Here is a 55987-nt window from a genome sequence, read left to right as displayed (position 1 = left end):
GGGCACTTTCCTTTCCCCTGGCGCGGCGGGCGCTGCTGGCAGGGGCGGAGGACCGCATCCTGGCGGAGGTCGGCTTCGACGGCTTCGACGCGGTGGCGGCCACGGAACAGGGCGGCATCGCCATCGGCGCCATGCTGGCCGAGCGCTTCCACCTGCCCTTCGTCACCGTGCGCAAGCGCGCCCAGGGATTCGGCGCCGATGCGCATATCGAGGGCGCCTTGCGGCCCGGCGCGCGCACCCTGCTGGTCAGCGACGTCACCACCGATGGCCGCAGCAAGGCCGGCTACAGCCGCGCTTTAACGCGCGCGGGGGCGGAGGTCACGCAGATCTTCGTGCTGTTCAAATGGGGCATTTTTGATCGCGTGGTGACCGACATCGCGGATGTCGGCGCGCGCCTTTTCGCGCTGGCGACCTGGGAAGACGTGCTTCCGGAGGCCGAGGCACGCGGCGCTCTGCCGCCCGCGACCCTGGCGGAGCTGCGGCGCTACCTGGCCGATCCCTTCGCCTGGTCGGCGGCGCATGGTGGGCTGGCCGCGCCGGGCTGAATCAGCCCTTCAACACCACCCCCGACACCACGATCAGCGCGCCGCAGCGCAGCGTCTCCCGCAGCGCGGTCCAGGCCATGGTCATCTCCGCCAGCGGCGCCGATAGCAGGGACACGGTGAGCCGGGCGCCGGAGGATGTCTCCAGCACCGGGTTGCCATGCAGCACGGCGAGCGCCGTGCCGAGGGCGGTCTGTGCCGCCATTTCCTCCCCATGCTCCGCGGTCAGCAGATAGACCAGTTCCAGCCCCAGATCCGGCCGCGCGGCGCGGGTGCCCTGCGGGTCGAAGCCGAGCGGGCGATTGGCGTGGCGCGCATCGGGGCGCAGATGCAGCAACCGCAGCGCGATCCCCTCCGCCCCCTCGGCCGGGGACAGCATGACCGGATGCGACGGCTCCAGCCGGTCGCGCAGCAGCGCGACGAGCGCGGCGGAGGCCTCCGCAATGGCGGCGCTCATCGGAAGCCCGTTTGGTTATGGCCGGTCATCGCCTGGTCTCCCGCTGTGTCGCGCCATGCTGCGACCGGTCGCCTGCCCGGGCAAGCGGTCAGCAGAAAGGCCCGCCCCTTGCGGAGCGGGCCTTCGCGGGCGGACCAGCCTTGGCTCAGCGCCGCATGCGAACGTGGCGCAGTTCCAGATCCTCATTCGAGCGCAGCGGCAGTTCCGCCACCGTGTCGCGCACGGCAAAGATCTGCGGTTCCTGGTGCAGCGGGATCATCGGCAGCAGTTCCTGGAAGCGCGCCCAGTACTGGCCCGACAGGTCCTGACGCTTCGCCTGGTCGGTCTCCACCGCGATCTGGCGCAGCAGTTCCGCCATGCGGTCGTCCTGGAAACCACCCCAGTTGAACGACCCCTCGCCCAGCAATTCACGCCCCGGATTGGTGATGTCGAAATTCCCGGGCGTCCAGCCGAGCATGTAGAACATGTATTCCTTGTTCGCGCCGCGCTGGAGGAAGCGGGTGAAGGGAATGCTGTCCAGCCGCGCCTGGATGCCGACGCGCTGCAACATGCCGATCACGGCCTGGCAGATCGCCTCGTCATTCACATAGCGGTTGTTGGGGCAGCTCAGCGTGATGGGGAAGCCGTTCGGGAAGCCGGCCTCCGCCAGCAGGCGCCGCGCGGCGGCGGCATCGAAGGGCAGGCGCGCATTCTGCGATTCCACGAAGCCGCTGATGGCGGTGCCGATCGGCAGGCCGGCGGCGATGGTGGAGTTGCGCAGGATCACGCGGGTGATCGTGCCCATGTCGATCGCCTGGTACATGGCCCGGCGCACGCGCACATCACGCAGCGGGTTCGGCGTGCCGGGCGCATCCGCATTCTCGGCGCGGTTCACGTCGAAGGCGAAGTAGATGCTGCGCGCCGTCGGCCCCTGGATCAGGCGGAGGCCCTGCGCCTGGGAGATGCGCTGCACATCCTGCAACGGCACATGATACATCGCGTCCAGCTCGCGCGACAGGATCGCGGCGACGCGGGTCGGTGGGCTGGCCACCGGGCGGAAGACGGCGCGGGTGATGCCGTGCTGGGCGTTGTCCCACCACTCGGTATTGGGGACGAGCACGGTGCGCTCATCCGCCAGGCGCTCCGTCACCCGGAAGGGGCCGGTGCCATTGGCATTGAGCTGCACGAAGGTGCTGGTGGCGCCCGGCTGGCCGGCGCGGGCCACGGCCATGGCGTTGTTCGCCTCGATCCAGGCCTTGGAGGTGATGAAGAACAGCGTCAGATCCTGCAGCAGGATCGGGTTAGGCCCGCGCGTCTCGAATTCCACCGTGTGGTCGTCGATGGCGCGCACCGCGGCCACGGACTGCACGACATAGGCCATGTCGTTCTGCTTCACGCGTTCCGCCGCATGCACCACATCGGCGGCCGTGAAGGCCTCGCCGCCATGGAACTTCACGCCACGGCGCAGATGGAAGCGCCAGGTGGTGGGGGAGGTCATCTCCCAGCGCTCGGCCAAAGCCGGGGAAAGCGAGCCATCGGGCTCGCGCCGCACCAGCGGCTCATAGACGTTGGACTTCATGGCGTTGGTCACGCCATGGTTGTTGGCATGCGGGTCCAGGCCGAGGATGTCGTTGGCGGTGGCCCAGGTGAAGGTGGCGGCCTGGCTCGCAGCGGGCGCGCCGGCGAGCAGCGCGCCGAGCGCCAGCGCGCCGATGGCGCCACGCAGCGTCATGCGGGGTGATTTACGCAACATTGTGCCTTTGTCCCTGTCTTTGGCAGGGCGGCAGGATGCGCAAGGCGCTGGCGTTCTGTCCAGCGCATCGCGGGGTCACCGGCCGGGCATCACCCGGCTTCAGGTGGCGCCAGCGGCAGCAGCAGGGCGGAGGGGCGGCCGGCGTCGCAGAACAGGCTGTTCACCGCCACCCGCATCCGCCGCGCCGCCCCTTCCGGCTCCCCGGTCTGCGGGTTCACGTCGTAATGCGGGAATTCGCTGGAGGCGATGTCCAGGCGGATGCGGTGGCCGGCCAGGAAGCGGTTGGCGGTGGGAAACAGCTCCACGGTGATGCGCGTGGGCTGCCCCGCCACCATGGGGCTCGGCGCCGCTGGGTCGTCGCGGTAGCGGCAGCGCAGGATGCCCTCGCAGAGGTTCATGGCGAAGCCCTGGGGGTAGTCGGCGCTCGCGGGATGCACATCGACCAGCTTGGCGGTGATGTCGGTGTCCGGCGCATCCGTCGCGATCCACAGCTCGGCGGTGACCGGCCCGATCACCTCCACATCGGCCTCCAGCGGCGGGGTCTGGAACACCAGCACATCGGCGCGGGAGGCGAGCGGCAGATAGGGCGGGCGGCAGCCAAAGTGTCCCTCCCGCTCCCGCTGGTCCATCGGGCCGCCGGTGATGACGGGCTCCATGGAGGTGATGGCGCCGCCGATGGTCGGCACCGGATGGCGCGGGTCCGAATCCCATTCGAGCGGCGCCGCCTCGGCGGCGGGCGGCGCCTCCGCCAGCCGGCCATCTTCATGCAGGTGAAACCGCGCCATGCGGGTGCCCGCAAAAGGCCAGTCGCTGCCGCTGCGCCAGCGCCCGCCGTGGTCCAGCAGGCCCTTTTCCGTGCGCCGGCCGCTGCCGCCGCCCATGACGAAGACGCGCACCGCCGGCTCGTCCTCCACGCCGTTCGCGGACTCCTTCAGCCAGCGGTCGAAGAAGCGCAGCCGGAAGGCGCGCCAGTCGCCCGCCCAGGAATCGATGGTGGCCTCCGGCCCGAACTCCACCTCGCCAAAGGCGGTCTGCGACCGGTTGCCATGCGTCCAGGGCCCCAGGATCAGCGAGGGCGTGCCGCGCCCATGTTCCCGCAATCCGCAAAAATTCTCGGTCGCCGTGCGCGGATAGGGATCGTACCAGGACGACATATGCACGCTCGGCACCGCCGCGTAGCGGTCGTGCCAACCCATCGCAAAGATGCCGAGGCGCTGCCAGTAGTCGTCGCGGGCGCCGTGTTCCCATTGCTCGAACAGGTAGTCCTCGTAATCCGGCGCGTGGCGGACCGGGGAATGGCCGCGCTTCCAGGGGAAGCGGTGGAACCAGGTGACCAGGTCCTCGGCTTTCAGCGCCGCCGCACGGACGGGATCGGCCTTGGTCTCCGGCGCCAGCAGCGCCTGGTTGAAGGCCCAGCTCGCCTGCTTCAACTCGAAGGCCCCACCCCGGCGGATGCCGCCCTGCCAGGCGTCCGAAAAACCGCCGGAATCGAGGATCTGCGCGGCGAGGCCCGGCGGGTCCAGGCAGCCCAGCGCGGCCTGGGTATGGGCGGCATAGCTGAGGCCCATGGTGCCGATGCGGCCATTGCAGAAGGCCTGCGTCACGATCCAGGCGCAGCAGTCGAACCCATCCTCGCCATCCGACAGATACTTGATGAATTCACCCTCGCTGCCGTAGCGGCCGCGGCAATCCTGGTAGACCACGGCGTAACCGTGCTGGACGAAATACGCGGCCATCACCTCCCGCCGCTGCGGCGTCGGGTCGGCCTCGGTGCGCTCGGACCGGGAAACCTCGCGCTTGCCGTAGGGCGTGCGTTCCAGGATCACGGGCCAGGGGCCGTCGCCTTCCGGCAGGTAGACATCTGTGGCCAGCCGCACGCCGTCGCGGCAGGCCACCATGAATTCCTCGCGCCGCATCAGCGCACCGGGCGCAGGAAGGGCGCATAGACCGCCTCCTCCACCCCGCCCTCATAGGTGAAGCTCGCGCGATGCGCCCAGACATTGTTGGGCACATGCAGCGGAATGATCGCCGTATCCTGTTCGAAGGCGAGGCGCTGCGCCCGGCGCAGCATCGCGTCGCGCCGCGGCACATCGACGATGTTGCGCGTCTCCGCCATCAGCGCGTCGAATTCGGCGCTGGCGTAGCGGCCGCGATTGAGCCCGCCGAGGCCGCGCGACGCATCGAAGCTGTGGAGCACCTGCGACATGCCCAGCCAGGCATCGCCCGTGGTATGCCCGAAGCCGATCAGAAACACCGAAAATTCGCGCCGCCCCGCGCGGGTGAAGAAGACGTTGGAGGGCATCACCTCCACCCGCGCATCCAGCCCGATGCGCGCCCAGAACTGCGCGATGGCCTGGGAGGTCTTGTCATCCTCCACATAGCGGTTGTTGGGCGAGTGCAAAGTGATGCGGAAGCCGTCCGGATAGCCGGCCTCGGCCAGCAGCCGGCGTGCCGCGGCGGCATCGAAGGCCGGCGGGGCGAGGTCCGGATCGTAGCCGATCTGCCCTTCCACCGCGATCTGCCCGGCGGCCGTGGCGGCGCCGGAAATCACGCGGTCGACGATCAGCGGCCGGTTGATGGCGATGGAAAGGGCACGCCGCACGCGCGGGTCGCGCAGCGGATTGCGGGCCAGCGGGCTGCCATCCTTCGCGGTGATGAAGGGCGTCACCTCATTGCCCTGGTCCAGGCCCAGATAGATGAAGCGGGAGGATGTGGCGCTGGTCACGCCAATCCCCGGCCGCGCCCGCAGCCGCGCGATCTCCCCGGGCGGCACCGCATCGATCAGGTCGACATCGCCGGCCAGCAGCGCCGCCATGCGCGCGGCATCGTTGGAGATGGAGCGGATGCTGACCCGCTCGAAGGCCGGGGCCTCGCCCCAATAGGTCGGGTTGCGCTGAAGCCGAAGCTGGGAGCCGGGCTGCCATTCGACGAAGCGGTAGGGGCCGGAGCCGATATTGACCCGCCCCGCATTGAAATCCTGCGTCGTCGCCGTGGCGGCGGCGCGGGCGGAGACGATCCAGGCGGTCATGCCGTTCAGCGGCACCGAAGGGTCCGGCCCGCGGGAGCGCAGGCGGATGGTGCGCGCATCCACCACCTCGATGGCCGTCAGGCTGCCCGCCAGGCGGATCTGCGGCGCCGGGCTGTTCGGCACACGCGGCATGCGTTCCAGGGAGAAGCGGATATCCTCCGCCGTCACCGGGCTGCCATCCTGGAAGCGCGCATCCGGCCGGATGCGGAATTCCCAGACATCGGGCTCCGGATTGGAGAATTCGGTCAGCCCGGCGACCGGCCGCATGAAGCGGTCTGAGGCCACCAGCGGATCATAGACATGGCGCGCCACCGCATGATTGGCGCCGACCACGGCGAAATGCGGGTCGAGGGAGGACGTTTCCGTCTGGATGGCGATCCGTGCCTCCTGCCCCCAGGCGGGGCCCCAGGCGGGCAGCGACAGCGCGACACTGGCGAGCAGCAGGGAAAGGCGGCGCATGGGGGTGGACTCCGTGACCAGGCGGCGAGCCTAGCCGTCTCCGCCGCCGCTGTGCAGCCCGCCTGCGCGGTCGCCGGGCTGCCGTGCGTCCATCCCTTACAGCGATGCGCCCCCGCAGATCATGATCTGCTGCCCGGTGATCGCCGCTGCCTCCTCCCCCAGCAGGAAGGCGGCCAAGGCGGCGACCTCCGCCGGCGCGATGTAGCGGCCGATCGGCGGGGTGCGCGGCTGGTGATGGGCGCGGGCGGGGTCGCGCAGCATCGGCGTGTCGGTGACGCCAGGGGCGATCACATTCACGGTGATGCCGCGCGGCGCCAGCTCCGCCGCCCAGGACCGCGCCAGGCCGACCACCGCCGCCTTGGTCGCGGCATATTGGCTACGCCCGGCGGAACCGCCGGCGGCGCGACTGCCCACCAGCAGCACCCGCCCACCCGCCTGCATGCGCGGCACCAGCGCATCGGCGAGCTGCGCCGCGACATCCACATGCAGGCGCCAGAGCAGCGCGCCAATCTCCGCCTGCAATTCGCCCAGCATGGCCGCGCGCATCACGCCGGCGGCATGGACCAGCGCGGTCGGCTCCAGCCCCTCCAACGCCGCCGGCAGCGCCGCCGCATCCAGAAGATCGATGCTGCGATGGGTGTAGTTGGCGTGCTGCTCATCCGGCACGCGCCGGCTGAGGCCGGTCACCCGCCAGCCGTCGCGCAGCAGCCGCTGGGCGATGGCCTCCCCGATGCCGGAACTGGCGCCGGTGACGATGGCGTGGCGCATCACGCCTTTCCCTTCTCCAGGAAGCGCTGCATCACCTGCTGCGATTCACCGTCGCTGAAGGCCTGGCGATGCAAGGCACGGGCGGCGGCGAAGGTCTCGTCGAAGCCGGGCTGCGTCGCCTCCCGGAACCTTTGCTTGTTCAGGCGGAAGGCGAGCTTCGGCTTGTCGGCCAGTTCCCGCGCGATGCGCAGCGCCGTGGCGCGCACCTCGTCCGCCGGCACCAGGTGATGCAGCAGGCCGAGGCGGTGGCATTCCTCCGCCTCCGCCATGCGGCCGGTCAGCACCATCTCGATGGCGCGCGACAGGCCCAGCATCTCGCGGATGATCCAGAAGCCCGTGGCGCTGACGATGCCGGAATTGATCTCCGGCTGGCCCATCTTCGACCCGGCATGGCCGACGCGGATGTCACACAGCAAGGCGACCTGAAAGGCGGAGCCGGCGGCGAGGCCGTTCAGCGCGCAGACCAGCGGCTTTTGGAAGGCGCGTATGGCCCCGTAGAGGGCGCGCCATTCCTCGATCCAGTCCTCCGCCCGGTCGCCATCGAAGGTCTTTCCCTCATTCAGGTCCTGGCCGGCGCAGAAGGCACGTTCCCCGGTGCCGGTCAGCACCACGGCCTGCACTGTGTCGTCCGCGGCCGCATCGGAGAGCAGCTCCAGCAGCCGGGCACGCATCGGCGCGTCCCAGGCATTCAGGCGCTTGGGGCGGTTCAGGGTGATGATGCGGATGCCCGCTTCCGTGCTGGCCAGCACATGGTCTTCGGCGGTCTCGGACATGTTGCTCCTGCCTCTGCGCGGCGTTACCTCCTCGGATAGCCGCAAACGGGGTGCGATCAAAGTGGCCGAGGGCTTTCTCGAATTGCTGCGCCGCGCCGTGGCGGCGGAACCGGAACGGGTTCTTGCACGCTCCGCCGATACGTCGCTGACGCTGGCCGGGCTGGATGCGCAGAGCGATGCGCTGGCACAGGCATTCCGATCCCGCGGCGTGACGCGGGGCGACCGCGTGGCAGCGGTGCTGCCGAATGCGCTGAGTTCGCTGCCCGTCGCCTATGCCATGGCCAAGGCGGGCATCGCCTGGGTGCCGCTGAACCCGCAGCTTGTGGGCGACGGGCTGCGCCATGTGCTGGCGCTGACGCGGCCGAAGCTGATTTTGGCCGACACGCCGCTCGACACCACGGCGGAGGTGCTGCCGCTGGCCGCGCTGGAAGCCGCGCCCGGCGCGCGCTTCGCGGAGGCTTCCCCAGAAGCGACCGAGGACTTCGCCATCTGCACCACCTCCGGCACCACCGGCCCGCCCAAGGGTGTGCGCGTTTCCCACCGCATGCTGCGGCTCGCCGGGGAGGGCGTGATGCTGGTGGCGGATGCGCGGGATGACGACGTGTTCTTCATGTGGGAGCCGCTGCACCATATCGGCGGCGCGCAGATGCTGGTGGCGCCGCTGCTGCGCCGCGTGGTGCTGCACATGGTGCCGCGTTTCAGCGCCAGCCGATTCTGGGACGAGGTGGTCGCGGCGGGGGCCACGCATATCCATTATCTCGGGGGCATCCTGCAGATCCTGCTGAAGCAGCCGCCTTCGCCGAAGGATCGCGCGCATGGCGTCCGCATCGCCTGGGGCGGCGGCTGCCCGGTGGAGCTTTGGCCGCAGGTGCAGGCGCGCTTCGGTGTGAACCTGCGCGAATGCTATGGCATGACGGAGGCTTCTTCCTTCTCCACCTTCAACGCGGCGGGCGTGCCGGGCTCGGTCGGCCGGGCCATGCCCTGGTTCGACGTCTCCATCCTCGACGCGGCCGGCAACACCCTGCCGCCGGGCGCGCGTGGCGAGATCGTGGTGCGCGCGCATGAACCCCTGGCACTGACCCAGGGCTATCTCGACAATCCCGAAGCCACCGCCAGGGCCTTGCGCCACGGCGCCCTCCACACCGGCGATTCCGGCAGCCTGGATACGGACAAGAATCTGTTCTTCCATGGGCGGATGACGGACAGCGTGCGGGTGCGTGGCGAGAATGTCTCGGCCTGGGAGGTGGAGGCGGTGGCGGCGCGGCATCCCGATGTCGCCGACTGCGCCATGATCGGCGTCGCCGCCGAGATCGGGGAGCAGGAGATCAAGCTGTTCCTGCAGTCCCGCGATGGCCTGGCGCTCGACCTCGCCGCCTTCAGCGCCTGGCTGGCCCCGCGCCTCGCGCGCCATCAGCGGCCGCGCTACCTGGCCCTGGTCGATGGCTTCGCGCGCACGCCGAGCCAGCGCATCCAGAAATTCGCCCTGCCCGTGACGGTGCAGGGCTGTTTCGACACGGCGGCGCGGTAGCGGTTCAGCCGCCGCCGCCGGCCTTGATGCGGAAGCCGTGTCTATCCCGTCTTTTCAGGGGTTTGACGCCGCCGCGCTTGACCCGCCTTCGGCCAATGTCATGATGGACGCAACAAATATCGTCGAGGAAATGTCATGATCCATCCCCGCCTGGGCCGCCGTGCCCTGCTGGCCGCGGCCGGTGCCATCCCCGCCTTGCAGGTGCTGCCGGCCCGCGCCGCCTGGCCGGACCGCCCGCTGCGCGTCATCGTGCCCTTCGCGGCCGGCGGCAATGCGGACACCATCGCACGGCTGTTGCAGCCGCTGCTTCAGGAACGCCTCGGCCAGCCGGTGGTGGTGGAGAACCGCCCCGGCGCAGGCGGCAGTGTCGGCGCCCAGGCGGTGGCACGGGCGCAGCCTGATGGCTACACGCTGCTGGTCGGCTCCAACGGCCCGCTCAGTGTCAATCCGGTGGTGCAGACGCGGCTGCCCTATGATGCGGCGAAGGATTTCGCCCCGGTCGCCATGGCGATGCAGGTGCCCCATTGCCTTGTCGTGCAGCCCTCCGCGCCCTATCGCGGCGTGGCGGATGTGGTCGCCGCCTCCCGCGCCCAGCCGGATGCGCTGGGGGTGGGCACGGCGGGCGTGGCCAGTGCCACGCATCTGTCGCTGGAAGCCTTCATCGCCGCCAGCGGCGCCAAGCTGCTGCACGTGCCCTATCGCGGCGGCGGCGCAGCGGTGCCCGATTTCCTGGCGGGCAATATCCCGCTGCTCTTCACCGAATTCTCCACCGCCCTGCCGCTGCATCGCGCCGGCCAGGCGCGCATCGTCGCCGTCGCCGCCACCGCGCGGCTCAACGCCCTGCCGGATGTGCCGACCATGGCGGAGCAGGGCGTCGCCGATTTCACCGCCGGTTCCTATGTCGGCCTGCTCGCCACGGCGGGCACGCCGGCGGAGGCGATGAGCCGCCTCGGCCGGGCGATGGCGGAGATCGTGCGCCTGCCCGATTTCCAGGCCCGCATGACCGGCATGGGCGGAGAGACCGCGGCCGGCGCGCTCGCCACGCCGGAGGGCTTCGCGACCTATATCGCGCAGGATCTGGAACGATCCCGCATCGCCGCGCGGACGGCCAATATCACGGCGCAATAGGAGCGCCTGCGGGATACGGGAACGCCTCACACCGTTCGGCCAAGCCGGCGCAGCAGCGCGAAGCCGAGCAGTGTGACAAGCGCGACATGGCCGAAGGCGAGGCCCCAGGCCGCGAGGTCCTCCGGCCCCGCCCAGTCCAGCGCCACGCCGACGCCGAGCGGGCCGAGGAAGCCGCCGGCATAGCCGCACATGCTGTGCAGCCCCATGGTGGCGCCGCACCGCCCCGGCTCTGCCCCCTGCACCGTGCCGGCCGTCAGCGCCGAACTGTCGAGATAGATCGCGGCGTTCCAAAGCAGCACGCAGGCCACCGCCAACGGCGCGGAAACCATGGCGGAAAGGCCCGTCAGCACCGCCATCAGGGCCGCCGCACCCATCGCCCAGGCCACCACGCGACCCCGGCCGAAACGCTGCGCCGTCTCATTGCCCAGGATGGAGACGGCGATGCCCAGCAGCCCCGCCAGGGTGAACAGCAGGTTCGGCCCCGGCAGCCAGGCCGGCGCGCCATGGCGGGCGATCACCAGCGCCAGGAAGGTCACCGCCCAGGCACGCAGCGCCGCCATTTCCCAGGTATGCACGGTATAGCCGGCGATCCAGGCCATCGCCGCGCGGTTGCGCAGCACCGGGCGGAAATCGAGCAGGGCGCCGGGCGGGGGCGCGCCCTCGGGCCGCCTGGGCGGCGTGGCGGGCAGAACCGCCGCGCCGATGCCGAAGGCAACCAGAGCAGCGACGCCGCCGAACAGGAAGGCCGCCTGCGGCCCCGCCAGCGCGTCCAGCGTGCCGGCGACGAGGAAGGAGGCCGCGCCGGCAATGCCCACGCCCGCCGCGTGCCAGGACACGGCGCGCGACTGCGCCGCCCCCTCCAGCCGATCCGCCAGGGCCTTCAGCCCCGGCATGTAGCATCCGGCCCAACCGATGCCGGCCAGGGCGCGCAATGAGAGCGCCGACCAGAACCCCTCCGCCAGGAAGGCGAAGCCGAGATGGGAGGCGGCGGTCAGCGCGGTGCCGAGCAGGTAGATGCGCCGCGCCGGCAACCGGTCCGTCAACGCCACCAGCAGCGGCACGGCGGCGACATAGGCTGCGAAGAAGGCGCCGATCAGCCAGCCCGCCTCGGTGGCGGAAAGCTGCCACCGGGCCATGTAGCCCGGCAACAGGGCCGGCAGGGTGAAGGCGCCGATCTGCGCCAGCACCTGCGCCACCACGATGGCGGCGACGAAGCGGGATGCGTCCATGCCCGCCAGTGTAACGGCCTGCCGGCGGGGCGCTACACCACCATGGCCATCTGCTGCGGATCGAACTCCATCCAGACCCGTTCGCCCACATCATGGATCTGCAAAGGCGGCGCGGTGGCGCGCAGACGCAGCTCGCTGCCCTGCGCCTGCACCACATAGTCCCAGGTCTCGCCGAGGAAGGTGCGCTGCGCCACCACGCCTTCCAGCACCGGGCCGCCACCGCTGGGCGGTGCACGATGCAGGCCGATGCTCTGCGGCCGGACGGAGACCAGGATATCGTTGCCCATCGCGGCCTCGGCCCCCGGCACCTGGCCCGCCTGCATGGCGATGCCGCCAAAGCCGATCTGGCCGTCGCGCAACTCCGCGGAGAGCAGGTTGGTGCGGCCGATGAAGCCGGCGACGAAGCGTGTGCGTGGGCGGGTGTAGAGGAGGTGTGGCGCATCCACCTGCTCGATCCGCCCGGCATTCATCACCGCGATGCGGTCCGATGTCGCCATCGCCTCCGCCTGGTCATGCGTGACATAGACGGTGGTGATGCGGAACTCGTCATGCAGCCGGCGGATTTCGAAGCGCATCTCCTCGCGGAGGTTGGCGTCGAGATTCGACAGCGGCTCGTCCAGCAGCAGCACCGCCGGCTTGACCACGATGGCGCGCGCCAGCGCCACGCGCTGCTGCTGCCCACCGGACAGCTCCGCCGGATAGCGCGCCGCGAGGTGGCCCATCTGCACCACCTCCAATATGTCCTGCACCCGCTTGCGGATGTCGTCGGAGGGCAGTTTGCGCAGCTTCAGCCCGAAGCCGACATTCTCCGCCACCGTCATGTTCGGCCAGATCGCATAGCTCTGGAAGATCATGGACATGCCACGCTTTTCCGGCGGCAGCACGGCGCCCGGGGCGGAGATCACCTGGCCGTCGAGCGAGATACTGCCCTCATTCGGATCGACGAAGCCCGCGATCATGCGCAGCGTCGTCGTCTTGCCGCAGCCGGAAGGCCCGAGCAGGGAGACGAATTCGCCTTCCTGCAGGGTCAGCTCGATGGAATCGACGACACGATTGAGGCCGTAGGCCTTGGTCAGCCCCTGGAGCGAAAGACGCGACATCCTCAGTTTCTCCGCAGCATGAAGTCACGCCCGACCAGCTTCATCCCGATGCCGACGAAGACCATCGTCACCAGCAGCAGCAGCCCGCCGAAGGCCGCCAGGACCTCGAAGTTGCCGGCCTCGCTGAGGTCGTAGAGCAGCACGGACATCGTCCGCGTGCGCGGCCCGACCAGGAAGATCGCCGCCGACAATTCGCGGGAGGCGACGATGAACACGATCAGCCAGCCGCCCAGCAGCGCCTTCTTCACCAGCGGTGCCGTGACCATGCGGATGGCGTGCAGCCGCCCGCTGCCCAGGATGCGCGCCGCCTCCTCCATCTCCGGATGCACGGCGCGGATGGCGGAGGTGGAATTGGCATAGGCAATGGGCAGGAAGCGCGCCGCGAAGGCCAGGATGATGAGCGTCGCCGTGCCATACAGTGCGAAGGGCGGGGAGGCATAGGCGGCGTAGAAGCCGATCGCCATGACGATGCCGGGGATGACGAAGGGCGCCATCGCCAGGAAGCCGAGCGCCTCTCCGAACGGCACCAGCCGCCGGTTGACGATATAGGCGATCATCAGGGCGAGCAGCACCGCGATGGTCGCCGCCGTGGCGGAGAACCAGATGGTGTTCCAGATGGAGGTCATCGCCATCTCATGCTCGAAGATCAGCAGGTAGTAATTGGCGAAGGTCAGGTTGTCCCAGGCCAGGCCGCGGCCCCAGGCCTTGGCGAAGCTGGCCTGCAGCAGCACGAAAAGCGGCGCGATCACCGCCATCAGCCCGACCATCGCGCACCAGCCGAAGGCCAGCCAGCGCCAGGGCCCCAGCTTGATCGGCCGCCTCTCGCCGCCCTTTCCGGTCTGGGAAACATAGCCCTTGCGCGCCAGCATCAGCTTCTGCACCACGATCATGCCGGCGGTGATCAGCAGCAGGGGCATGGCATAGGCGGCCGCGACCTCCACCCGCACCGGATACTCGAAGAACTGCCAGAGCTGTGTTGTCACAACATTGATGCGCGCCGGAATGCCGATGATGGCCGGCGTGCCGAACAGCGCGATGGCTTCCAGGAAGACGATGATGAAACCCGCCACGATCGCCGGCCAGACCAGCGGCAGCGACACCTTGCGCATCGCCGTCCAGGTGCCGGCGCCCAGGATATTGGCGGCATCCTCCATCTCCGAGGAAACGAGGTCGAGCGCCGACTTGACGAAGATGAAGACCAGCGGGAAGGAATTCAGCGCGATGACCAGCGCCATGCCGCTGAAGCTGTAGATATTGACCAGCGCGCCCTCCGCCCCCGTCACCCAGCGCCACGCCAGGTTGAGGAAGCCGGAATTCGGCCCGGCCAGCAGAATCCAGCCCACCGCGCTGAGATAGGGCGGCAGGATGAAGGCGCCGAGCACCACGGCCCAGGTCAGGCCCTTGAACGGCATGTCGGTGCGCGACACCGCCCAGGCCATGGGCACCGCCATCACCACCGCCATGGTTGCGGAGACGAGGCCGAGGATCAGCGAATTGACCAGGGCATCGACGTAGCGCGAACGGCCATAGGCCGAGACGTAGTTCATCAACGTGAAGGCGCCGGTCCCGCGCGTCTCGAAGCTGACAACCAGCAGCTTGCCGAGCGGGAAGGCAACCAGGAACAGCAGGATCGCGATCAGCGCGATCCACAGCAGCGTCACCGGCTCGAAGCGCGCGAGGCGGCCGGAAAGCCGCCTCGGCACTGCCTGCGCCGCGCCCTGGGGAAGTGCGGGGGCTTCGCTCATCGGCCTTGCCGATCAGACGCCGAAAATGTCACGCCAGAGCTCCCTCACCTCAACCATTTCGTTCTTCACCTGATCCGGCGTCGGCGTGATGGTCTTGATCTCGTCCAGCGGGCGGGAGCCTTCCGGCGGCGGCACCTCCGGACGCAGCGATTCGGCGGAGTATTCGCGCACCGTGCGCGAATAGGCCGCGCCCGTGACATATTCCATGAAAAGCTTGGCGGCATTGGGCTTCGGCGCATTGGCGATGGCCGCGCTCGGCGCCGGCACCAGCAGCGTGCCATCGCTCGGATAGGTCAGCGCCAGCGGATTGCCGCGGGAGATGCTGAACAGCGTGGCGGCGGAGGGAATGCCGACACCGACCAGCCTTTCCCCGGCATTCAGAGTGGTCACCGGATCGCCCGCGGATCGGCCGATCTGCGGCTTGTTGCGCTCCAGCTCGCGGAAGAAGGCTTCGCCATAGGCGGCGCGCATCATGATGGCCCAGTTGCCGATGGCGCCGCTGAAGCCGGGATGGCCGACCGCGAGCTTGTCGCGCCATTTCGGATCGGTCAGTTCCCGCCAGCTTTTCGGCGCCTCCGCCTCCGTCAGACGATCGGTGCGTCGGGCGAGCATGTAGAGCGCGAGGTAGGAGATCTGGAAATGCCCGTCCGCATCCGCCGCGTCGCGCGCCGCCTTCACCAGCCCCGCCGCATTCTGCGGCTTGTAGGCCATCAACCGGCCTTCGCCCTTCAGGAAGGTGAAGTGGCTGTAGTCGGTGGAGCTGAAGACGTCGCATTGCGCCACACGTGCCCGCGCATCCTGCGACAGGCGCTGGAAGGCGACCTGGGAGGTGGTGCGCACCACGTTGCAGCGCACGCCGGGATAGCGTTCGGTGAAGGCGCGGCCGATCGCCTCGGAGGGCTGCGCCTGCATCTGGCCGGTGTACCAGGTCAGCTCACCCTCACGCTGCGCTGCCTGATGCAGCTCCCGCTCATGCGCCGGCATGTCCTGCGCGGAAGCATGGCGGAAGGGCAGGATCGCCGCCGCGGTCAGCGCCGCCGTGCCGCCGAGCAGGCCCCGCTTCGTGATGTTCGTCATTATTCTCTCCCCAATTCGTCGGCGTTAGGCGCCGCAATTATGTCGGCGTCAGACACCGAAGGTGTCCCGCCAGGCTTCCCGCACCTCGGGCACGCCCTTCTCCTGCTCTTCCAGGGTCGGCGTCAGCAGCGTGACATCGGCCAGCGGGCGTCCGCCTTCCGGCGGCGGCACATCGGGCCGCAGCGGTTCGTTGAAGGTCCGCCGCACCGTCTCCGACAGCCCCTTGCCCGCCTGGAATTCCATGAACAGCTTGGCCGCGTTCGGATGCGGCGCATTGGACGGAATGGCGGAAGGCGAGATCGCCGCCAGAACGCCTTCCCGCGGATAGATCAGCTTCAGCGGATTGCCGCGCGAGATGGCGAGCGCCGTGGTGCCCACCGGCACGCAGAGGCCCACCGAGCGCTCCCCGGCATTCAGCGTCGTCACCGGATCCTGGCTCGACCGGCCGATCTGCGGATTGTTGCGTTCCAGCCGCGTGAAATAGTCCCAGCCATACATCTTGCGCATCTGCACGGCCCAGACGCCGATGGCGCCGCTGAAGCCGGGATGGCCGACCGCCAGCTTGTCCTTCCACTTCCCGTCCAGCGCATCGGTCCAGCTCTGCGGCGCCTCCGCCTCCGGCACGAGGCGCGTGTTGTGCGTCATCAGGAACAGGCCGAGGAAGCTGGTGTGGAAGAAGTTGTCCGCATCCATGTTGCGGATCGCGGGCAGCATGCCGTCGGCATTCACCGGCCGGTACTGCATCAGCTTCCCTTCGCGCTTCAACTGGGTGAAGTGGCCCGAATTGGTGGAGCTGAAGACGTCGCATTGCGCCGCATTGGCGCGGTTGTCCTGCGACAGCCGCTGGAACGCCACCTGGGACGTGCTGCGCACCACATTGCAGCGCACGCCCGGATAGCGTTCGTTGAAGGCGCGGCCGACCGCTTCCGAGGTTTCGGCATTGTACTGGCCGGAATACCAGGTGATCTCGCCTTCCCGCCGCGCCGCCTCATAAAGCTGGCGCTCATGCGCGGGCATGTCCTGCGCGGCGGCACGGAAGCTGGCACCGCCGATGGCGACGCCGGTGGTGAGGGTCAGGATCTGGCGCTTGGTGAAGCCGCTCATTGTTGTTTCCTCCCTGGGCTTGGCAGGCACGTCCTGGGCTCTATCCCCCCTTGAAGACGGGGGGGCGCTTGGCCATGAAGGCGGTGCGGCCTTCGGCGTAGTCGGCGCTGTCGAAGCAGGCGCGGTACAGCGCCTCGAAGCGCGACTGGTCGATCCTGGAAGGCTCGCCGGCAATCTGGTCGATGCCTTCCTTCGAGGCACGGATCGAGAGCGGCGCGTTGCGCGCGATGGTCAGCGCCATCTCCCGCACCGTGGTCTCCAGCTGCTCCACCGGCACCACGCGGTTGACCAACCCGGCGCGCAGCGCTTCCTGGGCATCCAGGAAGCGGCCGGTGAACATGATCTCCTTCGCCATGGCCGGGCCAACCAGCGCGACCAGCCGGCGCAGGCTGTGCCAGGCATAGGCGACGCCGAGCTTGGCGGCGGGGATGCCGAAGCGGCCATCCTCCGCGGTGATGCGGATATCGGCGACCATCGCCGTGGCGCAGCCGCCGCCGATGCAGAAGCCGTTGATCATGGCGATCAGCGGCTTGCCCATGCCTTCCAGCCGCTGCCGCGCGAGCGCGGAGACCGCGGAGTACTTCGCCTCCGCCTCCGCGCTGTCGCGCAGCTTCTCGAACTGGCTGATATCGGCGCCCGAGGCGAAGGCCTTGCCGCCGGCGCCGTGCATGACGACGACGCGCACCGCCGGATCCTCGGTGAAGCGCAGCGCCGCATCAGCCACCGCCTCCCACATCTCCAGCGAGATGGCGTTGCGTTTCTCCGGCTGATTGAAGGTCAGCCAGCCGATGCCGTCCTCGATGCGCGCCAGGATCTTGGGCGTGGTCAGGCTGAGGGTCATGCCGTCCATCTTGCGCGCTCCTATTGCACGATGCGCGCGGCGCGCAGCTTGGCGATGTCGTCGGGGGAATGGCCCAGCTCCGCCAGCACCGCATCGGTGTGCTGGCCGGCATCCGGCGTGGCGTTGCGGATGTCCCAGTCCACATCCGCCATGTTGATCGGGTTGCGCACCAGTTTCTGGTCGCCGAGGCGCGGATGCGCAACGGGCTTGGCCATCTGCAGATGCTGCACCTGCGGATCACCAAAAGTCTGGTCGATGGTGTTGATCGGGCCGCAGGGAATGCCCGCGGGGTCCAGGATCTCGATCCAATGCAGGCTCGGCTTGGTGCGGGTCACCTCGCTGATCGCCGCATTGATCGCGGCGCGGTCGGCGGAACGCCCGTCGCGCGTGTTCCAGCCCGGGCGCGTCTTCCATTCCGGCTTGTCCAGCGCGTCGCAGAACCGTTCCCACATGCGCGGCGAGGATGCCGCCAGCGCGATGGGGCGATCCGCCGTGGGATAGACGCCGGTGGGGATGGAGGTCGGGTGGTCATTGCCCGCCTGCCCCGCCACCTCGCCGGCCAGCAGCCAGCGGCTGGCCTGGAAATCCAGCATGAAGACCATGACTTCCAGCAGGCTGGTATGCACCCAGCGGCCACGCCCGGTGCGGGTGCGATCATACAGCGCCATCATCACCGCCAGCGCCAGCAGATTGCCGGCCGTGAGGTCGGCGATCGGAATGCCGACGCGCACCAGCCCCGCGCCCGGCACGCCGGTGATGCTCATCAGCCCGCCCATGCCCTGCGCGATCTGGTCGACACCGGCGCGGTGGCCATAGGGCCCGTCCTGCCCGAAGCCGGAGATGCTGCCATAGACGATGCGCGGATTGACCGCGCTGACGCTGGCATAGTCCACGCCCAGCCGGAATTTCACCGCCGCGCGCATATTCTCGATCACCACATCGGCCGTGGCGGCGAGCTGGAAGAAGATCGCCTTCCCCGCCTCCGTCTTCAGGTCGATCTGCATGGCGCGCTTGTTGCGGTGCAGGTTCTGGTAGTCGAAGCCGTCCTGGTCGCCGGTGATGTCGCCCGCATCGGCGGAAGGCGGCGCGATGCGAATCACCTCCGCCCCCCAATCCGCCAGATGGCGCACGCAGGTGGGGCCGGCACGCGCGACCGTCAGGTCCAGCACGCGCAATCCGGACAGCGGCAGGCCGGTGATGGTGGCATCCTGCGTCATGCGCCGCGCATCCCCTGCGACACAGCGCGGCGCGACACAGCGTGGCTTCGCCTTGGCTTGGCCATGGGCGACCTCCTCCCGAGGTGGTTCTTTTTCGCTCTGACGTCAGCTTGTCAGGCTCAGAGGAAACTGTAAACACTTTCCGGGATGGCAGATGCGCTGATGCCACTGACGCTGCCCGAACCCACCGCCACGTCACCGCGACGCCGCGATGGCGATGCTGCGCCGCACGCAAATGCCTTGCTGCGTCGCACACATCCGCTGGGCCTCGATGTCGCGCGTCGGCTTCAGGCGCTGATCCTCGATGGCACGCTGCGGCCGGGCGAGAGGCTGAACGAGGTGGCGCTGGCCCGCGCGCTCGGCGTCTCGCGCGGCCCGGTGCGGGAAGCAGCGCGGGCACTGGAAAAGACCGGTCTCGTCACCGTCATCATGAATCGCGGCGCCTTCGTCCGCAGCCTCGGCCAGGACGAGGCGATGGATATCTACGAGATCAACGGCGCGCTGTTCGGCCTGGCCGCCGCCCGCGCCGCGGATAGGATCAGCGCCGGTCAGGCGCTGGTGCTGCGCATCATGGTCGATGCGATGGATGCGGCGATCGTGCATGGCGACAGGGAAGGATTCTTCCGCATCAATTCCGACTTCCACGCCCGCATCCTGGCCTTCGGCGGCAACCGGGAGGCGGAGGCGCTCTATGCGCAGCTCACTCGCAAGCTGCTGCTGCTGCGCCGCCGTTCCTTCGAACGCCCCGGCCATATGACGGAGGCCAATGACGAGCACCGCGCCCTGATGCAGGCCATCCTGCGCGGTGATGCGGCGCGCGCGCGGGGGCTGGCGGAGGCGCATGCGCGCCTCGGCCGCGCGCGCTTCCTGGAAGCCATCGGACAAGCCGCGCAGGACGGCACATGAGGGAGAGAACAGCATGACCCGCATCCGCGCCATCACCGCGCAGGTCGAGCGCCTGCCGGCCGTGAAGGCCGCCGCCAACTATGCCGGGCGCGAGACGCCTACCTTCGTGCGCTGCCGCGTGGAGACCGAGGATGGCCTGGTCGGCACCGGCGTCACCGGCCGCTTCCTGGCGGAGGAGGTGGCAGCGCTGATCCAGCGCATGGAGGAACCGCTGCGCGGCGCGGATGCGCGGGCCATCGAGGCCATCGGCCCGCGCCTGACCGCGCAGTACAACACCCGCAACGCCACCGGCGCCTTCGTCTCCGCTTTGTCGGCACTGGACATGGCGTTGTGGGATTTGCGGGCACGCGGGCTGGGGGAGCCCTTATGGCGGCTGCTCGGCGGCGCGCGATCCGCGGTGCCCTGCTACGCCACCGTCGGCCTGCCCGGCTATGACGAGGCGCAACTCGTAAAAGTCTGCCACGACGCGGTCGAGCAGGGCTTTCGCGGCGTGAAGATGCTGGTCGCCGCCGGCGGGCGTGGCGTGGCGGAGGATGCAAAACGGGTGCGCGCGGTGCGGGACGCGCTCGGTGCGGAACCGCTGCTGATGCTCGATGCCAATTGCGGGTTGGATGTCGCCACTGCCCGCCGCCTGGCGATGCTGGTGGAGGAGTGTGACATCGCCTGGTTCGAGGAACCGGTGCTGGGCAACGACCTCGCCGCGCTGGCCAGCCTGCGCCGCGCCATCCGCATCCCCATCGGCGCCGGGCAGATGGTGCAGTCCATGGCCTGGTTCCGCGACGCGCTGGCGATGGGCGCGGTGGACTGGCTGCAGCCCAATGCCGCCTTCTGCGGCGGCATCAGCGCCGCGCTGCGCATCCTGACGCTCGCGGAAGCCTATGGCACGCCGGTGGCGCATGCCGGTGGCTGGGACATCGCCAATGCGGCGCTGATGGGCGGCCATGCCCAGGGCGGGCTGCTGGAGATGCACGGCGCGCAGCTCGCCTTGCGCCAGCGCCTGTCGGAGGACATGACGCCGGAGCGGGGCGTGATGCAACTGCCCGACCGCCCCGGCATTGGCTTCGCCTTTCGGGAGAGCGTGACGGCCGAAGGTGCGACGTCACAGAAGATCTGATCAGCGCCCGATGGCATAGGCCTGCATCAGCCGGGGGGTGGCGGCGGCGAGCACAAAACCATCCCGCCGCCCAACCGCACAGACCCGGCCGAGCGACCAGGGCGGCTCCACCTTCACGCCATGACCGCGCGCCTGCAGGGCCGCGATGACCTCCGGCCCGAAGCGCTCCTCCAGCAGCAGCTTCCCGGGCTCCACCGTGCGCGGATAGAAGCTCTGCGGGAAATGGCGGCTGGTGAAGAGCGGCAGGTCGATGGCGGCCTGCAGGTCCAGCCCGTGATGCAGATGCCGCAGCAGCACGGCCAGGGTCCATTGGTCCTGCTGGTCGCCGCCCGGCGTGCCGAGCGCCAGGACGGCCTCGCCGTCCCGCGTCACCAGCGTCGGCGTCAGCGTGGTGCGCGGGCGCATGCCGGGGCGCAGCGTGCTGGGATGGCCCGGCGCCAGCCAGCACATCTGCCCGCGGGTGGAGATGGAGAAGCCCAGCCCCGGCACGGCCGGCGAGCTTTGCAGCCAGCCGCCGGAGGGGGTGGCGGAGACCATGTTGCCCCAGCGATCCACCACATCCAGATGCACCGTGTCGCCCCACTCCACCGGCAGCGGCGCGAAGGTGGGCTCGCCATGGCCGAGGCCCACGGGCCTCTCCGCGCCGGCCATCGCCAGCACCTCCCGCATCCGCTGCGCCGCGCCCGGCAGGTCGCCGGGGCGCAGTTCCATGGAGGCCTGTTCCGTCACCAAAGCGCGGCGGGTGGCGGCATAGTCGGCCGAGAGCAGCGTCGCCAGCGGCACCTCCACCGCATCCGGATCGCCGTAGAACACCTCCCGATCCGCATAGGCCAGCTTCAGGCATTCGACGATGGTGTGGATGAAGCGCTCCCCGGCCGGGTCCATGGCGGCGAGGTCAAAACCCTCCAGCAGCGCCAGCGCCTGCAACAGCACGGGACCCTGGCCCCAGGGGCCGGTCTTGTGGACGGTCACGCCGTGATAGTCGCGGGCGACGGTGGGCTCCACCCGGGCGCTGTAGCGGGCCATGTCCGCGCCGGTCAGCAGGCCGCGATGGCGGCGGCCGGAGGAATCCATCAGCTCCGCCTGACGGTAAAAGCGGTCCACCGCCTCCGCAACAAAACCCTGGTAGAAGGCGCGGCGGGCGGCCTCGATCTGCGCCTCGCGGTTGCCGCCAACGGCCTCCGTCTCGGCCAGGATACGGCGATAGGTGGCGGCGATGCCGGGCGTGCGCAGCAAGGCGCGCGGGCGCGGCACCTCCCCGCCCGGCAACCACACCTCGGCGGAGCTGGGCCATTCGGCGGGGAAGAAGTCCTTGGCCGGCAGGATGCTGGAGGCGACGCGGGGCAGCACCGGAAAGCCGTCCTCGGCATAGCCGATGGCGGCTTCCAGCACGGCGCGGGGCGACCAGGTGCCATGGTCGCGCAGCAGCAGCATCCAGGCATCGAAGGCACCTGGCACCACGGCCGGCAGCAGGCCGGTGCCGGGCACCTGTTTCAGGCCGAGTTCGAAAAAGCGTTCCGGCGTCGCCGCCATCGGCATGGGGCCCTGGCCGCAGATCACCTGCGGCACCTGGCCGGGGTGTTGCAGGATGATCGGCACCTCCCCGCCCGGGCCGTTCAGATGCGGCTCCACCACCTGCAGCACGAAGCCGGCGGCGATGGCGGCGTCGAAGGCATTGCCGCCGCGCTCCAGCACCGACATGCCGACGGCGCTGGCGATCCAATGGGTGGTGGCGATGGCCCCGAAGGTGCCGCGGAGCTCTGGGCGCGTGGTGAAGATGGGGCCTCTCCTGAACCAATTGAAATTGGTTCCGCCTCACTGGCGGATATCCGGCCCTCATTGCCGCATCCTCTTCCCATTTTCCAGGACCAATACTAGTCTGGTTCCATGAACACCGAGGATGACGCCCGCGCCCGCCTGGAACGCCACCTGCATGAGGCAGGGCTGCGGGAGGGCGACCGCCTGCCGCCGGAACGCGAACTCGCCCCCCTGCTGGGGCTCAGCCGCCGCGCCTTGCGGGGTGTGCTGCAGCGGATGGAACTGGAACGGCGCGTCTGGCGCGGCGTCGGCCAGGGCACCTGGCTCGGCCTGAAGCCCGCCGCCGGCCCCGCCAGCCGGGCCCTGGCCAGCGACCCGTTGGCGGTGATGGAGGCGCGGCGCACGCTGGAGCCGGCCTTGGCTTCGCTCGCCGCGCTGAAGGCGACGCCCGCCGATATCGAGGCCATCCGCCGCTGCGCCAGCCGTGGGGTGGAGGCGAAGGACGAGGAAAGCTGGGGCCGCTGGGACGCCAGCTTCCACCGCGCGGTGGCCGCCGCCTGCCAGAACACCCTGCTGCGCGACGCCTTCGAGCAGATCGAGGCCTGCCGCGCCGGCACCGCCTGGGGCCATCTGCGCGGCTTGATCGCCACCCCCGCACTGCGCCGCCAGGCCGCCGCCGAACACCAGGCGGTGGCGGAGGCGATTGCCGACCGGGATGCAGCCCAGGCGCACCGCGCCATGTGGCAGCACCTGCAATCGATCCACCAGGCGATCCAGGCGACCGATGCCGGGCGCTTCTCGGACGCCGCCTGACACCCTTCTTCCCCAGCCGCCGGCCGTCGCCGGCATAAGGATGCAGAGCATGACCCAGATCACCCGCCGCACGGCCCTGGCCGCCGGTCTCGGCCTCGCCGCCGCCCCGGCCTTCGCGCAGGACCGCTACCCGAACCGCCCCGTCAGCATCGTCGTGCCCTGGGCCGCTGGCGGCACCACGGATATCCTGGCGCGCGTGCTGGCGGAGCCGCTGCGCCGCTCCCTCGGCCAGCCCTTCGTGGTGGAGAACCGCTCCGGCGCCTCCGGCAATATCGGCTCCAACGTCGTGGCGCGGTCGCGGCCGGATGGCTATTCGCTGCTGTTCGGGTCGATGAGCACGCATGCGATGAACGATGCGCTGTTCAACAACATGCCCTTCAACGGTGCCGAGGATTTCACCGCCATCGCGCTGCTGGCCTATGTGCTGAACACGATGGTCATCCACCCCTCCGTGCCCGCCAATACGGTTCCGGAGTTCATCGCCTATTGCAAGGCGAACCCGGGCAAGGTGGCCTATGCCTCCGCCGGCCTCGGTTCCACCAACCATCTCTGCGCGGCGATGTTCGAACGCATGGCGGGGGTGGAGATGGTGCATGTGCCCTATCGCGGCGGTGCGCCGGCGGTGCAGGACACGGTGGGCGGCCAGACCCAGCTGTTCTTCAGCGCCGGCACCCAGACCCTGAGCCATGTCCGCGACGGCCGGCTGCGGCTGCTGGCCGTGACGGAAGGCCGCCGTTCCAGCCTGCTGCCGGATGTGCCCACCGTCGCGGAAACCGTGCCGGGCTATGAGATGGCGGTGTGGTACGGCGCGCTGGGGCCGAAGGGCATGCCGGCGACCCTCGTCACCCAGATCAACGCGGAGATCAACAAGGCGCTGATGCAGCCGGAGGTGAAGGACCGCATGGCGGCGATCGGCGTGGAGGTGGTGAATGAATCCGCCGATGCCTTCGGCCGCACGCTGCGGGCCGATGCCGAGAAATGGGGCCGCGTGATCCGGGAGCTGGGCATCGGCATGACCGATGCCTGATGCGGTGCTGACCGCGCCACAAAGGGCCTTGTTGACGGCGGCCGCGCGCGATGCGCGGCCGCTGGCCCTGCTGGGGGCGGCGGAGGCGGTGGCGCGGCAGGCGATGGGCCATGGGCTGTGCACCGCCATGCGCTTCGACGCGGCGACCATGACGGTGCGCCGCATCTTCAGCACCGACGCCGCCGCCTATCCGGTCGGCGGCGCCAAGCCGAAGCGGGACACCGCCTGGGGACGGCATGTGCTGGAGGAGCGGAAGGTTTTTGTTGGCGAAGGTGCTGCCGCCATCACGGCTTTCTTCGACGACCACAAGCTGATCCTGGGCCTCGGCCTGCGCAGCATCGTCAACGTGCCGATCCTGCATGCGGGCGCCTGCCTCGGCACGGTGAACTTTCTGTTCGGCTCGGAAAACGTCCAGCCGGAATGGCAGGCGCTGGCGGAACTGTTGGGGCTTGTCGTCACTCCGGACTGGCTGGCGGGCTGATCAGTCTGAAGGTAGCGGAAAGGCATTGAGATGCGGCTGGTAATCCGGCTCCACCTCGATGCCCGCCGCGCCCAGGAATCGCACCACGCCGCAGTAGAAGGCAACCACCACCAGCAGCTCCGTCAGCGCCGGCTCGTCGAGATAGGCGCGCAACTCCGTGAAGGTGACGTCGCGCAGCGCATCCGCGCCTTCCGCCATCTCCCGCGCCGCGCGCAGCACGGCACGGGCGATGGGTTCCAACCCGCTGGCCTCGCCCCGCGTCTCCGCCGCGATGGCGTGCAGATCGGCATCCGTCACGCCAAAACCGCGCCCGATAGCCACATGATGCGACCATTCATAGGGGGAGCGCGTGACCCAGCCGACCTGGAGGATCGCCAGTTCGCGCAGCCGCCCATCCAGCACGCCCTGGTGGCGGATCTGGTTGGCCAGGCCGAGGAAGGCGCGGGTGATCCCCGGATTGTTCACCATGGCGCGGTACAGATTGACCGGCCGCACCAGAAGCGGCTTGTCCTCCGCCGCCAGCTCGTCCGCGTCGCGATAGGGCAGGCGCGCCATGTCGTGTCCTCCGCTTTTGGTCAGCAGACCATTGCGCGGCGGCGCCCGCAAGCGGTTACAGACTGTCGAATTCCAGCCGAAAGTGCACCGGGAAGGGGGTGCCCGCGCCATCCACCTGCCCGGCCGCCCCGGGCGCACGGCGCAGCCCCTGGCGGCGCAGCAGCGGCTTCAGCATCTGCGGAATCACCGCCTGGTTGATATGCGCGCCGAAGCAGGTGTGCATGCCATAGCCCCAGAGGATGTAGCCGCCCGCCTCCCGCCCCGCCCGGAATTCCTCGGGCTTTTGCAGCGCGATGGGGTCGAACATGGCGGAGAGGTTGGCCGCCAGCACCATCGCCCCTTCCGGCACGCGCCGCGCCCGCAGCGTGCCGCGCGCGATCACCGTCTCCCGCACCGCGCGGCGATAGATGAAGGGGTTCACGGGGTCGAAGCGCAGCGCCTCCCAGACTATGGCGGCGAGCGCGGCATCGTCATCGGCGCGGGCGGCGGCCTGGGCGGCCTCCAGCGCTTCGGGCCGGTCCAGCAGCACGTCCAGCGCCTTGACGCTGGCCTTGGACAGGGTGGGCACCAGGCCGATCAACAAGCCGATCAGGTTGTTGCGGATGCCGAGGTCGTCCATCCCCGGCACGCCCGCCGCCTGCAAGGTGAGGCAGCGGTCCAGCACCTGGTCCGTGCCGGCCGGGGCGGATTTGCGGGCGGCGATGGCGACATCCAGCCAGCCGCGGCATTCGGCGGCGGCCCGCATCGCCGCCTGCGTCACCGCCTCCTCTCCCGCCAGGTCGACGAAGAGGTACCAGAACATCCGCGTGGTCCAATCGGCCATGACGGGGCCGGAGGGGCCGGGCGTGCCGAAGTAATGGCCGAGCAAGCCGGTCAGCACCGGCAGGGTCAGCGCCTGCGGCACATCCAGCGCGCCGCCGCTGCCGGCCACGATCGCCTCCGCCTGCGATGCCACAAAGGGAATCACGATGTCCGGCAGGTCGCTGCGCCGCACGGCGAGGCGCATGTTGGACACGTCCCGCGTATAGGCCGGGCTGTCCTGCATGCCGAGGAAGAAGTTCTCGCCGGCGGTGATGGCGCGCATCTTGGGTTCGTAGACGACGGCGAAATCCGTCTCGCGTTCCAGCACCTCCGTCACATCGGCATGGCGGGTGACGATGACGGTGCCGGTGTTGTCATAGGCCGCGATCAGCTTGCGGCTCAGCGCAAGGTTCGGCTTCGCCGCACGCAGCAGCGCGAAGACCAGCCGCTGATTCGCCGTGGCGCCGAGCAGCGCGGCGATGCGCTGCTTTCTTCCGTCAGCGCCACCGGAATAGGCCCTGGCGCCGCGCAGCGCGAGCTTCCCGGCAGCACCCAGCGCCGCGCCCGCCATGCCGAGGCGCACCGCAGTCGCGCGCGCCGCATTCCCCAGGAGCCCGCTCATGTCGGGTCCACGATTCCGGCGGCGATCATGCGCAACGCCGTCATGCTGGGGACGAAGAAATACTCGCCACCGCGCGTCTCCACGAATTGCGGCAGACGGTCGCAGATGAAGGGCGGCTTGCCGGAGGCGGGGTCGGCGGCGATGACGAATTTCGCATCCTCGCCGTGATTGCCGACGATCGGGCAGGTGTCGTTGCCGGTGTTGAAGTCCAGCCCGTACTGCATCCATTGCTGCTGCACGAATTCGAACTGCCGGAACAGGCTGGCGCAGGTGGCGAGCATGACGATGCCATGCTCCTGGTCATCCACCGTCGCGCCGGGCGCGGCCTCGCCATAGGGCAGTCCGCGGCGCAACAACCGGCGGCGATTGTTCAGCACGGAGCCACCCCATTTCTTCGGATCCGGGGATGTCAGCAGCGGGTCCATCATGTCGCGCGTATTGGAACGCCGCAGATGCGATCCGAAGGGGCATTTGGCGCCCAGCGGATCGTCGCGGAAGGTGAAGTCCACCAGCGCACGGTCGAGCGCCGCCAGCGTCGCCCTGTCCCCCGCCTTCGCCGCCGCGACGCGCCGCGCCTGCACGGCGCGCCATTCGGGATAGGTCGGCGCGGAGATCAGCGGCACGCCATCCGACCAGCGGCCGGCGATCTTGGCCTTCAGCGTCTCGCAGGCCTCCTCCTGCCCCACCTGCATCACCTTGGCGAATGTCACCGCCATGCGGTCCATGGCATCGCGGAACGCGGCGACGTTCTGGTGCAGCTTGCGATAGGCGATGAAGGTGCCGTTGCGGGCGAAATCCAGTGGCATGGGGCCGCCGGCGATCTCCTGCGATTCATCCGGATGGCCGAGCAGGAATTCGCCCGCGGCGAGCGGCGCCCAGCTCTGGTCCGGCAGCAGCTTGCCCTGGCCGACCACCCGCGCGGCCATCTTGTCCGGTTCATGCTGGCCCTCGAAGACCGGGTCACCAATGGCGTCAACGAAGCCAAAATGCTCGGTGGGCAGCGGGGTCTTCGTGCCATCCGGCAGGCTGCCCAGCAGCGCCGACAGATCCTGCCAGCGCTCATCCGCGCCGCGATGGCCCGACAGCAGCGTGACCTTCCCCTGCATCGCATGAATGAAGCCGAGAATCTCCCGCGTTACCTCATCGAGGCGCTCCACCGGCGTGCCGTCATCGTTCATCTGCGCGTTCAGCGTCAGCAGCACATGCACGCGCCGCCTGGGATCGTCGCGCCAGAGCCAGACCGGGTCCCAGGCCTCCTCGATGTGTTTCGGGAAATTGTCGCAAAGGATGTCGGCGCGGGCGGGCATGCCGTCGATGAATTCATCGGGCATGCCGCGCAGCGTGCGGATCGGCACGCCGAGCGCCAGCAGACCCCAGAAGGTGAAGGCGACATTCACCGCCACCTGCGGCCGGCGCTGGAACACCGTGCCGGGCGGTGGTTCCTTGTCCTTGGAGGAGGGCCAGCGCAACGCCGTGGTGACATAGGGCCGCAGCATGTCGAGCAAGGTGCGCCCGGCCCGCGCATCCGCGATGTTCAGCAGCAGGAAGCGCCCCTTGGGAAAGCCGAGGCGGCCATAGGCGGTGAGGACATTGCCCTGGATATCGGCGAGGTCGAGCTGCACGGCCATGCTCATGATCTCCTCAGCACTTGACCACGCCGGGGCGCTGGGTGGGTGCGGCCGCATCCTCCGGCCTGTGGCGCGCCAGGAAGTCGCCGAAGGCGGCGTGCAGCGTCGCGGGGTCCGCGCCCTGGGTGTCGATGGCGAAGCGGGTGACCTGCTGTTGCAGATACAGCGCCTTCAAAACCGATGGCAGGTCGGAGCGCGGCGCCATCGGGAAGGGCACGGCGGCGGCCGCCATCACCCGGGAATAGGCCCACCACAGCGCGACCGGCAGCGCCACCAGCCCGGCCAGCGACAGCCACAGCCAGCCCTGCGCGAAGATGCCGATCAGCAGCCCCAGCACCAGCGCCCCGGCCGCCACCAGCGCCGGCAGCAGCAGGCGCTTCAGCGGCAGCGGCGTGAGCGGCGGCGCGCCCTGCCAGTAGTCGTTGAAGGGCATGGTGGTCTCGACCTGGCAAGCGCGGATCAACCCGGAAAAACCCGCCGCATCGGTCAGCCGCGCATGGCCGTCGCAATGGCCGAAGATGTTGCGCAGCTCCGGCTCCATGATCTGCCAGAGATGCGCCAGGTAGTCGTCCAGCGCCGCCTGGCTGCCATCCGGCGCGTCGAAATCCGCCACGAAGATCAGGTAGGAACAGGGCAGCCGGTCCACCGGATCCGCCACGCTCGGCTGCTTGCCCAGGCCCAGCGCCACCGCGATCGGGTCACGCTGGCCGCGCCCGTTGAAGGCCACATCATCGAGAATGGCGAAGCGGGCAAAATGCGTGCGGTTGCCGCGCGCGAAGGGGCTGTTGAGGCCGATCTTCTCCGTCGCCGGGGTCTGCAAGGCCGTCGGCAGCGCCGCCAGCGTCGCGCGCAGCTCATGCAGATGGGAGGTGACGGTCGCATCCGTGCGCGGATCGGCGCAGAGGTCGCCGCGGATCGGCACCAGGGCGGTGAGGAAGTAGTGGCCGCCGTCGAAATTGGGCATGGTTCGTCTCCCCTCAGTCGCGCGGCCGGCGGATCAGCGCCTCTCGGTTCAGGTCGGCATTCTGGGTGTCGTTGCTAGCCACGGGCGCATGACCCGGGGAGGGCAGGTCGTTCTGGATGGCGACGAAGGCGCGTCGCCAGGCCTCGGCGAATTCCGCCGGGGGCAGTTTCGCATGCTGGGTGCGCAGGTCGTCCAGCACCGACCAGACCCGCAGCGCCGCCTTGATGTCGCGCTGCGCCGCGCCGGGGGTGGCGTTGTAGTAGTAGCCGGTGTCGATCTGGTTGGCGCGGATGTAGTTCTTGAAGGGCGTGATCGGGATGGAGCCCGGGTATTTCGTGCTGGAATACCAGAACAGGTCCAGGCCGTTGGGAATGCCGTCGCTGAAGGCGTCGATATACTGGTCCCAGGTGCCGTTGAAGTTGCTGACGAACAGCATGTAGTCATTGTCGATGACAGGCCTGCCCTGGCCGAGATCGGGCCATTGGTCGCGGCGGATCATCACCCAGCGGGCGAAGTGGATGATGGAAAGGCCCAGCAGCCCGCCCAATTGCTGTGGCTGGGTGCGCGCCACCATGAACAGCAGCCGGTTGATCCAGGTCTTCCAGGGCCGCATGGGGGTGACGACGTTCATCCCATAGGCCTTGCCCGCGACATTCGACATCGGTCAGCCCCCCGCTTCTACGACCATGGCCGGCGTGAAGGTCGCCACGCTAATCCGACCATCGGTCGTTGCAAGGACAAAGCCTTCGCGCCGCAGTTGCACGAAACGCCCCGAAACAGTGTTTCGACGGCGCGCGGCCTTGCCTGCCCCCTGTCAGCCCGGCCTTTCCAGCGTCTCGAACAGCCGCACGAACAGCCGGGTGCGTGGCACCAGGCAGCCGGTCAGGATGTGCTCCTCAAAACTGTGCGGGCCGCCGCCGATGACGCCGAGACCGTCCAGCGTCGGCACGCCGAGCGCGCCGGTGAAATTGCCGTCGCTGCCACCGCCGGCCACACGTTCCCCCAGCACCGGGAAGGGGCCATCGGCCGCCAGCGCCTTGGCCTGATCGTACAGCGCCTGGCCCGCCGGGGTCTTGGCGAAGGGTGGGCGGGACAGGCCGGGCACCACCTCCAGCACCACATCCGGGTCATGCGGGCGCAGCGCGAACAGGGCGTCGCGCAGCTCCGCCGCCTCCACCGCCGTGGGCACCAGCGCGTAGCAGATGGCGCGGCATTCCACCGGCACCATGTTCTCATGCGTGCCGCCCGAAATCGTGCCAATATTGACGTAGAAGTTGCGCGCGTAATCCGTCAGCGCCTCGATCGCCAGCACCTGCCGGGCCATTTCGCGGATGGCGGAACGGCCCTCCGCATGGGTGGCGCCGGCATGGGCGGGGCGGCCGATGGTGCGCAGGTGGTAGCGCGCGATGCCGTGCCGGCCGACCGTCAGCCGGCCGCCCTCCCCTGAAGGTTCCGGCACCAGCACCGCCGCGTGGCGCAGCGCCTCCGCCTCGATCGCGGCGCGGGAGGAGGGGCTGCCCGCCTCCTCATCCGGGATCATCATGAAACTGACCGGCAGGCGCGGCCGGCGGCCCTGGGCGTGGATATGTTCCAGCGCGGCCAGCGCCATCGCATTGCCGCCCTTCATGTCATAGGTGCCGGGGCCATAGGCGCGGTCGCCCTCCACCCGGAAGGGCAGCTTCGTGGCCAGGGTGCCGACCGGATGCACCGTGTCGATATGGCCCAGCAGCAGCAGGCCGGGGCCGGGTTCCTCGCCCGCGATCCGGCCGATCAGGATATCGGCATAGCCGTCGGTGCCGGGAATGCGCTCGATTCGGGCGCCGATGGCGCGCAGCTTCGCCTCCACATGGTCGGCCATGCGGTTCACCGCGGCGACATCCTGGGTCGGGCTTTCGATCTCCACCCAGCCGCGCAGGGCGGCCAGCAGCGCCGCTTCCGTCAGTTCCAGCATCGTTTCCCCATGTCGTTCCGGCCGGATACCATCAGGTCGGGCGGGGTCTTCGGCAAGACCGCCGTTGCGCGGGCGGGTCCGCTCGGGCATACGGGCCTCTCCCGTCTGAACCACGCGGGAGAGAGTGTCGCGGCAGCCCGGCGGGCTGACGGGACGCCGCCGAAGGCGCAACCGGCCCCCGGAAACGCTCAGGCAAAAGGGCCGCGTGGGATGTCGCCGAAAGGTGGCGACGGGTCTCTGGAAAGCTCGCCTTCCGAACGGGGGGCGGCACCGACGGAGTAAGGTCCGGTTCGCAAAGAACCCGGCCGAATCTCTCAGGTCACCGGACAGAGGGGGGTCACGGATCACCCGGCGCCATTTCGGCGGTGGGAAGCCTTTGGGGGCACCGTGGCCGAATCCGAACTGTTGGAGACCCCGCTCGCATCGCTGCACCGGGAATTGGGCGGGCGCATGGTGCCCTTCGCCGGCTATGCCATGCCGGTGCAATATCCCGCCGGCATCCTGACGGAACATCTGCATGTGCGGGCCAGCGCCGGCCTGTTCGACGTCTCCCATATGGGTCAGGCAGAGCTGTTGGGCGAAGGTGCCGCGGCGGCCCTCGAAAAGCTGACGCCGGCGGATGTGCAGGGGCTGAAGCCCGGCCGCCAGCGCTACGGCGTGCTGATGACGGAGACGGGGGGCATCCTCGATGACTTCATGGTGGCCAATCGCGGCGACCGGCTGTTCCTGGTGCTCAACGCCTCCCGCAAGCATCTGGATATCCCGGCGATCGAGGCGGTGCTGCCCAGCGGCGTCACGCTGCGGCCGCTGCCAGACCGGGCGCTGATCGCGCTTCAGGGGCCGCAGGCGGTGGCGGCGCTCGCCACGCTGGCGCCCGGCATCGCCACCATGAAGTTCATGGATTTTGCCGAGCACAGCATCGCCGGCGTGAACTGTCTGGTCAGCCGCAGCGGCTATACGGGCGAGGATGGCGTCGAGATCTCCGTACCTGCCGAACAGGCCGACATGCTGGCCAAGGCGCTGCTGGCGCTGCCGGGCGTGCAGCCCGCGGGCCTTGGTGCGCGCGATTCGCTGCGGCTGGAGGCCGGGCTCTGCCTCTACGGCAACGACCTGGACGAGACCACCAGCCCGGTCGAAGCCAATCTGGTCTGGACCATGGGCAAGCGCCGCCGCATGGCCTGGGATTTTCAGGGCGCCGAGCGCTGCCGGGCCGAACTCGACAACGGGCCGAGCCGTCTGCGCATCGGCATCCAGCCGGAAGGCCGCCAGCCCGCCCGTGGCCACACGCCGGTGCAGGCCGGCGGCCAGGTGGTCGGCGAGATCACCTCCGGCGGCTTCGGCCCCTCCGCCAATGCGCCCGTCGCCATGGGCTATGTCGCGCGCGGCGCGGCGGCCGATGGCACGGCGCTCGAACTGATGGTGCGCGGCAAGGCCCTGCCCGGCCGCGTCGCCGCCCTGCCTTTCATCCCCCACCGCTACGCCCGCTGAAAAAAGGTCCCAGAGACATGGCCGAACTGCGTTTCACCAAGGATCATGAATGGGTGCGGCTGGAGGGTGACACCGCCACCGTCGGCATCACCGACCACGCGCAGAACGCGCTGGGCGACGTGGTCTTCGTCGACCTGCCCGAGGCCGGCCGCGACGTCACCGAGGGCGAGGCCTGCGCGGTGGTCGAAAGCGTGAAGGCGGCCTCCGACGTCTATGCCCCCCTCGCCGGCCGCATCGCCGAAAGCAATGCGGCGCTGGGGGAGAATCCCGCGCTGATCAATTCCGACCCGACCGGGGAGGGCTGGTTCTTCAAGCTGACCGCCGTCGATGCCGCGGCCGTGGCCGCGCTGATGGATGAGGCCGCCTACGCCGCCTTCGTGGACGGCCTGGCATGAGCGCCATCGCCGACCTCGCCGCGCTGGAGGACAAGGGCGAATTCGCCCGCCGCCATATCGGCCCCTCCGACGCCGAGATCGCCGCCATGCTGAAGGTGGTCGGGACGGACAGCCTGGAGGCCCTGGCCGCCCGCACCGTGCCCGCCGCCATCCGCAGCAGCGCGCCCCTGCCGCTGCCGCCCGCGGCGACGGAGGCGGAGACCATCGCGGAGCTGCGCGCGCTGGCCGCGAAGAACCGCGCGGACATCAAGTCGCTGATCGGCATCGGCTATCACGGCACGCTGACGCCGCCGGTCATCCTGCGCAATGTGCTGGAGAATCCGGGCTGGTACACGGCCTATACGCCCTATCAGGCCGAACTCGCCCAGGGCCGGCTGGAAGCGCTGTTGAACTTCCAGACCATGGTGACCGACCTCGCCGGCCTGCCGGTGGCCAATGCCTCCCTGCTCGATGAGGGCACGGCGGCGGCGGAGGCGATGGCGCTGGCCCATGCCGCGACGCGCGGCAAGTCCGACACCATCGTCATCGCAGCGGATGTGCATCCCCAGACCCGCGCCGTGGTGGCGGGCCGGGCGGAGCCGCTGGGCTTCCGCGTGCTGGTGACCAAGCCCGCCGAGATCATCGCGACGGTGCGGGCGGAAAAGCCCTTCGCGCTGCTGCTGAACTATCCGGGCACCACCGGCGAAATCCGTGACCTGACGCGGGAGATCGCGGCGGTGCATGAGGCCGGTGGCCTGGCCATCGTCGCCGCCGATCCGCTGTCGCTGGTGCTGCTGACGCCGCCGGGCGAGATGGGGGCCGATGTCGTCGTCGGCTCCACCCAGCGCTTCGGCGTGCCGATGGGCTTTGGCGGGCCGCATGCCGGCTATATGGCGGTGAAGGATGCGCATAAGCGGCTGATGCCCGGGCGCCTCGTCGGCGTCTCGCTGGACGCCGCCGGCCAGCCGGCCATGCGCCTCGCCCTGCAGACGCGCGAACAGCATATCCGGCGCGAGAAGGCGACGAGCAATATCTGCACCGCGCAGGTGCTGCTGGCCGTCATGGCCAGCATGTATGCCGTGTGGCACGGGCCGGAAGGCCTTGCGCGGATTGCCAAGCGCGTCGCCTTGCAGGCGCGGCTGCTGGCGGGGGCGGCGAAGCGCGCCGGCTTCGCGCTGCGCCATGCCGACTTCTTCGACACCATCTGCATCGAGGCCGGCGGCAAGGCGGAGGCGCTGATCGCCGGCGCCCTGAAGCGCGGCTTCAACCTCGCCCGGCATGAGGGTGGCGGCGTCGGCATCGCGCTGGACGAGACGGTCACCCGGGACGACCTGCTCGCGCTGGTCGAGGCCATCGCCGAGGCCGGCGGCCAGGCCGCGCCGAAGCTGGATGGCATCATGCCCGAGGGCGGCTTCCCCGCCGCCCTGGCGCGCAGCAGCGCCGTGCTGACGGCGGAAGTGTTCCGCAGCCATCACGCGGAACACGCCATGCTGCGCTACCTGAAGCGGCTGGAGGACAAGGACGTCGCGCTGAACCGCAGCATGATCCCGCTGGGGTCCTGCACGATGAAGCTGAACGCGACGGCCGAGATGATCCCCGTCACCTTCCCCGGTTTCGGCAACATCCATCCCTTCGTGCCGGTGGACCAGGCGACCGGCTATCTGGAGATGATCCGGCGGCTGGAGAGCTGGCTCTGCGCGGTGACCGGCTTTGCCGCGGTATCCCTGCAGCCGAATGCGGGCAGCGCCGGCGAATATGCGGGGCTGCTGGCGATCCGGTCCTGGCACCGCGCGCGCGGCGACCTGCACCGCGATATCTGCCTGATCCCATCTTCCGCCCATGGCACCAACCCGGCCTCCGCCGTGATGGCGGGCATGAAGGTGGTGGTGGTGGGCTGCGACCGGGACGGCAATGTCGATCTGGACGATCTGCGCGCCAAGGCGGAGCAGCATGCGGCGAAGCTCGCCGCGCTGATGGTCACCTACCCCTCCACGCATGGCGTCTTCGAGGAAGCCATCCGGGAAATCTGCGCCCTGATCCATGAGAAGGGCGGGCAGGTCTATATGGACGGCGCCAATATGAATGCGCAGGTCGGGCTGACCAGCCCGGCGGCCATCGGCGCCGATGTCTGCCACCTGAACCTGCACAAGACCTTCTGCATCCCGCATGGCGGCGGTGGGCCGGGCGTCGGCCCGATCGGCGTCGCCGCGCATCTGGCGCCCTATCTGCCGTCGCATCCGATGCTGGCGGAGGCAGGGCCGATGGCGACGTCGCATGGGCCGGTGGCGGCGGCACCCTTCGGCAGCGCCTCCATCCTGCCGATCTCCTATGCCTATATCCGCATGATGGGGCCGGATGGGCTGAAGCGCGCGACGCAGGTGGCGATCCTCAATGCCAACTACATCGCGACCAAACTGGCCGAGCATTATCCGGTGCTCTATCGCGGCAGTCAGGGCATGGTCGCCCATGAATGCATCCTGGACTGCCGCGGCTTTCAGCAGAATGGCGGCGCCTCGGTCGAGGATATCGCCAAGCGGCTTCAGGATTACGGCTTCCACGCGCCGACCATGTCCTGGCCGGTGACCGGCACGCTGATGGTGGAGCCGACGGAGTCCGAGACGATGGGCGAGCTCGACCGCTTCATCGCCGCCATGGTCGCTATCCGCGGCGAGATCCGCGCCATCGAGCAGGGCCGCATGGACCGCGCCGACAACCCGCTGAAGAACGCGCCGCACACCGCCGCCGAGGTGATGGCCAGCGACTGGTCGCACCCCTACTCGCGCGAACAGGCCGCCTTCCCGCTGCCTTACGTGGCGCGCCAGAAGTATTGGCCGCCGGTGAAGCGGGTGGACAATGTGCATGGCGACCGCAACCTGGTCTGCACCTGCGCGCCGCTTGAGGCCTATGCCCAGGCGGCGGAGTAGATGCAGGCGCTGTTTGCCAAGGGCGAGGCGGTCGGCGCGCTGTTGAAGGCGCGCCGCGAAACGGTGGCGGTGGCCGAAAGCTCCGCCGGCGGGCTGGTCTCGGCCAGCCTGCTCGCGGTGCCGGGGGCCAGTGCCTATTTCCTCGGCGGCGCGGTGGTCTACACGGCCACGGCACGGGAACAGCTTCTGGGGATCACGGCCACCGAGATGGCGGGGATGCGCTCCTCCTCCGAACCCTATGCCATGCTGCTGGCGCGGACCCTGCGGACGCGTTTCGGCACGGTCTGGGGCATCGCGGAAACCGGCGCCTCCGGCCCCAGCGGCAATCGCTATGGCGATGCGGCGGGGCATAGCTGCCTCGCGATCAGCGGGCCTGTGGAGGTCGTGGTGACGCTGGAAACCGGGCATGGTGACCGCGCCGCCAATATGCGGGCCTTCGGCGTGGCGCTGCTCGACCTGTTCGAAAAATCACTGTCCGGGCGGTAGGCGCGACGGCGTCCTGCATCATAGGATACTCCCCAGCCGGGACCGAACCCGGGTGAGGGGAAATGTCATGACCAAATGGGGTGCCGCGCTGGTCGCGGCCTGTCTCGGCCTCGGCGGCGCGGCCCAGGCGCAGCCGATCGCGCTGGAGCGCTTCGGCTCCTTCCATGTCGGCGGGCGGCAGGTGGAGCTTTCGGGCCAGCCGGTGCGCGAATACCTGCCGACCGCGGGCAGCGTGCCACTACGCATCGACCCGAACGGCGTCCACATGGTGGGGCAGATGTATGCCCGCTTCATGGTGCCCGCCCCGCAGCGCGGCGCGGCGCCGCTGATGCTCTGGCACGGCGCCTATCTGACCGGCGTGACCTATGAGACGACGCCGGATGGCCGGCCGGGCTGGGACGAGTTCTTCCTGCGCCGCGGCTGGGCCACCTATGTGACGGATGCGGTGGAGCGTGGCCGCAGCGGCGCCGCCATGGTGCCCGAGATCTACGCGCCGCCGCTGCACCTGCCGGCGCAGAATCCGTGGGAGCGGTTCCGCATCGGCACCGGCGCGGGGTCCTATGCCACGCGCGCCGTCCTGCCGGGCAACCAGTTCCCGACCGAGCATTATGAAGCCTTCACCCGCCAGGTGGTCGCCCGCTACCTCGGCACCGATGCCGATGTGATCGCGGCCTATGTCGCGCTGCTGGAGCGGGTCGGTCCTTCTGTGGTCATCGCGCACAGCCAGGGTGGCGCCCTGGCCTGGCAGGTGGCGCAGCGGCGGCCGGACCTGTTCCGCGCGCTGGTCCTGATCGAGCCCGCCGGCATCGGCGCGACGGCGGAGGCCGCGAAGCTGAAGGATGTGCCGCAATTGATGGTCTATGGCGATTATGTCGACCAGGACCCGCGCTGGTCCGTCATCCGCCGCAACGCCCGCGCCTTCGCTGCGGCGATCACGGCGGCCGGCGGCACGGTGGAGGATGTGGACCTGCCGAGCCGTGGAATCCCCGGCAACAGCCATATGCTGATGATGGACCGCAACAGCGACCAGGTGGCGGCGCTGGTGCAGGACTGGCTCGCGGCCAAGGGGCTCTGGCGGTAGCAGGCGGAGCCGGGCGCGCCCTCTCCCCCCGACGGGGGGAGAGGGCTTTCTGAGTCAGCTCAGCTTCAAGTCCGCAGCGCCGGGCAGATAGGCGCTGGTGTAAAGCTCCTCCGCCGAGGGCCGCCTCGGAAAGGCGTAGACCTTCTCCAGGATGTCCAGCGACCGCGCCAGCCGGGCCGGGTCCATGGCGGACAGGCCATGCTGCTTCACATGGTCGGTCATGATGAGCTCGGCATTCACCAGCCGCGCCCGCTCCTCCTCCAGCGCCTGGTCCACCAGCGGCTCCGTCGCCTTCACCGCGACAGCGGAGGCCGCCGGATCGGCCACCATGGATTGCACGCCGCGCGCGATGGCGCGCACCACGCCGCGCACCACGGCGGGGTTCGCCTCGGCATAGGTGCGGGTGGTCATGACGCAGTTGGAATACAGCGGCACGCCATAGTCGCGGTAGCGCATGATGCGCTGCTGCGCCTCCGGCATGCCCAGCCCCTTCAGGCTGATGACGGTGGAGCTGACGAAGCCGGTGATGGCATCCGCCTGGCCGCGGATCAGCATCGGCTCGCGCAGCGGCGGCGTCACGCTGATCCATTGCACCTTGGCCGCGTCGAAGCCCGCGGCCTCCGCGAACACGGGAAAGATCTGGCGCCCTGCATCGCCCTCCGGCGCGGCGATGCGCTTGCCTTCCAAGTCCTTGGGCGTGCGGATCGGCCCATCGGCGCGGGAGACGGCGACCAGCGGCAGCCCGTCGAACACCATCAGCACGCACATCATGCCGACCGAGGGATTCTCCGCCGCGAACTTCGCCATCGACGAGAAATCGCCGAAGCCCATGTCATAGGCGCCGCCGCCGACATCGATCGGCACGCGGCCGGAGCCGAAGCCGCGCGAGAGGCGGATATCCACCCCCTCCTCCCGGAAATAGCCGCCGCGTTCCGCCACCTGGGCGAAGGCGGTGGAGCCGCTGATCGCCCAGTCCAGGCTGAAGCGGCAGGTGCGGCCCTGGGCGCGGGCATCCCGCGCGGAGATCAGGGCTGCGGTGGCAAGGCCGGCGCCAAGCGCGCCACGTCGGGTGAGCATGTCCAGTCTCCCTTATGCAGTGGCGAGTTCGGGCGCGTGGGTGGATGCGGAGTAGGTCTCGACGATGGCGCGCAGCTTCTTGCGCGCCAGGTTGCCGGCGCGGTCCTGCGGCATGCCCTGCTCCGGCGTCTCGCCCGGCATGATCGGCACATCGGCGCGCGTGGCCTCGAGGATGATCTTGTCCTCGGTCGTCACGCGGCGGTCGAAGGCGATGGCGGCGGCGGCGGGGATATCCGCCTCGCTGTCATTCCTGATGCAGAACTGGGTGAACAGGATGCGCTTGTCGCCCAGCGGCGTCGCGGTGGTGAAGATGATGTGCTGCAGCCCGTTGGGATAGGTGATGTGCAGCTTGCGGCAATTCGGCGCCCACCAGGTGGCGACGCGCTTGCGCACCGTCGTGTCGCTGTCGATGCCCGTGTAGCTTTTCCCCTCGCTGCGATTGGCGATCGGCACGGTGGCGCGGGAGATCAGGCCGAAATCGAATTCCTCGATATCCTCGGGCGGCGGCACCGGCTGCTTGATGTCGCCCTGGGTGCCACGATGGACGAAGGCGACATGCGCCAGGTCGAACCAGTTATCCACCAGGCGGAACAGCGACATGTCCCAGGCCTCGTGGAATTCCTGGATGATGCGGTAGCCGCCGTCATCGGCCTCCGGCAGTTCGGGGATGCCCATCAGCGGGTCCTCCACCGCCACCCAGACGAAGCCGTAGCGTTCGGCGACGTGATAGGCCTTCACCCGGGCGCTGGCCGGCGGCGCCACCTCCGGCCGCTGCGGGATCAGCGTGCATTGGCCGGCGGCGTTGAATTCCCAGCCGTGATAGGGGCAGGCGAGGGTATCGCCATGCTGCTCCCCCAAGGAGAGCCGCGCGGAGCGGTGGCAGCAGGCATCCTCCAGCGCGGAGACGGTGCCATCGGCGGCGCGCCACAGCACCATCTCCTCCCCGAACAGGGCGAAGGGCTGCGGTCCTTCATCCAGTTTTTCGACAGGCATCGCCGCATACCAGAAGCGGCGGAACACGGCGGCATCACCGATCTTCATGGGGGTCTCCCAGCCCGTTACCGGGTCAGGGAGATGCAACCTGCATGCCAGCCTGCGGCGCCGCCTAGGCCGGGATCGGCACGCGCCCCGCGATCGGGTCGAGCAGGCCCTCGATCTGCGCCGATTCAGCCCATTCCAACCCCACCGTCACCACTGTGACGCGGGACCGGAATTGCGCCGGGATGCGCACGAAATCCTTCTTGGTGGTCACGGGCAGGGCGCGCGCGGCCTCCGCCTGGTCCAGCAGTTGCTGGATTTCCTCGGCATCGTACTGGTAGTGATCGCCGAAGGCCTCCCGCCCCGCCAGCACGGCGCCGGCCTCCTGCAGGGTCGCGAAGAACTTGCGGGGGTTGGCGATGCCGCAGAAGGCATAGACCGGCTGGCCACGCAGCATCGCCGCCTCCGGCCCCGGCACCAGCTTGGCATGCAGCACGCGCAGGCCCGGCGGCAGCAGGTCCAGCGCACCGGTCTCATCCTCCCCGATCATCACCGCGGCCTGGCAGCGGGCGGCGGCGGCGGCCACCGGTTCGCGGAGCGGGCCGGCGGGGATGATGCGGCCATTGCCGAAGCCGAAGCCGCCATCGATCACCAGCAGCGAAAGGTCCTTGGTGAGGCCCGGATTCTGCAGCCCGTCATCCATGACGATGCAGCGGGCATTGCCCGCCACGGCAGCCTTGGCACCGGCGGCGCGGTCGGCGGAAACCCAGGTGGGGCGGATTTCGGCCAGCAGCAGCGCCTCATCCCCCACCATCGTGCTGTCATGGGTGGCGGGGTCCACCCGCAGCGGCCCCTTGGTGGTGCCGCCATAGCCGCGCAGCAGGAAATGCGCGGCGACGCCACGATCCGCCAGCCGCCGGCCGAGATCCATGGCGACCGTGGTCTTGCCGGCCCCGCCAGCCGTGGCATTGCCGCAGCAGATCACCGGCACCGGCGCCTGCCAGCCGGGCTGCGCCATGCGCCGCGCGGTGGCCTGCGCGTACAGTGCGGAGAAGGGGGCCAGCAGCAGCGGCATCACGCCACCACTGGCCGCCCAGAAGGCGGGTGCTCGCATCAGGCCTCGACCATCAGGTTTCGTTCACCAAAACGCCGCCACGGGCGGCCCTCAACTATGCCCGGAGGCCAGGCTCCGGTCTCATGTCCCGCGCGACAGGCCGGCCGTGCCACCCTCGGCGGATCCGGAAACAACCGGCATAAGGTCCAGCAGCGCCGTGGCCACCATGCCCGGCAGGCCGGCCTGGCCCTCCGCGATGGCGGCGGCGGCGGCGGCCATGGCCTCGCGCCCCGCAGGATCGGATAGCATACCGCCCACCTCCTCCGCCAGCATGGCGGCTTCGGGCACCACCAGCCAGGCCCCGCCGGCCGCCATCAGCCGCGCCACAGGCTCCTCGAAGTTGTAGGTATGTGGGCCGAGCAGGATCGGGCAGCCCAGCCGGGCCGCTTCCAACGGGTTCTGGCCGCCATGCGGCACCAAGCTGCCGCCGATCAGCGCGAGGGTGGCGAGGCGATAGAACAGGCCCAGTTCGCCCAGCGTATCCGCCACATACACCGCCACCCCCGGCCCCGGCATGCCGCCGGCGGCCCGGCGCGCCACGCCCAGCCCCTGCCGCGCCGCCTGGTCCGCCACCGCCGCGCCCCGTTCCGGGTGGCGCGGCACCAGCACGGTCAGCAGTTCCGGCCAGGCCGGCGCCAGCAGCGCATGGGCCGCCAGCACCAGCGCATCCTCCCCCGGATGGGTGGAGGCGGCGAGGAAGACCGGCCGCTCGCCGATTGCCTGGCGCAGCAGCGCCAGCGCCGAGGCCTCGGCCGGCAGCGGCGCGGCGGAGGCCTTGAGGTCGCCCCAGCATAGCGCCTCCGTGGCCCCCAGCGCCGCCAACCGTGCCCGGTCCCCCTCCGACCGCGCCAGCACCAGGCGGAAGCTGCCCAGGATACGCGCCGCGCTGCGCGGAAAGCGGCGCCAGCGGGCGAAGGAGCGCGGGCTCATCCGCCCGTTCAGCAGCGCCAGCGGCAGATGCCGGGCGCGGGCGGCCTCCAGCAGGTTGGGCCAGAGTTCGCTTTCCACCAGCGCGCCCGCGTCGGGCCGCCAGTCATCGAGGAAGCGCGCCACCCAGCCCGGCACGTCCAGCGGCAGAAAGCGATGGGCGATGCGCGGCAGGCCCCCGGCATCCGGGCGGGTCAGGGCCGGCGGCAGGCGGCGGCGCAGCGCCTCCGCCCCCGTCACGGTGCCGGTGGTGACCAGCAGGTGCAGGGCCGGGTCCCGCGCCAGCAGCGCTTCCAGAACCGGCAGGGTCGACAACGCCTCCCCCACACTGGCCGCATGCAGCCAGAGCAGCCGGCCGGGCGGCCGGGCGGCACCCAGGCCATGACGTTCCGGCAGGCGGGCCGTGACCTCCTTCCCCCGCCGCGCGCGACGGGCGAGGTGCCAGGGCAGCAGCGGCGCGACCAGCCGGGTGGCGAGGCGCCAGGCGAGGATCGGCAGGGTCATCGGCGCCTTGGCGCCCGCGCGGGCGGCTCCACCACGCCGCAGAGCCGGTCGGCCTCCGCACAGGCGGCATCCAGCGCCTCGGCGATAGCCGGCAGCGCCGCCTCCGCCCCCTCGCGCGGCACACTGATGGGCGCGCCGCAGACCAGCACGCCCCGGCCGAAGGGCAGCGGCAGCATCATGCGGTCCCAGGAGCCGAGGCGCCGATGCGCGCTGCTCGCGGCGCCCACCGCCACCACCGCCACGCCCGACATGGCGGCGAGCTGCGCCACCCCGGCGGCGGCCTGGCGGCGTGGTCCGCGCGGGCCATCCGGGGTGATGAGAACCGGCTGTCCTCGGCGCAGCCCGCGCAGCAGCCCGACCAGCGCCTGGGCGCCGCCGCGACGGGAGGAACCATAGACCATCTGCACCCCGAAGCGGGCGACGGCAGCGCCGATGAAGCGTCCGTCGCGGTGCTGGCTGACCAGCACCTGCGGCCGCAACCCGGCCACCATCGGCAGTCGCGCGGTGGCAAGGTGAAACAGCGCCGGCATCAGCGGCAGGCGCTCATGCCAAAAGGCCAGGATCAGCGGCTGCCCCTGCGCCACCAGCGCGAGCGCCGGCTCGGCGCCCAGAAGCTGCCAGCGCGTGCTGCGCATCACCAGGGAAAGGTACAGCCCGACGATCCGCGCGAGCCCCCCCTGGACCGCCGGATGCCGGATCAGCTTGCGCATCATGGGCGGGGTCGGACACACGCCATGCCGCAGCCGGTAGCACGCCCGGGCGGAATCGGGAAACCGAGCCCCAACTCGGGATCGGCGCGCGATCAGCGATACAGCAGGCTGTCGCGGAAGCGGCGGGCGCAGGCGGCCCAGGAGAACTGCGCCGCATAGGCCCGGCAGCCGGCACGGTCCGCCGACAGCGCCCGCAGACAGGCGGCGCGCAGATCGCCATCCAGCGCCCCGACGGGATGGTCGCCGATGACATCCAGCGGCCCGGTCACCGGGAAGGCCGCCACCGGCGTGCCGCTGGCCAGCGCCTCCAGCAGCACAAGGCCGAAGGTATCGGTCAGCGAGGGGAAGACGAAGACATCGGCCAGCGCATAGGCCCGCGCCAGCGCGCCATTCTCCCGCCATCCGGTGAAATGCGTGTCGGGGAAGCGGCGCATCAGCGCGGCGCGCTGCGGCCCATCGCCCACCACCACCTTGCTGCCCGGCAGGTCCAGCGCCAGGAAGGCCTCCAGGTTCTTCTCCACCGCCACGCGCCCGGCGCAGAGGAAGATCGGGCGCGGCAGCGATTCCCAACCCTCCGCCGCGCCATTCTCCCCCGCCGCCGGATGGAAGCGGTCGAGGTCGACGCCGCGGGACCAGGGCACCACATGGGTGAATCCCCGGCCCTTCAGCTCGGCCGCCAGGGTCGGCGTGGCGCAGAGCGTACCGTTTCCGGCCTGGTGGAAATGGCGCATCAGCGCCCAGGACCAGGCCTTCGGGATGCGGGTGCGGGCGTGCAGGTAGTCCGGAAACTTGGTGTGGAAGGAGGTGGTGAAGCGCCAGCCCCTTGCCCGGCAGATGCCGCGCATCGCCCAGCCCAGCGGCCCCTCCGTCGCGATATGCACGGCGTCAGGCCGGAAGGCGTCCACCAGCCGGGCCAGCTTGCGGCGCGGCGCCAGGGCCAGGCGGATTTCGGCATAGCCGGGGGTCGGGATGGTGGTGAATCGGTCCGGTCCGATCACCTCCACCACATCACCCAGCCGCGTCAGCTCCGCCACCACCGTCGCCATGGTGCGGACCACGCCATTCACCTGCGGATACCATGCGTCGGAGACGACGAGAATGCGAAGCGGACCGGCCGCTGCCGTCATCTCCGTGCCCTCAAGCGCGCCCATCCCCCAAACCGACTGCGCGTCCAATGCATCCCCTTCGCCGCAGGCCCTTCATGCGCGCCCCGGATGCCCGAGATGGCGGCGCGACGAAAGGTGGAAAACGCGGTCATGCGGTTTCCGGCAGCGGGGCAGGGGCTGGGGCGGGCGTGGCGTCGCGGAAGAAGCTCAGCCGGTTTTCCTGGGCCCAGTCCACCAGTTCGAAGCGGCCATCGGCATGCTCCACCAGCGCGGTGCAGCTTTCCACCCAGTCGCCGTCATTCATGTAGAGGACGCCCTGCACCTCCCGCATCTCGGCGTGGTGGATATGGCCGCAGACCACGCCGTCCAGACCCCGCCGGCGGGCTTCCTGGGCCAGCGCCACCTCGAAGCGGTCGATCGCCTTCACCGCCTCCTTCACCTGGCGCTTCAGCCATTGCGACAGCGACCAGTAGGGATAGCCGAAGCGGCGGCGCAGCGCGTTGAACCAGCGATTGGCGGCCAGCGCGGTGTCGTAGGCCCAGTCACCGAGATGGGCGAGGAACTTGGCGTAGCGCACCACGCTGTCGAATTCGTCGCCATGGATCACCAGGAAGCGGCGGCCATCCGCGGCCTCATGCACCGCCTCCTTCGCCAGGCGGACGCCGGCGACCTCGAGGCCCAGCCAGTCGCGGAACATCTCGTCATGGTTGCCCGGGATGTAGACGACATCGGTGCCGTTGCGCGCCAGGCGCAGCACCAGGCGGATCACCTCGTCATGCTCGGCATCCCAGTACCAGGATTTGCGCAGCCGCCAGCCATCGATGATGTCGCCCACCAGATAGAGCTGGTCGCATTCGACGCGGCGCAGGAAATCCGCCAGGAAATCGGCGCGGCAGCCGCGCGTGCCGAGATGCATGTCGGAGAGGAAGACCGTGCGGTAGCGGCGCCGGGTTTCTGTGTTGTGCATCCGTCTGTGCCCCGTCCTCATCCATCGCGCGCGGCGAACGCATCGCTGACAGTTCCGTTGCGCGGTCGCGGAGTAACGCGGGAAGGCCCGGCGCGACGTGAATCTTGAGTGACTTCTGCTGCATTGCGGGATGGGGCGGGATGCGCAGCGCGCATGTCACGCGACCGTCAGCCGGATGTCGGCGTGCTGTCATCATGCGCGGGGTAGGGCGAGCCATGCTCATCGTCTTCAACCCCACCGCCGGTGCCGGCCGCCGGCGGCGCCTTTCGCGCGCCCTCGACGCGCTTCTCCGGCTTGGCTTGCGGCCCGAGGTGGCAGAGACCGCCGGCCCCGGCGATGCGCGCCGGATCGCCGCGGCGGCGGCCGCGCGCGGCATCATGCTGGTGGTGGCGGCGGGCGGCGACGGCACCATCGCGGAGGTGGCGGCGGGGCTGTCGGGCAGCCCGGCGGCGCTCGGCCTGCTGCCGCTGGGCACGGCCAATGTGCTGGCCTGGGAGCTCGGCCTGAACCGGACGCCGGAGGCTGCGGCCCAGGTGCTGGCCCAGGGGAAATCCGGCCTGGTCTGGCCCGGCCATGCCCGCTTCGCCGATGGGCGGGAGATCCTGTTCGTGCAGATGCTGGGCGCCGGCTTCGACGCGGCGGTGGTCGCCGCGCTGGACCTGCGGCTGAAGCGCCAGTTCGGCCGCGCCGCCTATGTGCTGCAGGCGCTGCGGGAGGCACCGCGCTACGGCTATCCGCCGATCACGGCCAGCCTGGATGGCGGCGTGGCGGAGGTCGCGGCCAGCGTGATCGTCACCAAGGGCCGGCTTTATGCCGGGCGGCACCTGCTGGCCCCCGCAGCCCGGCCGGCGGCGCCGGGCTTCCAGGTGGTGCTGTTCCGCCAGGGTGGCGCGGCCGCTGCCCTGCTGGCCGGCGCGGCCCTGCCGCTCGGCCTGGTGCCGCGCCTGCCCGGGGTGGTGATACGCCCGGCGCGGCAGGTGGTGCTGACCGGCGCGGCGGTGCCGGTGCAGGCGGATGGCGACCCGGCCGGGCTGCTGCCGGTCTCGGTGGAGGATGGCGCGACGCCGCTGCGCATCCTGCTGCCGTAGGAAAGTTGCGCCGGCCCGCCGTTATCGCTTCCTTCAGCGCTGGGATGCCAGCCTGCCGCGCAGCATGCTGGGCAGGATCGCGATGCGGAACGAATCGAGCGGCGGGACCGGGGCAGGATCGTGGTCGAGGGCCGCAAAAACCATGCCCCCGTCCGACGCCTCGCCGACGTCCTGAGACGCCCGCTCATGCCCAAGGAAGTCCGCTACATCCTGTTCACGCCGCAGGAGGTGCTGGAGGCGCTGTCGGAAGGCATGGCCCTGGCCGATCCTGGCTGGGCCAGCGGCACCGGACGCATGCGGCTCGACATGGCCACCGCCACCTCCGGGGAGGTGATCTGCCGGCTGGTGCCGCATCCGCCGCGCCCTGGCGGTCGTCCGGGCTGGACCTTCCAGGCGCCGGACATGCTGGCCATGCTGCTTCAGGCCTGCCGCCGCCGCCGAATCCCGCTGCCGCGGCGCGGCCATAAGCGGCTGGAATTGATGGGCACCAGCCTCTGCCTGACCGTCACGCTGGGCGATGCGAGCGCGGAGCCGGAAGTGCGGAGCCATGAGATCCGCTACACCGATCCGGCACTGGCCCCGCTGCTGGCGCGTCGCGTCAGCTCCGGCTGAAACGCTCCGCGCGTTCCCGGCCCAGGGCCATGCCCGTGGCGCCAAGGCCCGCGACCAGGGACACCAGGCCGAAGCCGGCGGCCGCGCCAAGACCGGCCAGATCCATGCCCGAAAGCAGGCTCAACGCCACGCTCGCCATGCCAAGCAATGCGGTGGTGCCTGCCAGAAGGCAGAGGCCGATCAACATGGTGGGTCCCCCGATCCACGAATGAGCGGTCAGGTTGCGCCTTTTTTTTGCCATGATCCATGCACGAAGCCGGGAGGCGGTGCCCCGCCCCCCCTCCGTGTCGCGGGTCAGGCCGGCAGGCGGAGCTGGTCGGCCGGCGGCAGATAGGCTGGGGTGTAGAAGTCCCCGGCCGAAAGGCTGGCGGAGATGTTGAAGGCGGTGCGGATCGTCTCGATGCTGGCCTGCACCCGCGGCGTCGGCAGGTTGCCATAGCCGCCGGAGAGCACATCCGGCGTGCGGATGAACTCGAAATTCGCGATCAGCCGCGCCTTCTCCAGCGCCACGGGCGCGGTCGGGTCGCGCTTCACCAAAGCGGCGATGGCCGCATCGGGCTCGGCCCAGGCATCGGCATGGCCGCGGATGATGGCGCGGATCATGCCGGTGACGACGGCGGGATTGGCCTCGGCATAGGATTTGCGCACCTGGAGGCCGGTGGAGAGCAGCGCCACGCCGAAATTCGAATAGCGCATCACCAGGATATCGGCCTGCGGGATGTTCAGCGCGCGCAGGCTGAACACGCCAGAGGTCTCGAAACCCGTGATGGCATCGGCATCGCCGCGCGCCAGCATCGGCTCCCGCAACGGCGGCGTCACGGTGATCCAGGTGATCTTCGAAACATCGATTCCCGTGGCGCGGGCGAAGGCCGGGAAGAACTGCCGGCCGCCATCGGTTTCCGGCGCCGCCAGCTTCCTGCCCTCCAGGTCCTTCGGCGTGCGGATGCCCGTGCGGCGCAGGGTGATGGCCGAAAGCGGGCTGCCCTGGGCCAGCATGAAGGGGCAGATCAGGTCGGTACCGGGCTGGGTCAGGCGCAGCCGCATCACGGCGGAGACGTCGCCGACGCCGAACTGATAGGCGCCGCTGGCCACCTTCACCGGCACGTCGCCGGCGCCAAAGCCGCGATCCATGGTGACGTCCAGCCCTTCCTCGCGGAAGTAGCCACGCTCCAGCGCCAGCAGATAGGGCGCCTGGGGACCCTGGAAGGCCCAGTCGAGGGAGAACTTGATCGGCGTCAGCGCGGCCTGGCCGCGCGCGAGGTTTGGTGCGGCCAGCAGGCCTCCGGCGGCGGCGAGCAGGGTACGGCGGGGGGTCGGCATATCGGTGAAGTCTCCTGTCGCGCGCGCGCTTCAGCGCAGCTGTTTCTTCGCCGAGGGCACCAAGCAACCTCTGTGCCGCCTTGCAGGGGCCTGGCGGGCGGGATTCTGCCACTTTGCAAGGCGCGCCCGCCCTGTTCTTGGGCGCAAATCGCCGATTGGTCCCGGATTGCCCGCAAAAGCGGCTGGCATGGCGGTTGCGAAGCCCGGGCGCCGCCATCCCCGGCGAGGCATGCCCACGGACCTCCCCCATGCTGGCCACGCGCCAAAAAGTGCTGCGTCGATTCTGGTATCCGGTGATGCCGGAAGCCGCGCTGACCGCCGATAAGCCGGTGCCCTTCCGCCTGCTCGGCCAGGACATCGTGCTGTGGCGCGGCAAAGGCGGGGCCCCGGCGGCGCTGGCCGATCGCTGCCCGCATCGCGGGGCGAAGCTCTCCACCGGCTTCCTGGACCGGGATGTGCCGGAAGGCCCGGCGCTGGCCTGCGGCTATCATGGCTGGGCCTATGGCGCCGATGGCCGCTGCGTGAAGGTGCCGCAGGCGCATGACCCGCTGCGCGGCTTGAAGGGCGGCGCGAAGGCGCATCACGCCGCCAGCCGCTACGGCTGGATCTGGGTCTGCCTGGAGGAACCGCTGATGGCGATTCCCGAGATCCCCGAAGCGGCCGATCCCGCCTTCCGCCGCATCGACGAATTCCACGAACCCTGGGCCGTCTCCGGCCTGCGGATCATGGAGAACAGTTTTGATACCGCGCATTTCTCCTATGTGCATGCCGCCACCTTCGGCATTCCGGAAGACCCCAGGCCGGCGCCTTCCACCATCGAGCACACCGACTGGGGCTTCATCATGCGGTCGGAGGCGCCGGTCTCGAATCGCGGCATCAGCAAGGAACTGGTGAAGTCCGACAGCGATCGCACGGTACGGGTGATCGAGGGCCGCTGGTTCCTGCCCTTCTTCCGCGCCAGCCGCATCGACTACCCGACCGGCCTGACCCACATCCTGTGCACCGGCGCGACACCGATCGACGACCAGCACAGCATGATCTGCCAATGGGTGCTTCGGAATGACACGGAGGCCGAGGCGCCGGCGGCGAAGGTGATCGCCTTCGACCGCGCGGTGACGGAGGAGGATCGCGGGGTGCTGGAGACCACCACCTTCGACGTGCCGCTGGAGATGGGGGCGGAGCTGCACATGCCGGCCGACAAGCCCGGCATCGAGATGCGCCGCCGCCTCGCCGCCCTGCTGGCGGAACATGACGAAGTGGAAGCCCGGCTGCCGGAGATGGCCTAGCAGCGCACCGCGACGGGGCTTGCGAGCCGCCGCGTCGCGGTCGCATAGTCCGGACAATTCAAACGCTCGCCCTCCAAGGATACCGGCCCCATGTCGCGTGATGGAATCATGTCGCGTCCACTGACGCGACGCTCCGCTTTCGCCGCCGCAGCCCTGCCATTGCTGGCGGGCCAGGCGCGCGCGCAGCAGCGCTTCGCGGGGCGGGAAATCGTGGCCACGGCCTTTGGCGGGCCGAGCCAGGACCTGATCCAGCGCATGGTCTATGACGTGGTAACGCGGGAGACCGGGGCGCGTGGCACGCAGACGCCGCTGCTCTCGGCCAATGCCTTCGCCCGCATGCGCGCCGAGGCGCAGGCGCCGCAGATCGACCTGTTCATGTTCTCCGGCGGCCAGCAGGTTGCCGCCAAAGCCGGCGATCTGACGCAGAAGCTGCCGGATGCGTCGAACTTCGCCAGCGTCCCGGCCAGTCTCAAGGATGCCGATGGCCACTGGATCGCCTGGGGCCTGGTGACGGAAGGCATCCTGTATCGCCCGGACAAGGTCGCGAACCCGCCGCGCAGCTACAAGGACTTCTTCCGCCCGGAATTCGAGGGCCATATCGCCTTCCCGCATATCACCAACGGCTATGGCACCGACTTCCTGGTGATGCTGGCCCGCGCCCATGGCGGCAGCGAGAGCAATATCGGCCCGGGCTTCGACGCACTGAAGCGGATTTCCGGCCGCGCCAATATCTTCCGCTCGGCGGCGGAGGTGCAGACGCTGTTCGCCTCCGGCGATATCTGGATCATGCCCTATGACGGCGCCTCGGCCATGCGCAGCTCCGCCATGGGCATCCCCGTGGCCTATTCCGTGCCCGAGGAAGGCGCGCCCTTCGTGCTGCTGACCGGCGCGGTGGCCAAGCGGTCGCGCAATGCCGACATCGCGGCGGCCGTGCTGAACCGGCACCTGGACCCGGAGGTGCAGACCGCCATCGCGCGGGAGATCGGCTGGGCACCGGTGAACCCGGCGACGCAACTGCCGCCGGATGTCGCACCCTTCATGGCGCCGACCGACAAGCTGGCCGATCTGAACCGGGACGTCATCAATGCCAGCCGCCCGGCCTGGACCGACCGCTTCAACCGCGAGATCGCGCGTTAGTGCGGCGCGCATCAAGCGCGCCGAGCGGCCGAATGGCCGCCGCGCCCAGTGGCGCGCAGCCAAGCCGCGCGGATGCGCGGCGCCCGGCGCCTGAGGGTCATGTGGATGCATCAGCATCCACATGAACGGTGATTTGAACGCTCGGCGGGGGTTGATCGCCGCCGGGCTGCTGGCCCCGGCGGCGCTGATCTTCGCCACCCTCTTCATCTGGCCGCAGCTCGGGCTGTTCCTGCAATCGCTCGGCGGACCGCCGACCTTTTCCCGCTTTCTGGGCGACAGCTATTACCTCGGGGTGCTCGGCAACAGCCTGATGCTCGGCGTTTGCGTCACGCTGGTGACGCTGGTGCTGGGCTTTCCGCTGGCCTTCCTGCTGGCACGGGCAGAGACGCGCTGGGCGGGGCTGTTGCTGCTGCTGACCACTTTTCCCCTGTGGGTGTCGGCGGTGGTGCGCAGCTTCGCCTGGATGGTGTTGTTCTTCCGCTCCGGCGTCGCCTCCCGCCTGTTGCAGGGCACGGGGCTGGTGCCGCCGGATTTCCAGCTGATTGGCACTTTCACGGGGGTGGTGATCGCACTCGCACAAGTGCTGCTGCCGATTATGATCGTGACGCTCTATGCGGTGATCCGCGGCGTGGACCGGGACCTGGAACATGCGGCGATGAATCTCGGCGCCTCGCCGGCCGTCGCGATGTGGCTGGTGACGCTGCGGCTGGCGCGCGGTGGCGTGCTGGCGGGGTCGCTGCTGGTTTTTTCGTTATCTGTCTCCGCCTTCGCCACGCCCTCGCTGATCGGCGGCGCCAGGGCGCATTTCATGGCGGTGACGATCTATGAGCAGACGCTGGAATTGTTGGATTGGCCCTTCGCCGCGGCGATCGCCGCCATCCTGCTGGTGATCTCGCTCTCGGTCGCGCTCACCTACGGCAAGTTGCTGGGGGAGAAGAACCGATGACCAGCCTGCGCACACCGCTCGGCTGGGTGCTGCGGGGCATGGCGGTGCTCGGCTTCGTCTATCTGCTGGGGCCGCTGCTGGTGATCGTCGCGGCCTCCTTCAGCGATACCGGCTACCTCGCCTTTCCGCCGCAGGGCTTTTCGCTGCGCTGGTACCAGGCGGCGCTGGCGGACCAGCGCTATCTGAACGGCTTCTTCGTCAGCCTGCGGCTGGGACTGATGGTCGCCGCTCTGTCCCTGGTGATCGGCACCGCCGCCGCCGTGGCGCTGACACGCTTCGCCTTCCCCGGATCGACCTTGCTGGAGGCGCTGTTCCTGTCGCCGCTGGTGCTGCCGGCGCTGGTGCTGGCGGTGGCGCTGACGCTGTTCTTCGCCGCCAACCCAATCGCGCCCCCGGGCATGACGCGCCTCGTCATTTCCCACCTTCTGGTCGGCGTCCCCATGGTTCTGCGAGTCATGCTGCCCGTGCTGCGGCGCGTGGACCCGGCCATCGAGGAAGCGGCGCGCAACCTGGGGGCGTCCCCCATCAAGGCGTTCTTTCTGGTGACGCTGCCGGTGCTGCGGCCGGGGCTGATCGCCGCCGCCGCGCTGGCCTTCATCTTCTCCTTCGACGAGGTCGAGATGGCATTGTTCCTGGGCTCCGTCCGGGACGCGCCGCTGACCGTCGTTCTCTACGGCGCCGCGCAGATGCAGATGGACCCGACGGTCGCCGCCGTCTCCTCCATGCTCATCCTGCTGGCCCTGCTGCTGATGGTGGCCCAACAGATGTATGCGAACCGATGACGAACAGCGCGGAACTGGTGCTGGACGGGCTGGCGCGCCGCTATGGCAGCACCACCGCCGTGGCCCGCATGGATCTGACCGTCGCGGCAGGCGAATTGGTGGCGCTGCTCGGCCCCTCCGGCTGCGGCAAGACCACGACGCTGCGCATGGTTGCGGGCTTCATCGAGCCCAGCGAAGGCCGCATCCTGCTGCGTGGCAAGGATATCACCACCATGCCCGCGCATCAGCGCGACACCGGCATGGTCTTCCAGTCCTACGCGCTGTTCCCGCATCTGAGCGTCGCCGAAAACATCGCCTTCGGTCTGAAGCGGCGCGGCGTGGCCAAGGCCGAGATCGCGGAGCGCGTCGCCCGCATGGTCTCCCTGTTGCAATTGCAGGGGCTGGAGGCCCGGCTGCCGAAGCAGCTTTCCGGCGGCCAGCAGCAGCGCGTCGCCGTTGGCCGCGCTTTGGTCATCAACCCCGCGGTGGTTCTGCTGGACGAACCCTTTTCCAACCTCGACGCCCTGCTGCGCGAAGGCACGCGGATCGAACTGCGTCGCCTGCAGACGGAACTTGGCCTGACCACGCTGTTCGTCACCCATGACCAGGCGGAGGCGATGGCCATCTCCGACCGCATCGCGGTGATGAACAAGGGCCGCCTGGAACAGCTCGGCACGCCGCGCGAGGTCTATGAGCGCCCGGCGACGCGCTTCGTCGCCAGCTTCATCGGCCGCGCCAACATCTTGGTCAGTCGCGATGGGCGGTCGGAGGATGGCATTCCGCTGGACGCGCCGGATGGCACGCTGGTGCTGCGGCCGGAGCGGGTGACGCTGGATGACGCGCCGGCCGAGGGGCCGAATGCCGTGTCCGGCACAGTGGAGCTGCTGAGCTTCCTCGGCACCGGCACCCAGGCCGTGCTGCGGCTGCCCGGCGGGCGGCAATTGCTGGCCGAGGGGCCGGCCTCGCTCGCCGACCGTTTTCGCACCGGCGGGCCAGCCACGGCGCGCTGGACCCGCGGCGACCTGGTGGCGCTGCCACCCGAATAGAGTTCCCAGGAGGATCACCCATGAAATTCGGCACCGCCGAGGCCGCCCCCGGCGAACTCGCCACCGGCACCATCGCGCTGACCAGCGACCCGATCGGCCCGCTGCTCTCCCCCGTCATGCTGGCGCGCGGCGCGCTGCCGGGGCCGCGGCTGTACATCCAGTGCCTGATCCATGGCGGCGAGAATGTCGGCCCGATCGCGGCCGCGCGCTTCCTCCGCGGGCTGGACCTCAAGACCTTCAAGGGCAGCATCGCCGCGCTGATGTGCGCCAATCCGCTCGGCCAGCGCATGCACAGCCGGCTGATCCCGCAGGACGGCACCAACCTGAACCGCATCTTCCCCGGCAGTCCCAGGGGCAGCGTCGGTGAACAACTCGCCGACCGGCTGCTGGCGCTCGCCGGGGAGCATGGCGGCGATGCGGTGCTCGACCTGCACAGCGGCGGGGAGCTGACGATCACCGCCTTCTACGTCATCCACGACGCCAAGGGCACGTCGCCGGCGCAGCTCGCTTCCCAGAAGCTCTCGGCGCAGGTCGGCAGCCGCTACCAATGGGGCGCGACGGAGGATTGGATGGAGGGCACCTTCCTCACCAACGTCACCCGCCGCCACAACAAGGCCGCGCTGATCGTGGAAAGCGGCGGCGGCGCCCGGGTGCGGCCGCTCGACCTCGACAATTTCGCCACTGCGCTCACCGGCACGGCGCAGGCGCTGGGGATGATCCCCGGGCAGCCGCCGACGGCCAGCGACATCCGCTATGGCGGCAACGCGGTGCATGTGAAGTGCAGCCAGGGCGGCTATTGGGATTGCCGCGTGGAGCCCGGCCAGGACATGGCCGCCGGGGACATCATGGGCCATATGGTCGACATGACCGGCCAGGTGGTGGAGACCATCACCTGCCCCGCGACATCCGCCTGGGTCGGCTCCATCCGCCGCCCCTGGATGCCACTCTATGCCGGCGACCAGGTGGTGGAGGTGGTGGAGCGAAAGTAGAGAATAATAATACTGCAACCCGCCAATGAATGATGGCTGGCTATGCCAAAGAACGGACATTAACCGGATAAAGTAGGTTATCGACCTTAACGACCTCACAGATCTCTACTTTATCAAGACCTCTAAGCTGTGAAAACCCCCTACCAATATCCTCTAAACTTACTGAGTCTTGCGAAGGAATCAAAGATGCGATTTCTTCTCCAGCCGGCGTAAGGTGAGCACCGCCAACTATAAGAGGGAATTTTTCTTGTCCATTCTTAGAATGCAGCAAAATTCCACCAACTTGGCACTGCAGCAATGCTTTTCCCTCATTTACGAATTTTACACCCGCTGCTTCACTAACCCTCAACACCGAGATTGCGTCAAGAAGATGTATTTTCTTTATACCATCTGATTCAGCAAAGGGCCCCACCGACGGAAGCCACGCCGGCGTACTCCCGATCAACCAAGGCTTTATCGACCAGAGCGCTTGGACCGCCTTCTGGTCCATAAGTGAGGCGATTTGAACTGCTTGCCTGGAAATCGTTCCGGGATTCCGAATCTCCCCGACCAGAAGTCGCGCGAGCAAATCCCGAAGTGAATCGGAGGTTACTGATTCCGCAACATTCGCAAAATATCCCATGAAATCAATGGATGGACCTTCAGCCTGATAGGCAGGTGGCGGATTGTCGGCCAGATGCTCCAGCGTCCTTCTCGCAACATCTTCACGCGCCTGCTGCTTATTTGCCAGGTCTCCGACCCAGCGGTCTATGGCACGCTGGACGAGTTCAGAATCTTTCGAAATCCGCTTAGCTGCAACCTCTGAAAGAGCCCGGGTTATTCTAGACTGCGCGGCTATCTCGTCTCTGTTCCGTTGATTCCGCTTCTCTAAGACAAGCGCAGGAACATCAACAGCGGAGCTGACGAGGCGGCCGATAGCTTCCTGGACTGGCTTGCTAACCAGCAACCGTAGCAAACCTCCTTCGGCCACCTTCGCGAACGCCGACCCAGACTCGGTCACCGCCGCAACTGGAGGCTCGTCGGCGGACACAGCATCTAGTTCCTTCTAGGGATTATTCGTATCTTGAACGATACTACTCTTCCCGCCTGATCTCCAGCATCTTCGCGCCGTGCAGCCGGATATCCGCGCACTCCTTGGCAAACTGAAGAAGATCCTCGGGCAGCATGCGGCCGAACATGGTCACCGGGGTCCAGCCGAGCGGGCCGAAGACGCGGCCGCCGTCGCCGTAGAACATGCCGATTTCCCAGAACTCGTCGGCCAGGCCCTTCATCATGTTCGGCGCCTGGTAGAACCACAGCACGTCGCCCGGCGTGGGGATCACCGTCTGGTTCTCCGGCGGCAGGCTGCGCGGATCGAAGGTCTGGTTCTCCGGCGGCAGGCCGATCATGATCTCCGGCCCGGCGAACATGGCGTGGAAGGAAAGCTGCCGCACCGGGGTGGCCAACGCGCCCCAGATCGCATCGACCGTGCGGGCGGCGAGTGTCTCATGCAATTCGACACGGCCGGACACCCCGGCATCGACAAAGGTGAAACGCAGCATGCGGGGCATCGAGGCGGACTCCTGATCTGCTGTGCAGGATCATCCGGCCGCGCCGCGTCGGTCAACCATGCGGCGGAGCCGGTAGTGGGTCAGTTTGACCGGCCCTGAATATATTCCGCTCAGGCAAGGCGTGCGTCGCGGCGGGCCGGGTGGCATACTGAGCACATGGCAGAGAAG

The 55987-nt window shown here is 69.4% G+C and carries 52 protein-coding genes and 2 riboswitches (1 of these 54 cut by a window edge); of the genes, 21 read left to right on the top strand and 31 right to left on the bottom strand.

Features of this window, described 5'->3' with window-relative positions; translation table 11 throughout:
• Nucleotides 1-545: the 3' portion of an orotate phosphoribosyltransferase gene (locus JJQ90_RS25765; RefSeq protein WP_216879173.1), read on the top strand. 133 nt of this gene lie to the left of the window's left edge; the window shows 545 of its 678 coding nt (coding positions 134-678); the start codon falls outside the window, past its left edge; the stop codon is at nt 543-545.
• Nucleotide 546: 1 nt separating this feature from the next.
• Here JJQ90_RS25765 and JJQ90_RS25760 read toward each other — a convergent pair whose 3' ends face one another.
• From JJQ90_RS25760 to JJQ90_RS25735, 6 genes are all read right to left on the bottom strand, one after another.
• A complete protein-coding gene (locus tag JJQ90_RS25760; RefSeq protein WP_216879172.1) occupies nt 547-999 on the bottom strand; it encodes a Pvc16 family protein in 453 nt (150 codons plus the stop codon).
• Between the two features lie 145 nt (nt 1000-1144).
• Entirely contained in the window at nt 1145-2731 is a 1587-nt protein-coding gene (locus JJQ90_RS25755) for an ABC transporter substrate-binding protein (RefSeq protein WP_216879171.1), read from the bottom strand.
• 89 nt (nt 2732-2820) lie between these two features.
• Nucleotides 2821-4647 (bottom strand): CocE/NonD family hydrolase, encoded by a 1827-nt coding sequence (locus tag JJQ90_RS25750; RefSeq protein WP_216879170.1) that lies wholly within the window; start codon nt 4645-4647, stop codon nt 2821-2823.
• On the bottom strand, nt 4647-6218 hold the full coding sequence (locus JJQ90_RS25745) for an ABC transporter substrate-binding protein (RefSeq protein WP_216879169.1): 1572 nt from the start codon (nt 6216-6218) through the stop codon (nt 4647-4649). The genes JJQ90_RS25750 and JJQ90_RS25745 overlap by 1 nt, the downstream gene beginning before the upstream one ends.
• A gap of 96 nt (nt 6219-6314) precedes the next feature.
• Nucleotides 6315-6986 carry an SDR family NAD(P)-dependent oxidoreductase gene (locus JJQ90_RS25740; RefSeq protein WP_216879168.1) on the bottom strand — a complete coding sequence of 224 codons (672 nt, stop codon included), beginning with the start codon at nt 6984-6986 and terminating at the stop codon, nt 6315-6317.
• The gene (locus JJQ90_RS25735) at nt 6986-7759 is read right to left on the bottom strand and encodes an enoyl-CoA hydratase/isomerase family protein (RefSeq protein WP_216879167.1); all 774 of its coding nucleotides are present in this window, start codon (nt 7757-7759) and stop codon (nt 6986-6988) included. Before JJQ90_RS25735 ends, JJQ90_RS25740 begins: the two co-directional genes overlap by 1 nt.
• Before the next feature lie 61 nt (nt 7760-7820).
• On the opposite strand from JJQ90_RS25735, the gene JJQ90_RS25730 reads away from it, so the two are divergent.
• A complete protein-coding gene (locus tag JJQ90_RS25730) occupies nt 7821-9287 on the top strand; it encodes an AMP-binding protein (protein ID WP_329959522.1) in 1467 nt (488 codons plus the stop codon).
• Nucleotides 9288-9422: 135 nt separating this feature from the next.
• Nucleotides 9423-10415, top strand: a complete 993-nt coding sequence (locus JJQ90_RS25725) for a Bug family tripartite tricarboxylate transporter substrate binding protein (RefSeq protein WP_216879165.1) — start codon at nt 9423-9425, stop codon at nt 10413-10415.
• 26 nt (nt 10416-10441) lie between these two features.
• Here JJQ90_RS25725 and JJQ90_RS25720 read toward each other — a convergent pair whose 3' ends face one another.
• Genes JJQ90_RS25720 through JJQ90_RS25690 form a run of 7 tightly spaced genes read right to left on the bottom strand, consistent with a single transcriptional unit; the run spans nt 10442 to nt 18728 of the window.
• Nucleotides 10442-11644 (bottom strand): MFS transporter, encoded by a 1203-nt coding sequence (locus JJQ90_RS25720; protein ID WP_216879164.1) that lies wholly within the window; start codon nt 11642-11644, stop codon nt 10442-10444.
• A 32-nt stretch (nt 11645-11676) separates the two neighbouring features.
• The gene (locus JJQ90_RS25715) at nt 11677-12744 is read right to left on the bottom strand and encodes an ABC transporter ATP-binding protein (protein WP_216879163.1); all 1068 of its coding nucleotides are present in this window, start codon (nt 12742-12744) and stop codon (nt 11677-11679) included.
• Nucleotides 12745-12746: 2 nt separating this feature from the next.
• A complete protein-coding gene (locus tag JJQ90_RS25710) occupies nt 12747-14489 on the bottom strand; it encodes an ABC transporter permease (RefSeq protein ID WP_216879162.1) in 1743 nt (580 codons plus the stop codon).
• 12 nt (nt 14490-14501) lie between these two features.
• Nucleotides 14502-15566, bottom strand: a complete 1065-nt coding sequence (locus JJQ90_RS25705) for an ABC transporter substrate-binding protein (RefSeq protein WP_216879161.1) — start codon at nt 15564-15566, stop codon at nt 14502-14504.
• A 48-nt stretch (nt 15567-15614) separates the two neighbouring features.
• Nucleotides 15615-16670, bottom strand: coding sequence for an ABC transporter substrate-binding protein (locus tag JJQ90_RS25700; protein WP_216879160.1), 1056 nt, complete (start codon nt 16668-16670; stop codon nt 15615-15617).
• A gap of 40 nt (nt 16671-16710) precedes the next feature.
• Nucleotides 16711-17520, bottom strand: coding sequence for an enoyl-CoA hydratase (locus JJQ90_RS25695; protein ID WP_216879159.1), 810 nt, complete (start codon nt 17518-17520; stop codon nt 16711-16713).
• Between the two features lie 11 nt (nt 17521-17531).
• Complete coding sequence (locus JJQ90_RS25690) at nt 17532-18728, bottom strand: CaiB/BaiF CoA transferase family protein (RefSeq protein ID WP_216879158.1); 1197 nt, start codon at nt 18726-18728, stop codon at nt 17532-17534.
• Nucleotides 18729-18968: 240 nt separating this feature from the next.
• Here JJQ90_RS25690 and JJQ90_RS25685 point away from each other — a divergent pair, with 240 nt between their 5' ends.
• Entirely contained in the window at nt 18969-19634 is a 666-nt protein-coding gene (locus JJQ90_RS25685; protein WP_216879157.1) for a GntR family transcriptional regulator, read from the top strand.
• A gap of 13 nt (nt 19635-19647) precedes the next feature.
• Nucleotides 19648-20748, top strand: coding sequence for a mandelate racemase/muconate lactonizing enzyme family protein (locus JJQ90_RS25680; protein ID WP_216879156.1), 1101 nt, complete (start codon nt 19648-19650; stop codon nt 20746-20748).
• On the opposite strand, the gene JJQ90_RS25675 is transcribed toward JJQ90_RS25680, so the two are convergent.
• On the bottom strand, nt 20749-22449 hold the full coding sequence (locus JJQ90_RS25675) for a gamma-glutamyltransferase family protein (RefSeq protein WP_230410994.1): 1701 nt from the start codon (nt 22447-22449) through the stop codon (nt 20749-20751).
• A 186-nt stretch (nt 22450-22635) separates the two neighbouring features.
• Between JJQ90_RS25675 and JJQ90_RS25670 the strand changes: the two genes are divergently transcribed.
• Genes JJQ90_RS25670 through JJQ90_RS25660 form a run of 3 tightly spaced genes read left to right on the top strand, consistent with a single transcriptional unit; the run spans nt 22636 to nt 24827 of the window.
• Complete coding sequence (locus tag JJQ90_RS25670; RefSeq protein ID WP_216879155.1) at nt 22636-23319, top strand: FadR/GntR family transcriptional regulator; 684 nt, start codon at nt 22636-22638, stop codon at nt 23317-23319.
• A 49-nt stretch (nt 23320-23368) separates the two neighbouring features.
• Nucleotides 23369-24346, top strand: a complete 978-nt coding sequence (locus tag JJQ90_RS25665; protein ID WP_216879154.1) for a Bug family tripartite tricarboxylate transporter substrate binding protein — start codon at nt 23369-23371, stop codon at nt 24344-24346.
• On the top strand, nt 24339-24827 hold the full coding sequence (locus tag JJQ90_RS25660; protein ID WP_216879153.1) for a GAF domain-containing protein: 489 nt from the start codon (nt 24339-24341) through the stop codon (nt 24825-24827). Before JJQ90_RS25665 ends, JJQ90_RS25660 begins: the two co-directional genes overlap by 8 nt.
• Here JJQ90_RS25660 and JJQ90_RS25655 read toward each other — a convergent pair whose 3' ends face one another.
• From JJQ90_RS25655 to JJQ90_RS25630, 6 genes are all read right to left on the bottom strand, one after another.
• On the bottom strand, nt 24828-25382 hold the full coding sequence (locus JJQ90_RS25655) for a carboxymuconolactone decarboxylase family protein (RefSeq protein ID WP_216879152.1): 555 nt from the start codon (nt 25380-25382) through the stop codon (nt 24828-24830).
• A gap of 55 nt (nt 25383-25437) precedes the next feature.
• Nucleotides 25438-26805 (bottom strand): cytochrome P450, encoded by a 1368-nt coding sequence (locus JJQ90_RS25650; protein ID WP_216879151.1) that lies wholly within the window; start codon nt 26803-26805, stop codon nt 25438-25440.
• The gene (locus JJQ90_RS25645; protein WP_216879150.1) at nt 26802-28439 is read right to left on the bottom strand and encodes a Dyp-type peroxidase; all 1638 of its coding nucleotides are present in this window, start codon (nt 28437-28439) and stop codon (nt 26802-26804) included. Before JJQ90_RS25645 ends, JJQ90_RS25650 begins: the two co-directional genes overlap by 4 nt.
• Nucleotides 28440-28446: 7 nt before the next feature.
• Nucleotides 28447-29397, bottom strand: coding sequence for a hypothetical protein (locus JJQ90_RS25640; protein ID WP_216879149.1), 951 nt, complete (start codon nt 29395-29397; stop codon nt 28447-28449).
• A gap of 13 nt (nt 29398-29410) precedes the next feature.
• Nucleotides 29411-30058, bottom strand: a complete 648-nt coding sequence (locus tag JJQ90_RS25635) for a hypothetical protein (protein ID WP_216879148.1) — start codon at nt 30056-30058, stop codon at nt 29411-29413.
• 153 nt (nt 30059-30211) lie between these two features.
• Complete coding sequence (locus JJQ90_RS25630; protein WP_216879147.1) at nt 30212-31348, bottom strand: M20 family metallopeptidase; 1137 nt, start codon at nt 31346-31348, stop codon at nt 30212-30214.
• A 105-nt stretch (nt 31349-31453) separates the two neighbouring features.
• Nucleotides 31454-31562, top strand: a riboswitch (glycine riboswitch).
• Between the two features lie 13 nt (nt 31563-31575).
• Nucleotides 31576-31688: riboswitch (glycine riboswitch) on the top strand.
• Between the two features lie 47 nt (nt 31689-31735).
• Between JJQ90_RS25630 and gcvT the strand changes: the two genes are divergently transcribed.
• The 5 genes from gcvT to JJQ90_RS25605 all read left to right on the top strand — a co-directional run bounded on the left by gcvT (nt 31736) and on the right by JJQ90_RS25605 (nt 37701).
• Nucleotides 31736-32836 carry a glycine cleavage system aminomethyltransferase GcvT gene (gene gcvT / locus JJQ90_RS25625; protein WP_329959521.1) on the top strand — a complete coding sequence of 367 codons (1101 nt, stop codon included), beginning with the start codon at nt 31736-31738 and terminating at the stop codon, nt 32834-32836.
• A 17-nt stretch (nt 32837-32853) separates the two neighbouring features.
• Nucleotides 32854-33231 carry a glycine cleavage system protein GcvH gene (gene gcvH / locus JJQ90_RS25620; RefSeq protein WP_216879146.1) on the top strand — a complete coding sequence of 126 codons (378 nt, stop codon included), beginning with the start codon at nt 32854-32856 and terminating at the stop codon, nt 33229-33231.
• Nucleotides 33228-36134 (top strand): aminomethyl-transferring glycine dehydrogenase, encoded by a 2907-nt coding sequence (gene gcvP, locus JJQ90_RS25615; protein ID WP_216879145.1) that lies wholly within the window; start codon nt 33228-33230, stop codon nt 36132-36134. The genes gcvH and gcvP overlap by 4 nt, the downstream gene beginning before the upstream one ends.
• Nucleotides 36135-36620 carry a CinA family protein gene (locus JJQ90_RS25610; protein ID WP_216879144.1) on the top strand — a complete coding sequence of 162 codons (486 nt, stop codon included), beginning with the start codon at nt 36135-36137 and terminating at the stop codon, nt 36618-36620. It abuts the gene before it with no gap.
• Between the two features lie 67 nt (nt 36621-36687).
• Nucleotides 36688-37701, top strand: a complete 1014-nt coding sequence (locus JJQ90_RS25605; protein WP_216879143.1) for an alpha/beta fold hydrolase — start codon at nt 36688-36690, stop codon at nt 37699-37701.
• 54 nt (nt 37702-37755) lie between these two features.
• On the opposite strand, the gene JJQ90_RS25600 is transcribed toward JJQ90_RS25605, so the two are convergent.
• From JJQ90_RS25600 to JJQ90_RS25570, 7 genes are all read right to left on the bottom strand, one after another.
• A complete protein-coding gene (locus JJQ90_RS25600) occupies nt 37756-38778 on the bottom strand; it encodes an ABC transporter substrate-binding protein (protein WP_216879142.1) in 1023 nt (340 codons plus the stop codon).
• Nucleotides 38779-38790: 12 nt separating this feature from the next.
• Nucleotides 38791-39819, bottom strand: a complete 1029-nt coding sequence (locus tag JJQ90_RS25595; RefSeq protein WP_216879141.1) for an aromatic ring-hydroxylating dioxygenase subunit alpha — start codon at nt 39817-39819, stop codon at nt 38791-38793.
• 64 nt (nt 39820-39883) lie between these two features.
• Nucleotides 39884-40870, bottom strand: coding sequence for a tetraacyldisaccharide 4'-kinase (gene lpxK / locus JJQ90_RS25590; RefSeq protein WP_216879140.1), 987 nt, complete (start codon nt 40868-40870; stop codon nt 39884-39886).
• Nucleotides 40871-40951: 81 nt separating this feature from the next.
• The gene (locus JJQ90_RS25585) at nt 40952-42301 is read right to left on the bottom strand and encodes a 3-deoxy-D-manno-octulosonic acid transferase (RefSeq protein WP_216879139.1); all 1350 of its coding nucleotides are present in this window, start codon (nt 42299-42301) and stop codon (nt 40952-40954) included.
• Entirely contained in the window at nt 42298-43014 is a 717-nt protein-coding gene (locus tag JJQ90_RS25580; RefSeq protein ID WP_216879138.1) for a lysophospholipid acyltransferase family protein, read from the bottom strand. The genes JJQ90_RS25585 and JJQ90_RS25580 overlap by 4 nt, the downstream gene beginning before the upstream one ends.
• An 89-nt stretch (nt 43015-43103) precedes the next feature.
• Nucleotides 43104-44138, bottom strand: coding sequence for a glycosyltransferase family 4 protein (locus tag JJQ90_RS25575; RefSeq protein WP_216879137.1), 1035 nt, complete (start codon nt 44136-44138; stop codon nt 43104-43106).
• Between the two features lie 127 nt (nt 44139-44265).
• Nucleotides 44266-45084, bottom strand: a complete 819-nt coding sequence (locus JJQ90_RS25570; protein WP_216879136.1) for a UDP-2,3-diacylglucosamine diphosphatase — start codon at nt 45082-45084, stop codon at nt 44266-44268.
• Nucleotides 45085-45299: 215 nt separating this feature from the next.
• Here JJQ90_RS25570 and JJQ90_RS25565 point away from each other — a divergent pair, with 215 nt between their 5' ends.
• Nucleotides 45300-46172 (top strand): diacylglycerol/lipid kinase family protein, encoded by an 873-nt coding sequence (locus JJQ90_RS25565; RefSeq protein ID WP_216879135.1) that lies wholly within the window; start codon nt 45300-45302, stop codon nt 46170-46172.
• A gap of 186 nt (nt 46173-46358) precedes the next feature.
• Entirely contained in the window at nt 46359-46784 is a 426-nt protein-coding gene (locus tag JJQ90_RS25560; protein WP_216879134.1) for a hypothetical protein, read from the top strand.
• Here JJQ90_RS25560 and JJQ90_RS25555 read toward each other — a convergent pair.
• Complete coding sequence (locus tag JJQ90_RS25555; protein WP_216879133.1) at nt 46771-46971, bottom strand: hypothetical protein; 201 nt, start codon at nt 46969-46971, stop codon at nt 46771-46773. The genes JJQ90_RS25560 and JJQ90_RS25555 overlap by 14 nt on opposite strands.
• 107 nt (nt 46972-47078) lie before the next feature.
• Entirely contained in the window at nt 47079-48104 is a 1026-nt protein-coding gene (locus JJQ90_RS25550) for an ABC transporter substrate-binding protein (protein WP_216879132.1), read from the bottom strand.
• Nucleotides 48105-48352: 248 nt separating this feature from the next.
• On the opposite strand from JJQ90_RS25550, the gene JJQ90_RS25545 reads away from it, so the two are divergent.
• The 6 genes from JJQ90_RS25545 to JJQ90_RS25520 all read left to right on the top strand — a co-directional run bounded on the left by JJQ90_RS25545 (nt 48353) and on the right by JJQ90_RS25520 (nt 54269).
• On the top strand, nt 48353-49390 hold the full coding sequence (locus JJQ90_RS25545; RefSeq protein ID WP_216879131.1) for an aromatic ring-hydroxylating dioxygenase subunit alpha: 1038 nt from the start codon (nt 48353-48355) through the stop codon (nt 49388-49390).
• A 90-nt stretch (nt 49391-49480) separates the two neighbouring features.
• A complete protein-coding gene (locus JJQ90_RS25540; RefSeq protein ID WP_216879130.1) occupies nt 49481-50527 on the top strand; it encodes an extracellular solute-binding protein in 1047 nt (348 codons plus the stop codon).
• A 121-nt stretch (nt 50528-50648) separates the two neighbouring features.
• Nucleotides 50649-51473 carry an ABC transporter permease gene (locus JJQ90_RS25535; RefSeq protein WP_216879129.1) on the top strand — a complete coding sequence of 275 codons (825 nt, stop codon included), beginning with the start codon at nt 50649-50651 and terminating at the stop codon, nt 51471-51473.
• Nucleotides 51470-52255: an ABC transporter permease gene (locus JJQ90_RS25530; RefSeq protein WP_216879128.1), complete on the top strand. Its 786-nt coding sequence runs from the start codon at nt 51470-51472 to the stop codon at nt 52253-52255. Before JJQ90_RS25535 ends, JJQ90_RS25530 begins: the two co-directional genes overlap by 4 nt.
• The gene (locus JJQ90_RS25525) at nt 52252-53280 is read left to right on the top strand and encodes an ABC transporter ATP-binding protein (protein ID WP_216879127.1); all 1029 of its coding nucleotides are present in this window, start codon (nt 52252-52254) and stop codon (nt 53278-53280) included. Before JJQ90_RS25530 ends, JJQ90_RS25525 begins: the two co-directional genes overlap by 4 nt.
• 20 nt (nt 53281-53300) lie before the next feature.
• Nucleotides 53301-54269: a succinylglutamate desuccinylase/aspartoacylase family protein gene (locus tag JJQ90_RS25520; protein ID WP_216879126.1), complete on the top strand. Its 969-nt coding sequence runs from the start codon at nt 53301-53303 to the stop codon at nt 54267-54269.
• 40 nt (nt 54270-54309) lie between these two features.
• Here the strand turns inward: JJQ90_RS25520 and JJQ90_RS25515 are convergent, their stop codons facing one another.
• The gene (locus JJQ90_RS25515; protein WP_216879125.1) at nt 54310-55299 is read right to left on the bottom strand and encodes a DUF2806 domain-containing protein; all 990 of its coding nucleotides are present in this window, start codon (nt 55297-55299) and stop codon (nt 54310-54312) included.
• Nucleotides 55300-55342: 43 nt separating this feature from the next.
• Nucleotides 55343-55819: a DUF3830 family protein gene (locus JJQ90_RS25510; RefSeq protein ID WP_216879124.1), complete on the bottom strand. Its 477-nt coding sequence runs from the start codon at nt 55817-55819 to the stop codon at nt 55343-55345.
• Nucleotides 55820-55987: the final 168 nt, after the last annotated feature.

Origin of the sequence: Falsiroseomonas oleicola, assembly GCF_019029495.1 — a bacterium.
GTDB lineage: Bacteria > Pseudomonadota > Alphaproteobacteria > Acetobacterales > Acetobacteraceae > Falsiroseomonas > Falsiroseomonas oleicola.
Note: the sequence above shows the minus strand (reverse complement) of the source record. Positions and strands in the feature narration are given on the sequence as shown.

Bases quoted from the DNA above. Each gene is read 5' to 3' on its own strand.
- JJQ90_RS25760 (WP_216879172.1), bottom strand. From the start codon at position 999: ATGAGCGCCGCCATTGCGGAGGCCTCCGCCGCGCTCGTCGCGCTGCTG.
- JJQ90_RS25755 (WP_216879171.1), bottom strand. From the start codon at position 2,731: ATGTTGCGTAAATCACCCCGCATGACGCTGCGTGGCGCCATCGGCGCG.
- JJQ90_RS25750 (WP_216879170.1), bottom strand. From the start codon at position 4,647: ATGCGGCGCGAGGAATTCATGGTGGCCTGCCGCGACGGCGTGCGGCTG.
- JJQ90_RS25745 (WP_216879169.1), bottom strand. From the start codon at position 6,218: ATGCGCCGCCTTTCCCTGCTGCTCGCCAGTGTCGCGCTGTCGCTGCCC.
- JJQ90_RS25740 (WP_216879168.1), bottom strand. From the start codon at position 6,986: ATGCGCCACGCCATCGTCACCGGCGCCAGTTCCGGCATCGGGGAGGCC.
- JJQ90_RS25735 (WP_216879167.1), bottom strand. From the start codon at position 7,759: ATGTCCGAGACCGCCGAAGACCATGTGCTGGCCAGCACGGAAGCGGGC.
- JJQ90_RS25725 (WP_216879165.1), top strand. From the start codon at position 9,423: ATGATCCATCCCCGCCTGGGCCGCCGTGCCCTGCTGGCCGCGGCCGGT.
- JJQ90_RS25720 (WP_216879164.1), bottom strand. From the start codon at position 11,644: ATGGACGCATCCCGCTTCGTCGCCGCCATCGTGGTGGCGCAGGTGCTG.
- JJQ90_RS25715 (WP_216879163.1), bottom strand. From the start codon at position 12,744: ATGTCGCGTCTTTCGCTCCAGGGGCTGACCAAGGCCTACGGCCTCAAT.
- JJQ90_RS25710 (WP_216879162.1), bottom strand. From the start codon at position 14,489: ATGAGCGAAGCCCCCGCACTTCCCCAGGGCGCGGCGCAGGCAGTGCCG.
- JJQ90_RS25705 (WP_216879161.1), bottom strand. From the start codon at position 15,566: ATGACGAACATCACGAAGCGGGGCCTGCTCGGCGGCACGGCGGCGCTG.
- JJQ90_RS25700 (WP_216879160.1), bottom strand. From the start codon at position 16,670: ATGAGCGGCTTCACCAAGCGCCAGATCCTGACCCTCACCACCGGCGTC.
- JJQ90_RS25695 (WP_216879159.1), bottom strand. From the start codon at position 17,520: ATGGACGGCATGACCCTCAGCCTGACCACGCCCAAGATCCTGGCGCGC.
- JJQ90_RS25690 (WP_216879158.1), bottom strand. From the start codon at position 18,728: ATGACGCAGGATGCCACCATCACCGGCCTGCCGCTGTCCGGATTGCGC.
- JJQ90_RS25680 (WP_216879156.1), top strand. From the start codon at position 19,648: ATGACCCGCATCCGCGCCATCACCGCGCAGGTCGAGCGCCTGCCGGCC.
- JJQ90_RS25675 (WP_230410994.1), bottom strand. From the start codon at position 22,449: ATGTCGGTGCTGGAGCGCGGCGGCAATGCCTTCGACGCCGCCATCGCC.
- JJQ90_RS25670 (WP_216879155.1), top strand. From the start codon at position 22,636: ATGAACACCGAGGATGACGCCCGCGCCCGCCTGGAACGCCACCTGCAT.
- JJQ90_RS25665 (WP_216879154.1), top strand. From the start codon at position 23,369: ATGACCCAGATCACCCGCCGCACGGCCCTGGCCGCCGGTCTCGGCCTC.
- JJQ90_RS25660 (WP_216879153.1), top strand. From the start codon at position 24,339: ATGCCTGATGCGGTGCTGACCGCGCCACAAAGGGCCTTGTTGACGGCG.
- JJQ90_RS25655 (WP_216879152.1), bottom strand. From the start codon at position 25,382: ATGGCGCGCCTGCCCTATCGCGACGCGGACGAGCTGGCGGCGGAGGAC.
- JJQ90_RS25650 (WP_216879151.1), bottom strand. From the start codon at position 26,805: ATGAGCGGGCTCCTGGGGAATGCGGCGCGCGCGACTGCGGTGCGCCTC.
- JJQ90_RS25645 (WP_216879150.1), bottom strand. From the start codon at position 28,439: ATGAGCATGGCCGTGCAGCTCGACCTCGCCGATATCCAGGGCAATGTC.
- JJQ90_RS25640 (WP_216879149.1), bottom strand. From the start codon at position 29,397: ATGCCCAATTTCGACGGCGGCCACTACTTCCTCACCGCCCTGGTGCCG.
- JJQ90_RS25635 (WP_216879148.1), bottom strand. From the start codon at position 30,058: ATGTCGAATGTCGCGGGCAAGGCCTATGGGATGAACGTCGTCACCCCC.
- JJQ90_RS25630 (WP_216879147.1), bottom strand. From the start codon at position 31,348: ATGCTGGAACTGACGGAAGCGGCGCTGCTGGCCGCCCTGCGCGGCTGG.
- gcvH (WP_216879146.1), top strand. From the start codon at position 32,854: ATGGCCGAACTGCGTTTCACCAAGGATCATGAATGGGTGCGGCTGGAG.
- gcvP (WP_216879145.1), top strand. From the start codon at position 33,228: ATGAGCGCCATCGCCGACCTCGCCGCGCTGGAGGACAAGGGCGAATTC.
- JJQ90_RS25610 (WP_216879144.1), top strand. From the start codon at position 36,135: ATGCAGGCGCTGTTTGCCAAGGGCGAGGCGGTCGGCGCGCTGTTGAAG.
- JJQ90_RS25605 (WP_216879143.1), top strand. From the start codon at position 36,688: ATGACCAAATGGGGTGCCGCGCTGGTCGCGGCCTGTCTCGGCCTCGGC.
- JJQ90_RS25600 (WP_216879142.1), bottom strand. From the start codon at position 38,778: ATGCTCACCCGACGTGGCGCGCTTGGCGCCGGCCTTGCCACCGCAGCC.
- JJQ90_RS25595 (WP_216879141.1), bottom strand. From the start codon at position 39,819: ATGAAGATCGGTGATGCCGCCGTGTTCCGCCGCTTCTGGTATGCGGCG.
- lpxK (WP_216879140.1), bottom strand. From the start codon at position 40,870: ATGCGAGCACCCGCCTTCTGGGCGGCCAGTGGTGGCGTGATGCCGCTG.
- JJQ90_RS25585 (WP_216879139.1), bottom strand. From the start codon at position 42,301: ATGACCCTGCCGATCCTCGCCTGGCGCCTCGCCACCCGGCTGGTCGCG.
- JJQ90_RS25580 (WP_216879138.1), bottom strand. From the start codon at position 43,014: ATGATGCGCAAGCTGATCCGGCATCCGGCGGTCCAGGGGGGGCTCGCG.
- JJQ90_RS25575 (WP_216879137.1), bottom strand. From the start codon at position 44,138: ATGACGGCAGCGGCCGGTCCGCTTCGCATTCTCGTCGTCTCCGACGCA.
- JJQ90_RS25570 (WP_216879136.1), bottom strand. From the start codon at position 45,084: ATGCACAACACAGAAACCCGGCGCCGCTACCGCACGGTCTTCCTCTCC.
- JJQ90_RS25565 (WP_216879135.1), top strand. From the start codon at position 45,300: ATGCTCATCGTCTTCAACCCCACCGCCGGTGCCGGCCGCCGGCGGCGC.
- JJQ90_RS25560 (WP_216879134.1), top strand. From the start codon at position 46,359: ATGCCCAAGGAAGTCCGCTACATCCTGTTCACGCCGCAGGAGGTGCTG.
- JJQ90_RS25555 (WP_216879133.1), bottom strand. From the start codon at position 46,971: ATGTTGATCGGCCTCTGCCTTCTGGCAGGCACCACCGCATTGCTTGGC.
- JJQ90_RS25550 (WP_216879132.1), bottom strand. From the start codon at position 48,104: ATGCCGACCCCCCGCCGTACCCTGCTCGCCGCCGCCGGAGGCCTGCTG.
- JJQ90_RS25545 (WP_216879131.1), top strand. From the start codon at position 48,353: ATGCTGGCCACGCGCCAAAAAGTGCTGCGTCGATTCTGGTATCCGGTG.
- JJQ90_RS25540 (WP_216879130.1), top strand. From the start codon at position 49,481: ATGTCGCGTGATGGAATCATGTCGCGTCCACTGACGCGACGCTCCGCT.
- JJQ90_RS25535 (WP_216879129.1), top strand. From the start codon at position 50,649: ATGAACGGTGATTTGAACGCTCGGCGGGGGTTGATCGCCGCCGGGCTG.
- JJQ90_RS25530 (WP_216879128.1), top strand. From the start codon at position 51,470: ATGACCAGCCTGCGCACACCGCTCGGCTGGGTGCTGCGGGGCATGGCG.
- JJQ90_RS25525 (WP_216879127.1), top strand. From the start codon at position 52,252: ATGACGAACAGCGCGGAACTGGTGCTGGACGGGCTGGCGCGCCGCTAT.
- JJQ90_RS25520 (WP_216879126.1), top strand. From the start codon at position 53,301: ATGAAATTCGGCACCGCCGAGGCCGCCCCCGGCGAACTCGCCACCGGC.
- JJQ90_RS25510 (WP_216879124.1), bottom strand. From the start codon at position 55,819: ATGCCCCGCATGCTGCGTTTCACCTTTGTCGATGCCGGGGTGTCCGGC.